We start from the raw sequence: 55,179 nt of genomic DNA, 5'->3' as shown, positions 1-55,179 counted from the left end.
TCCACCGCGAACACGTACCCCTGTACGCCGCACCCGGCGATGACCCCGTCGGCGCGCTGGGAGACGTACGAGTGGTGCCGGAACGCCTCGCGCTGATGGATGTTGGAGATGTGGACCTCCAACACCGGCATTCCGTCACAGGTGTTGAGCGCGTCCAGGATCGCCACTGACGTGTGCGAGTAGGCGGCCGGATTGATGATGATGCCCGCGTGGTGCTCGCGCGCCTCGTGGATCCAGTCCACCAACTCCCCCTCGTGGTTGCTCTGCCGCAGGTCCACGGTGCCGCCGTGCGCCGCCGCGGCCTTGGCGCACAGCGCCTCGACGTCGGCGAGGGTGTCCGATCCGTAGATCTCGGGCTGGCGCTGACCGAGCAGGTTCAGGTTGGGGCCGTTCAGGATCATGATCGGGGCGTTGGCAAGAGTGCGCGTCATGCCGTCAGCGTACTGAGAGACCACTCCGCGCCTCCGTATGCCCCTGCCACGGCCGTCACGGCGTGACCGCGAGCTCCAGGTACGCCGCGAACAGCACCAGGTGGACGCCGCCCTGCAGCAGGGTGGCGCGTCCCGGCACGACCGTGAGCGTGCCGACGATCAGGGTGAGCGCGAGCAGCACCATGTGGGTCGGGCCGAGTCCGAGCACCAGCGGTCCGGAGAGCCAGACGGAGGCGACCGCGACGGCCGGGATGGTCAGGCCGATGCTGGCCATCGCGGAGCCGAGGGCGAGGTTGAGGCTGGTCTGCACCCGGTCGCGGCGGGTGGCGCGCACGGCCGCGATGGTCTCCGGGAGCAGCACGAGCAAGGCGATGATCACGCCGACCACGGCGTGCGGCATGCCGGCGCTCTCCACTCCGGACTCGATGGTCGGCGAGACGCCCTTGGCGAGTCCGACCACGCCGATCAGGGCGAGGGCGAGCAGGCCGATGCTGAACATGGCGGCACGGGTGGTCGGCCCCGCGTCGTCCTCGGAGTCGATCACCTCGCCCTTGCGGGTGATCGGCAGGAAGTACTCGCGGTGGCGCACGGTCTGCGTGGTCACGAACAGGCCGTACAGGACGAGCGAGGCGAGGGCGGCGAAGGTGAGCTGCGCCGTGGAGAACTCCGGGCCCTGCTTGCTCGTGGTGAACGTCGGCAGGACCAGGCTGAGCGTGGCGAGTGTGGCGACGGTCGCGAGGGCGGCGCCGGTGCCCTCGGACTGGAAGACGACGACACGGTGGCGCAGGGCGCCCACCAGGAGGCACAGGCCGATGATGCCGTTGCAGGTGATCATCACGGCGGCGAACACGGTGTCGCGGGCCAGTGTCGCGCTCTTGTCGCCGCCATCGGCCATGAGGGTGACGATCAGGGCGACCTCGATGATCGTCACGGCGACCGCGAGGACGAGGGAGCCGAAGGGTTCGCCGACGCGGTGCGCGATCACCTCGGCGTGGTGCACGGCGGCGAGCACGGCACCGGCGAGCACGAGCGTCACCACGGCCACGATGACGCCCGGCAGATCGCGACCCCAGGTGAAGGCGAGCAGTACGACGGCGAGGACCGGTACGGCCGCGGTCCACTGAGTGGCGAATGCCCCGAGCCGAGTGATCATGCCTCCGATGCTGCACCGGGCGCCGGGGCCCCGCTACTTCGGTTCCGTGCTCCCCCGCCACGTCCGCACTCTTGCGCGGCAAAGGGAGTGGCCCGCGGCGATGCCGCGGGCCACTCCCTTTGCTGGTGACTCTGTCGCTGAGTCCTGCGTGCGACGCCGTCAGGCCTCGATGCTGTCCTTCGGGGACTCGTCGGCCGCGTCCTTGCCCTCGGCCGCGTCCTTCTCTGCCTGCTTCTTGGAGGCGATGAGGCTGGTGATCGTGGTGATCACCAGGACACCGCAGATGACGCCGAGCGAGACCGGGATGGAGATCTCGGGGACGTGCACGCCGTTCTCGTGCAGGGCGTGCAGGACCAGCTTCACGCCGATGAAGCCCAGGATGACCGAGAGGCCGTAGCTGAGGTGGACCAGCTTCTTGAGCAGGCCGCCGATGAGGAAGTACAGCTGGCGCAGACCCATCAGGGCGAAGGCGTTCGCCGTGAAGACGATGTACGGGTCCTGGGTGAGGCCGAAGATCGCGGGGATCGAGTCCATCGCGAAGAGGATGTCCGTGGTACCGATGGCGAGCATGACGATCATGAGCGGCGTCATGATCTTCTTGCCGTTCTTCTTGATGAAGAGCTTGGTGCCGTGGTACTGGTCGGCGACGCCGAACCTCTTCTCGGCGGCCTTCAGGAGGCGGTTCTCCTCCCACTCCTCCTCGTCGTCATCGGCGCGCGCCTCCTGGATGAGCTTCCAGGCGGTGTAGATCAGGAACGCGCCGAAGATGTAGAAGACCCAGGAGAAGTTGGCGATGACCGCGGCGCCGGCGGCGATGAAGATCGCTCGCAGGACCAGTGCGATCAGCACACCGAACAGCAGCACCCGCTGCTGGAGATGGGTGGGCACCGAGAACTTCGCCATGATCAGGATGAAGACGAAGAGGTTGTCGACGCTCAGTGACTTCTCGGTGATGAAGCCCGCGAAGAACTCGCCGGCCGGCTGACCGCCGCCCCAGATCAACAGGCCCACTCCGAAGAGCGCGGCCAGCACGATCCAGACGACCGTCCAGATTCCGGCTTCCTTGATCGATACGTCGTGCGGCTTGCGGCCGATGAAGAAGTCGACCGCGATCAGGGCGATGAGACCAAGAATGGTCAGCACCCAAAGGGTCATTGAAACGTCCACTGCGCCTCCGGCGTCGTACGGCTACTGATCAGCGTCGTCGCTGCCGGAGGTCTCTTCCACCCGAGGCGGCTCACCGCCCCGCGGGCCGACGCCCCGGGATCGATGGCGATCCGTATTGACGGGCACGTCGCGTTCGGGAGTACTCCCCTCCGCTGCAAGAAGAGTACGCGAAACACCAAGGGTTGGTAAAGGAGAATCCAAACTGGAGCCAAAACCCCAGGTCAGGGCCGACCAAAAGTCGCTTTACCGTCAGCGTCCACCGGTGCGCCTGGCGTGCGCGACCTGGTTCAGGATCTGCTCGATCACCCGGCTGCCGGGCGGCGCCATCGGCGGCTCGTACGTCCACGCGTGACCGACCCAGGGGTCGGCGAGGTGGTCGTCGGCGACCGGGGTCAGGCGCATGAGGGCCCGCCAGAGAGGGTCGAGCAGCGGGCCGTACTCCGCGGCGTCCTCGCGGTCGGCGACCATCATCAGGTGCACGCCCACCGCCGGGCCCTCGTCCGCGAGATAGCGCAGCTGCGTCACCGCGCGGTCGTCGAAGCCGTGCGGGAAGTCGTTGACGATCAGGAGCTGCTCGGCGGTGTCCAGGTCCGGCGGCAGCGCGTCGGCGGCACCCGCGCGGATGGCCATCTGTACGAGGTCCACGCGCTGGGTGAGCTTGGCGAGCACGGCGGAGACGCCCGCGGCGCCTGCGGCCGGGGCCGCGTCGAGCACGCCCGCCGCCACCAGCGGGGAGAGCGCGCCGGCCGCGGAACCCGCCGCGTCGATGACGTGCACCGTGAACTCGCCCGCGGGATAGACCGCAAGCAGCCGCGCGGCGTGCGCGACCGCACTGTCCATGGCGAGGCGGCGCAGCTGGACCGTGTCGGCCAGGGAGTCCGTGCCCGACGAGCGGCCGCTGTCGATCCACAGGCCGCGCTCCAGGGGCAGCCGGACAAGCAGCGGAATGCGCAGGTCGGGGCGCTCGGGCAGATGGAGGTCGCCGAGGCGCAGCGCCATGGGGATCTCCATCGGGGAGCGGTAGGCGTGCCAGACCGGGCTGTCCCAGCCGGCGAACGCCATGGGCAGGGCGGGCTCGACGACCTCGGACTCGGCGGCGAGCTGCCCCAGGTCGCGGTCGAGGGCTTCCCGAGCCCGGTCGACGAGGAGGCCGTGCTTCGTGCGGGCGGCCTCGCGCGCGATGTTCCCGGTGTTGCCGATCCGGCTGCGCGGGTCGGAGAGAACCTTGTCGAGCTCCTGGTCCATGCGGGACTCGGCGAAGTCGACGGCACTGCGGTACGCGGCCGTGGAGCGGGCCAGGTCCTCGAACATGCCCCACACCTGGTTGTAGAGGCGCTCCTCCATGGACCAGCCGGTCGCGTCGCCCGCCACGGGCTGGGCGGCCCTGCCCGGTTCGGCCGGGGCCGCGGCCGGCGGGGGCGTCGGCGGTGCGCTGGTCTGGCGGCCGGGGTGGGTGTAGTTGACCGGGCCGCCCGTAGCTGCGCTCGCGTCGCCCGGCTGGTGCGGCGGGGCCGGCTGCGGGGACGCGGCGCTGTCCGGGCTCGGGCCCGGGGGCGCTGCCGGGCCGGGTGCGGCGGTCTGTCCCGTCGTCCGCACGCGGGCCTCGTCCGAGGAGCGGGGCGGCGGCGCGGCCACCGACCGGGCCAGGCCCTGCGCCACCGCTTCGTTGATGGAGCCCGCCAGTTCGTGGGCCTGCGGGAGGCCCTGGTCGGTGAGCATGTCGGCGAGGCCGCCCGCGTACCCCTGGCCGACGGCGCGCACCTTCCAGGCGCCCTGCCTGCGGTAGAGCTCCAGGGCGACGACGGCGGACTCGGCGTCCAGGTCGGTGATGGTGTAGCTGGCGACCTCGGAGCCGTCGAGCGCGGTGACGGCGACGAAGGGGGCGGCGAGGGAGCCGAAGCTGACCGGTCCCCCGACGCCGACGGGCAGCGCGAGGAGGACGTTGACCCGGTGCACCGCTTCCGGGACGGCGCCGAGGTCCACCGCGAGGCGGTGGTCGGCGGCCGCCTGCCGGGGCACTTCGAGCCCGGGCAGTGTGGGCGAGCCGGGGTGGGCCACCCAGTCCGTGCCGCGCACCTTGCCCTGCTCGTCGCTGAGCGTGACCCCCGCCACGATCGGCTTGCCGATCGAGACCCGGATCTCCAGACGGGTCTCGGGAAGCGGGTGGTTCTGCCCCCGGACCAGCTCGGCCGTCATCGCCTTCGTCCCCCTCGTGCCCTTTGAACTTGTTGGTGCCGCGTTGCGTGCCGTGTGCTTACAGGTGCGGCAGGATCGACGGCATCAGGTCCTGGAACGTCCGGCCGTTGGCGGGATTGCCGATGGCCGTCATCTGCCAGCCCGTGCCCGCGCGGTGGACCTTCGCCATGATCTGCGCGGTGTACTGACCGCCGCCGTCGAGTGTGTACCGGGCGAGCTCCTGGCCGTTGGTCTCGTCGACCAGGCGGCAGAACGCGTTCTGCACCTCCTGGAACGTCTGGCCCGTGAAGGAGTTCACCGTGAAGACGATCTGGTCGATGTGGACCGGGATGCGCGCCAGGTCGACGAGGATCGCCTCGTCGTCCCCGCCCTGGCCGACACCGCCGACCAGGTTGTCACCGGTGTGCCGCACGGAGCCGTCGTCACTGACGAGGTGACGGAAGAACACCACGTCCACCGGCTGCTTGTCGGCGAACAGGACCGCCGACGCGTCCAGGTCGACCTCACGCGTGCGCGTGCCGAACAGGCCGCGCCTGGGGGCCGCTTGCCAGCCGAGTCCCATGCGCACCGCGGTCAGGGCGCCCCCGTCGTCCTTCTGCAGGTTGATGGCCTGACCCTTGGTCATGTTGACCGTCACGCGCTGTCCCCTCTCGAACTGCCTGGGCAACCGCCGGTCTGTGCGGTTGCCCAGCACCCTATGCAGAGGCACTGACAGTGCCGCACCGCGGGCAGCACTTTGTGTCGGTCTTGCAACACACCAGGCAGTACGCCTACGCCTGCCCCGCCTCCCTCATCTGCCTGAGCTCCTTCTTCATCTCTGACACCTCGTCACGCAGCCGTGCGGCGATCTCGAACTGGAGGTCCGCGGCTGCCGCGCGCATCCTGGCCGTCATCTCCTCGATCTGTTCCGCCAGTTCGGCCGCGGGACGGTCGGTGGGCACCTTCCCGGCGGCCTTGCCCTTGGCCGCCTTGTCGGCCTTCCCGCCGAGCGCGGGCACCGGAGCCTTGGCGGCTGTTCCCGCGTCGGCGCCCTTCCCCTTGCGGTAGTCGGTGCCGAGGAGCTGCTCCGTGTCGACCTCCTCGCGCGCGATCGCCGACACGATGTCGTTGATCTTCTTGCGCAGCGGCTGGGGGTCGATCCCCTTCTCCTTGTTGTACGCGATCTGCTTTTCGCGGCGGCGGTTGGTCTCGTCGATGGCCTGCTCCATCGCGGGGGTGACCTTGTCCGCGTACATATGGACCTGCCCGGAGACGTTTCGCGCCGCGCGGCCGATGGTCTGGATCAGGGAGGTGCCGGAGCGCAGGAAGCCCTGCTTGTCCGCGTCGAGGATGGAGACCAGGGAGACCTCGGGCAGGTCGAGTCCCTCCCGCAGGAGGTTGATGCCGACCAGGACGTCGTACTCACCGGCGCGCAGCTCGCGCAGGAGCTCGACGCGGCGCAGGGTGTCGACGTCGCTGTGCAGATAGCGGACCTGGATGCCCAGCTCGAGGAAGTAGTCGGTGAGGTCCTCGGCCATCTTCTTGGTGAGCGTGGTGACCAGGACGCGCTCGTCCTTCTCGGTGCGCGTGCGGATCTCGTGCACCAGGTCGTCGATCTGCCCCTCGGTGGGCTTGACCACGACTTCCGGGTCGATGAGGCCGGTGGGGCGGATGATCTGCTCGACGAAGCCGTCGCCGCGCGAGAGCTCGTACTTCCCCGGGGTCGCGGAGAGGTAGACGGTCTGGCCGATGCGGCCGAGGAACTCCTCCCACTTCAGCGGGCGGTTGTCCAGCGCGGACGGCAGCCGGAAGCCGTGGTCCACCAGGGTGCGCTTGCGGGACGCGTCCCCTTCGTACATCGCGCCGATCTGCGGGACCGTGACGTGCGACTCGTCGATGACGAGGAGGAAGTCCTCGGGGAAGTAGTCGATGAGGGTGTTCGGCGCGGAGCCGGGCTCACGGTCATCGAAGTGCATCGAGTAGTTCTCGACGCCGGAGCAGGAGCCGATCTGGCGGAGCATCTCCAGGTCGTACGTCGTGCGCATGCGAAGGCGCTGGGCCTCCAGCATCTTGCCCTGCTTCTCCAGCTCGGTGAGGCGCTCGGCGAGCTCCTTCTCGATGTTGGTGACGGCCTTCTCCAGGCGCTCCGGACCTGCCACGTAGTGCGAGGCCGGGAAGACGTACAGATGGTCGTCGTCGCTGATGACCTCGCCGGTGAGCGGGTGCAGCGTGGAGAGCGCCTCGATCTCGTCGCCGAACATCTCGATGCGCACGGCCAGCTCTTCATAGACCGGGAAGATCTCGATGGTGTCGCCGCGCACCCGGAAGGTGCCGCGGGCGAAGGCCAGGTCGTTCCGTGAGTACTGGATGTCGACGAAGCGGCGCAGGAGCTGGTCGCGGTCGATCTCGTCGCCGACCTTGAGCGACACCATCCGGTCGACGTACTCCTGCGGGGTGCCGAGGCCGTAGATGCAGGAGACGGAGGCGACCACGATCACGTCACGCCGGGTGAGCAGCGAGTTCGTCGCGGAGTGGCGCAGGCGCTCGACTTCCTCGTTGATCGAGGAGTCCTTCTCGATGTACGTGTCCGACTGCGGGACGTACGCCTCGGGCTGGTAGTAGTCGTAGTACGAGACGAAGTACTCGACGGCGTTGTTCGGCAGGAGCTCCCGGAACTCGTTGGCCAGCTGGGCGGCCAGCGTCTTGTTCGGCGCCATCACGAGGGTGGGGCGCTGGAGCTTCTCGATCATCCACGCGGTGGTGGCCGACTTGCCGGTGCCGGTCGCGCCGAGCAGGACGACGTCCTTCTCACCTGCGTTGACGCGCCGCTCCAGGTCGGCGATGGCCGCCGGCTGGTCGCCGCTTGGCTGGTAGTTGCTGACGACCTCGAAAGGTGCCACCGTGCGTTCGATCTTGGATACGGGCCGCATGGAACCAACCGTACGACCCCCCACTGACAACGGGGTCGGATCACCGGCTCTGCGGGGTTCTCGGGCCGGGTCGCTGCGGGGGCCTGCGGCCCGCCCGCGGGGCGTGGCGGTCGCCCGAGCGGGGGACGGGGTAGGGGGCGTGCTGCCCCTGCGCGGCGGCCTGGAGCTCGGCCTTCCCCATCACCATCAGCGGGTCGAACATCACGATCACTCCCGCGAGGAGCAGGAAGGCGAGCGGCCCGATCATCATGGGCGCGAGCAGCTCGGCGGGCGAGTCTCCCCCGGTGGGCGCCGCGGACGAGCCGTGCAGATGGACCTTGAGGGCGGCCATCCCGGTGTAGTGCATGCCGCTGACTGCGAGACCCATGACGAGGCTCGCGCCCAGGCTCCAGAGGAAACCCCTGACCTGCGCGGCCGCCCAGAGGGCCGCGGAGGCGGCCACCACGGCGATCACGACGGACGCGGAGACGGTGAGGGTGTTGTACTCCAGCGTCCCGCGCAGACGCATACCGGCCATTCCCAGATAGTGCATCGAGGCGACGCCCAGACCGGTGATCGTCCCGCCGGTGAACAGGGCCGTCCCGGTCGCGCCGCGATATCCCACGATGAAGATCCCGATGCCGACCATGACGATGGCCACGGCGAGACTCGCGAAGGTCAGCGCCTTGTCGTAGTGGATCGGGGCGTGATCGACGGTGAAGCCCATCATCGCGATGAAGTGCATGGTCCAGATGCCGGAACCGATCGCCGCCGACCCGAGCGCGAGCCAGCCGGGCCGCCAGGAGTGCGCGACAAGGAGCGACCTGGTGGTGCAGCGAAGGCCGAGCGCTCCGCCGAGACAGGCCATGAGGTACGCCGCCACCGGCGTGACAAGTCCATAGCTGAATCCGTCGACCGTGCCCTGCATGCGCGGTAGCCCTTCCGCCCGTTGTAACCGAATGCCCGGGATTGCCCCCAAGTGGCCCCAGCCGACCCCGTACTGACAGGCCATGGGCTGACGCAGAGAGTAAAGCTCACTCCGGAACTTGCGAATGATTTTCCGGGAAAGAGTCCCGGCTGTCTCCGTTCAACCTGTGGCCATCCTGCACCTGTCTCGCGTTGGCCGTGGACTGTCACTCTCATCCGGTCCGTGCCCGAACATCGCGAGGAGTCACCGTTGTACGCACGCGTTGCCGCTGCCACCACTGCCGCTCTTCTTGGAGCCGGTGCACTGGCTCTCCCTTCCGCCTCCGCTCACGCCGCCGACCGGAATCCGGCACAGCCGTCCACGCGGGCGTCCGCACAGACGTCCGCCCTGCACGACACCCCGCTGGTCGTCGCGCACCGGGGCGCTTCCGCCTACGCGCCCGAGAACACTTTCGCAGCCATCGACAAGGCGGCTGACATGGGGTTCCGGTGGGTCGAGAACGACGTCCAGCGCACCAAGGACGGCGAGCTCGTGATCATGCACGACGACACCCTGAAGCGGACGACGAACGTCGAGGAGCTCTTCCCCGACCGTGCGCCGTGGAAGGTCGTGGACTTCACCGCCGCGGAGATCGCCCGGCTGGACGCGGGCAGCTGGTTCAGCCCGAAGTACAAGGGCCAGCGGGTACCGACGCTGAAGCAGTACATGAACCGCGTCTCGCGCAACCATCAGAGTCTGGTCTTCGAGTTCAAGAAGCCCGAGCTGTACCCGGGCATCGAGAAGCAGGGCCTCAACGTCCTGCGCAAGACGGGCTGGCTGGGCAAGCACCACGTCAGGAACAAGCTGGTCATCCAGAGCTTCAGCGCGGACAGCGTCAAGACGGTCCACAAGCTGCGGCCCGACATCAAGACCGGCTTCCTCGGCACGCCCGCGGTCGCCGATCTGCCCGAGTACGCGAAGTTCTCCGACCAGATCAACTCGACGCACGGCTCCATCTCCCGTGAGTACGTCTCCGCGATCCACTCGCTCAAGGGGCCGCACCGCAAGCGCCTGGAGATCTTCACGTGGACCGTGAACGACGCGGCCGCCGCCAAGCGGGTCGCCGGGTTCGGGGTGGACGGCATCATCACGAACACGCCCGACGTCGTGCGCAAGGCCGTCTCCGGCTGACGCCGCTCCGACGCGGACGGCGTTGTCAGTGCCCGGTCGTACGGTGGTCCACATGAACGCCAACGGGCAGCACGGGCAGGACCGGCCGGGTCAGGACGGGTCGCGGCAGGTGGTGTGGGCCGTCGTCGCCAGCGACATCGGCCCGCTGCTGCTCGCCGCGACCGACGAAGGCCTGGTCAGCGTCGTCTTCCACGCCACGGACGAGATACGCGACAAGGCGGTCGAGCGGCTCGGCTCCCGGCTGGGGGCCGAGCCGGTCGAGGCCCCCGGGTCCCCGCTCCTCGCCGAGCCCATACGCCAGCTCTCGGCGTACTTCGCGGGCGAGCGGCACGACTTCGAGCTGCCGCTCGACTGGTCGCTGATCTCCGGCTTCAACCGCCAGGTCCTGCGCGAGCTGACCACCGTTCCGTACGGCGCCGTCGTGGGGTACGGAGACCTCGCCCACCGCGTGGGCCAGCCCGGCGCGGCCCAGGCGGTCGGCATGGCGATGGGCGCCAACCCGCTGCCGGTCGTGGTGCCGTGTCACCGGGTGGTCGAGAGCGACGGCGGCATCGGCGGTTTCGGCGGCGGCGTCGAGACCAAGCGCCTGCTGCTCGCCCTGGAGGGGGTACTGCCACAGCCGCTGTTCTGAGGTTCCCGCGCTTGTGCGGGGCGAGCCGTGAAATCCCTGTTTCCCGCGTTCGAACGTGCTGGCACACTGCGTCAGTGACTTCGACCCTCGACGCTCCTGACATACCCGCGCCGGAAGCGCTGCCCGCGCTGCGCCGCCGGACCACCGCGGTGCTGGTCACCAGTCAGATACTGGGCGGGCTCGGGGTCCCGATCGGCATCGCCCTCGCGCCGATGCTGGCGACCGAGGTGAGCGGGACGGAGGCGCTGTCCGGCCTCGCGCCCACCGCGTCCGTGGCCGGCACGGCACTGCTCTCGCTGCCGCTCGCCGCCCTGATGACGTCGCGCGGACGGCGGCCCGGCCTCGTCCTCGCGTATCTGATCGGCGCGCTGGGAGCGGGACTCGTGGTCCTTGCCGCGGTCGTCGAGAGCTTCCCTCTGCTGCTGCTCGGCATGGCCGGCTTCGGGGCGGGTTCGTCGGCCAACCTGCAGGCCCGCTTCGCGGCGGCCGACCTCGCCGAGCCCGACCGGCGCGGCCGCGCCATCTCCCTCGTCATCTGGGCCACCACCATCGGCTCGGTCCTCGGCCCGAACATCGCCGCTCCCACGAGCCGCGCCTTCGCCGGCACCTCCATCCCCGAGGCGGCGGGCCCCTTCCTCTTCGCCGCCGGGATCTTCGCCGTCGCCGGCCTCGTGGTGGCGGTGCTGCTGCGTCCGGACCCGCTGCTCACCGCCCGCGCGCTCGCCCCGCAGGAGGACCACTCCGCGCAGAGCCGCTCCCTGCGGGCCGGTGTCGCCGCGGTGGCCGCGTCGCCGATGGCCAGGCTCGCCCTGGTGACGGTGGCCGCGTCGCACACCGTGATGGTCTCGATCATGGTCATGACCCCGGTCGACCTGGGGCACCACGGGGCGAGCCTGCAGTTGGTCGGCCTGGTCATCAGCGGCCACATCGCGGGCATGTACGCGCTGTCGCCGGTGATGGGCTGGCTCTCCGACCGGTTCGGGCGGCTCTCCGTGATCGGACTCGCGGTCGGGCTGCTCTGCTGTGCCGCGCTCCTCGCCGGTACGGCGGGGCCGAGCCACGGCCAGACCGCCACCGGTCTCTTCGTGCTCGGCCTCGGCTGGTCCGCGGGCCTGGTGTCGGGCTCCGCGCTGCTCACCGACTCGGTCCCGCAGCCCGCGCGCGCCGCCGTGCAGGGTCTCTCGGACCTGACCATGAACACGGCGGCGGGCGTCGGCGGCGCGGCGGCCGGCCTGATCGTCGCGCGGGCGAGCTACGGCTGGCTCAACCTCATCGGGGTCTGCGTCCTGCTGCCCATGGCGGCCCTCGCGCTCCGCAGGGCGGTCAAGAAGGCCTGACCGGCGACAAGGGGTCAGGGCAGCGTGATGTGGTAGGCCTTGCGCAGCGTCTCGTGCACGGTCCACGTCGTACGGTCGCCCTCGCGCAGGACGGCCGCGTCGCCGGGGCCGATCTCGAGCACGTCGCCGCCCTCGACCTCGATGGTGGCGCGCCCGCTGACGACGACGAAGAGTTCGTTCGCCTCGGTGTCGGTGACCACTCCCGGCGTGATCTGCCAGATGCCGCGCAGCTGCTTGCCGTCGGCCGACTCCCACAGGACCTTGCCGGTGACCTCCGGGGTGCCGGACACGATCTGCTCGGGGTCGAGGGGCTCGGCCTCCAGGTCGGCATCCGGAATGTGCACGGCAAAGGACGCAACGGCTTGATCATTCGTGGTCATGGCCGGTCACCTTAGCTGGGCTCGCCGCGGCGCTCCGGCGGGGGTCACCCCCTCCTCCCCCGCGCCCGTCCACTCCTCTCCGTAGGGGGAACGCGACCTTGTAGAGGGAACGCGACCTTGCCCGCCGTGAAATCGGCGACGCGCAGGGGTTCGAGGCCCAGCCCCCGGCGCCGCAAGGGTTTGGCGCGGCGCGCCGGTCGCCAGGGATGAGAGGAGACCCGACAGGCAGGAGGCAGGCCCGTGTTGGTGGTGTCCGACGAGGTACAGGCGGCTGTGGCGGACCGGCGGCCCGTGGTCGCCCTGGAGTCCACGATCATCGCGCACGGGCTGCCACGCCCGCGCAATCTCCAGGTCGCGCGTGAGCTCGAAGAGGTCGTACGCGAAGAGGGCGCCGTTCCCGCGACGATCGCCGTCCTGGACGGGCGCCCTCATGTCGGCCTGGACAAGCAGCAGTTGGAGCGGATCGCGAACGAGGACGGGGTCCGCAAGCTGGGCCACCGTGACCTGGCCCTCGCGGTCGCGGCGGGTGCGAGCGGGGCGACGACGGTGTCCGCGACGGCGCTGCTCGCGGCACGGGCGGGCGTACGGGTGTTCGCCACGGGTGGGCTCGGCGGGGTGCACCGGGAGTGGGCCGTGACCCAGGACGAGTCCGCCGACCTGGGGCTGCTCGCCCGGACGCGTATCACGGTGGTGTGCGCGGGGGTGAAGTCGATCCTGGACGTGGCGGCGACGCTGCAGCGCCTGGAGACGCTGGGTGTGGCGGTGGCCGGATACGGGACGGATCGTTTCCCCGGCTTCTATCTCACCGACTCCGGTCACCCGGTGGACTGGACTCTGCGGACTCCGGCGGAGGTCGCGGCGGTGATGCGGGCCCAGGACGCGGTCGGCGGTCCGGAGTCCGCGCTCCTTGTGGCGAACCCTGTGCCGGAGGCTGAGCAGCTCGATCCCGCGCTCCACGCGCGCGTGCTGGCCGAAGCGTTGGAGGCGTGCGCCGAGCGGGGCATCGTCGGGCAGGCGGTCACGCCCTTCCTCCTGGACCAGCTGGTGCGGCGCACGGAGGGTGCCTCGCTGAGCGCCAATCTCGCGGCGGTGCGGGGCAATGTGCGTCTCGCGGGGCGGATTGCGACGGCTTGGACGGGGCGGTGAGCCCGGGGCGGGGCGGGGCTCTGTTGGTGGTCGGGGATGTCATCACCGATGTCGTCGCCCGGCACCGCACGCCGCCGCTTCCCGGCACGGACACGGCGGCGGCGATCCGTACGGTGCCGGGTGGCGCGGGCGCCAACGTGGCGTGCTGGGCGGCTTCTTGGGGCTGCGGCGACGTGTGGTTCCTGGGGCGAGCCGGAGCGGACTCGGCGGCATGGCACGAGGAGGCGCTCACGCGCGCGGGGGTGCGCCCGCGCCTCGTGGTCGACCCCGAGGCGGCCACGGGGACGGTGATCTGCCTGGTCGACGAGGGTGCCGGGGCGGAGCGGACGTTCCTCACGGACAGCGGCGCTTCGCTGCGTCTGTCGGCCGCCGACTGGTCGCCGGGGCTGCTTGACGGCGTGGGGTGGCTGCACCTGTCGGGGTACCTGTTCTTCGCCGGGCCGAGCAGAGAGGCGGCCGAGACCGCTTTGGCGGCGGCACGCGCGCGTGGAGTGCCGGTCAGCGTGGACCCGGCGTCAACGGGCTTCCTCGCCGAGCTGGGGGTGGAGCGGTTCCTGGCGGCGGTGGACGGGGTGGACGTGTTGCTGCCGAGCGAGGGAGAGCTGAGGCTGCTGGAGCCTGCGGGCGACCTGAAGGAAGCGGCGGCAAAGCTGAGCCGCCGCTTCCGCACGGTGGTGGTCAAGCGGGGCGCCGAGGGGGCGCTGGTCGCCCGGGAGGGTGAGGTAACGGCCACGATCCCGGCACTGCCGACCACGGCGGTGGACTCGACGGGTGCGGGCGACGCGTTCACGGGAGCTTTCCTCGCGTCACGCCTAGGGGGCGCGGGGCTCGGGGAGGCTGCGGCGGAGGGGTGCAGGGCGGGAGCCAGGGCGGTGGAACGCGTGGGCGGCAGACCGGCATGAGGGACGCGGCGCTTCTGACCCGGCGCTCACTCCCCCGCCCCGCCCTCTTCCGACGGCTCGGGGAGCGCGGGGCTGACGGGCGGTGAGCGGCGGGGCCGCAACGGAAGGGTGCAAGCCGCGAGCCACGACGGTCGAACTGGCGAGGGCGTGGCGCTCGGGGCGGTGGGCCCACTCGCCCCGCCCCTCCCGGTCAGCGGGCCCCTCCTGGCTGGCGGGCAGGTGTGCGGCGGAGCCGCAACGGAAGGGTGCAAGCCGCGACCCACGACGGTCGAACTGGCGAGCCGCAGATCGTCTTAAGGGCGTGGCGCTCGGGGCGGTGGGCCCACTCACCCCGCCCCTCCCTGCGGAGCCGCAACGGAAGGGGGCGAGGCAGGAGCCACGGCGGTCGAACTGGGATGCGGTAGACCGGCTTCAGGCCGCGGCGCTCCCGGCGGGGGGCGCGGCCCCGGCCCGCCCCTCCCGGCCAGTCGGCACCACAGGGATGACGGGTGGGTGGGCGGTCGACCGGCCCAGGGTGCGGTACCCCTGGCCGGGGCCCCGCCCGGGAGCCCGCCGCGGGGCTGACTGGCAGGTGCGCGGCGCGTCCGGGCGTCGGGGTACCGGCGGGTGGGAGGCGGGTGGAGTGCCGCAGGGTAGGGCGGGGAGGGTTACGGTTTGCGGCCCCAGGCTGAGATCAGTGGGGGTGTGGCCAGGTCCAGCGGCTCCGCGGTGATGTTCGTCAGATGGTCGGCGATGTCCGCCTCCGTGGCGAGCCCCGCGGCCGTCAGGGCCGCGCGGGACTGCTGGATCGTGGCCGTCTCCAGCGCCGCGCAGGCGGGCGAGGTCAGGGGAAAGTACGCGTCGGCCTCCACCTGGCACAGGCCCGCCGCACGGAGCAGGCGGGGCAGCCCGCGGCCGTACGCGAGGTCGGTGCCGCGCTGGGTGAGCAGGGCGTGCCGGATGCGGTTCGCCAACTGCTGGGCCGGCCCGTGTTCGTCCGGGCAGGACAGGGGCTGCAGGGCGGGGTCCACCTCCTCGACCAGCAGGCGGCCGCCCGGCCGCAGGGCCCGGATCATCGAGCGCAGGGCCCGCTCCCGGTCCGGAACGCGGGCGAGGACGAGCCGCGCGTGGACGAGGTCGAAGCCCCCGCCGGGCGGCGCCGCCTCCGCCCCCACGTCGTGGATCCGCACCTCGACCGGCGGTCGGGCGGCCGACGTGTGCCAGGAGATGTCCGCGTCGGTGGCGAGGACCCGCCCGGTCGGGCCGACGCGCTTGGCGAGCCAGGAGACGACGGAGGTGCCGCCCGCGCCGACCTCCCAGCAGCGCCACCCCGGCCCGATGCCGAGCCGCTCGATGTGCCGGAAGGTCGTGGGGTCGAAGAGCGCGGAGAAGGCGTCGGAGCGCTGCCCCGCACCCGCCCCCTCGGCGTGCCGTTTCCGATTACCGGTCAGATAGCCGTCGATGAGCGTCATGAGGCAATTATCGCGATTGTCTGGCTTGCCCCGGGGAGGCAGCTCCGAACACCCGGAGCGGAGTCTTCCGTTCCCCCAGGCTCCGGGCGCTGCGTCGCAGCTCCCTGGCACACTGGCACGTCAAGTCACCAGAACGAGGAGCCACGCATGTCGATGGCAGGCAACCTGCGAAAGGTAGGAAACCTCCGCAAGGTAGGCGGCCTGCGGAAAGTCGCGCGGGTCGCCCAGTTCGTGCGCAAGCACAGCCGCGTCGACCTGAGCCACCCCGCCCGCTCCCCCCTGGGCTCGGCGGTGGTGAACTGCGTGACGTACCGGAAGGGCGTGCGCCAGGACGGCGGCCACGACCTCGTCGAGGAGGTCGAGCGCGTCCGCAGGAGCGGTGACGGATTCGTGTGGCTCGGCCTGCACGAGCCGACGGAAGAGGAGTTCGCGGGCATCGCCGAGCTCTTCGACCTGCACCCGCTCGCCGTGGAGGACGCGGTCCACGCCCACCAGCGACCGAAGGTGGAGCGGTACGACGACACGCTGTTCGCGGTGTTCAAGACCGTTTGTTACGTGGAGCATGCCGAACTCACCGCGACCAGCGAGGTGGTGGACACCGGCGAGATCATGGTCTTCGTCGGCAGGGAGTTCGTGATCACCGTGCGGCACGGCCGCCACGGTTCGCTCGGCCCGCTGCGCGAGGAGCTCGAATCGGCGCCCGAGCAGCTCGCCCAGGGCCCCGCGGCGGTCCTGCACGCGCTGGCGGACCACGTCGTGGACGACTATCTCGAAGTGACGGACGCGGTACAGGCGGACATAGACCAGGTGGAGATGGACGTGTTCTCCAAGGAGGGGGAGCGCGCCGACCCCGGCCGGATCTACCAGCTCAAGCGCGAACTCCTCGAACTGAAGCGGGCCGTGGTGCCGCTCGGCCGCCCTCTGCAGATCCTCTCCACCCAGCCGATGCGGGCGATCGCCCCGGAGATACAGGCCTACTTCCGGGACGTCGACGACCACCTCAAGCGGGTCACGGAGCAGATCGCCGCCTTCGACGAGCTCCTGAACTCCATCCTCCAGGCCCACCTCGCGCAGGTGACGGTCGCGCAGAACGAGGACATGCGAAAGATCACCGCCTGGGCCGCCGTGATCGCCGTGCCGACGATGGTCTGCGGTATGTACGGAATGAACTTCGACCACATGCCCGAACTGCACTGGAAGTACGGGTACGGCCTGGTGATCGGCGTCATCGTCACCACCTGCGTCGCGCTCCACCGCGGCTTCCGCCGCAACGGCTGGCTCTAGGCTGTACGGGCCATGCCAATGAGGCCGTGACAACTAACAATCACGCCATGACAACTACGGGGAAACCGGGGGACGGGGACCGACGCCTCTGCGCGAGGATGATCCGGAGAGGGCGAGTTGAGTGCGTCGCCCACGGCGACGTACACGGCGTACGACCCTCGGTCGGGCCGGGAGCTGTGGCACCACAAGGTGACGAGCGACTCGGCGGGCGCGTTCTACGCGGGCCCGGACGGGACGCTCTTCGCCGATCTGCGCGCGGCCGGCCGCAAGGGCGATCCCGGCTCCGGCTCGTCGGAGATCGCCCGCTACGACGCGCGATCCGGCCGGAAGCTGGGCGGGACCACGGCGCCGAAGGGTGACCTGTGGCTGGCCACGGTGCACGACGGCAAGGGGTACTTCGCGCGCTGGGAGGACGATTCAGGTGTGTCGTCGCGCTTCTTCATCCAGGACCTGACCTCGGGGAAGGTGCGCGGCATCGCCTTCCCCTGGGCGGTCGAGCCGGAGGCGCCGCCGCTGGTGCGCGGCGACGCCATGTACCTCTTCGACTACGCGAACGAGACCGTGCTCGCACTCGACCTCGAGCGCGGCAAGCCGCTCTGGACGACCTCCCGCGAACTGCGGATCTTCAGCGAGCCGTCGGTGCGGGGCGACACCTTGTACGCCACGATGCCCGACAGCAGTGTCATCGCCATCAATACCCTCACGGGCAGGGAGCGTTGGCGTTCGGAGCCCTCGTTCGAGGATGCCAAGGACTCCAAGAACTCCGAGGCCGGCTCGATCGAGCACCGCTCCCCCAGCGGGGTGGCCCCGCTGGCACAGGGGGGCGTGCTCTACGGGGTCACGGACGAGGGGACGTTCTCGGTGGCCGCCAAGCGGTGAGGCGGCCGAAAGGTGAGGCGGCCGAGAGGTGAGGCGGCCGAGAAGTTGGACGGTCAGCCCTTCGCGTACACGCTCTCGACCCAGCTCGCGAGCTGGGTGTCGTCGAGGTGCGTGGCGAGGTCGGCTTCGCTGATCATGCCGACCAGGCGCTTGTTCTCGATGACCGGGAGCCTGCGGATCTGACTGCCCTTCATCTCCTGGAGGACCTCGTCGACGCCCGCGCCCGAGTCGATCCAGCGCGGCGTGCCCTTGGCCATGTCGCCCGCGGTCACCCGGGACGGGTCGTGGCCCATCGCCACGCAGCCGATCACGATGTCACGGTCGGTGAGGATGCCGCAGAGTCGCTCGTTCTCGTCGCTGATGGGCAGCGCGCCCACGTCGAGCTGCCGCATCAGTTGTGCGGCGCGGTCCAGGGTCTCGTGTGCGGGGATCCACTGGGCGCCCCGGTGCATGATGTCTCCGGCGGTGGTCATGTGGTACCTCCCGGTGCCGGACGGCCGGCGCGGCGCGGAGGCACCGCTAGTCCCGGCGCCCCTCATTCTCGCCGGGCCTCCGGAGGCCCGCACTCCGGAGGCGGGCGCCCCAGGCGGGAGAGGGGTTCGGGCGTGCGACCCGGACATCCGCACCCGCACATGCATGCGCATGGGCATGGGCTCGGGATCTCACGCCGAGAATCCGACGATCTTCTCCGGGATCACCTTGATGATCACCCGAGCCTCCTCGTCCTTCTCGCCGGGCGGGTCGATGCCCAGGTACTTGTGCGACAGCTCGTGCGGAAGCCGCTTCTCCGGATCGGGCAGGATCTCCGCGACGCCACGGATCTCGGTCGACGTGTACGGGTTGGCCAGGTCGTAGACCGAGATGCTGATGCGCGGGTCGCGTTCGAGGTTGCGGACCTTCTGACGCCGCGCGGTGGACGAGAACAGCACGGTGTCGCCTTCCCGTTTGATCCACACCACCGAGTTCTGGGGTGCGCCGCCGGGACCGAGGGTCGCGACGCTGGCGAAGTTCTTGCCGTCGAGGAGGGTGCGGACCGATTCGCTGAAGTGGAGCGCTGTCGTTGCCATGCCCAGACTCTAACTACATGCACGTGCATATAAAAGGGTTTCGGCGAATGTCCCTCCGCGGGCCGTCTCACGCCCTCAGCCGCTCCAGGCCGGATGCCGTGGATCGTCCGCACGCACGACGACATCAGCCACCGCCTCGGGGTCCGTCTCCGTCTCGTACCGCTCGAAGGCGGGCAGGGTCCACCGCTCGCTCTCCGCCGTACGCCGTCGCAGAGCGGCCGGCGAGAGGCTCGTGTGGACCGTCAGGTCGAAGGGGAACCAGTGGCCGAGCAGGAGCGGGCCATGCACCAACAGCGGTGCTCCGGGCTGGAGTTGGACGTACGGGCTGCGCGTCGCGCGGTCCGACTCCGGGTCCCACAGGTCGGGCAGTACGCGCCCGGTGCCGCCCGGGTCCAGCGGTCCGAAGACCTCGCGCCAGAGGGCGCCGGTGTCGAACCAGCCGCTGTAGTACGCCTCCACGTCCTCGCGCCCGTATTCGAGGCGCAGCGAGGCGGGGCGCAGGAAGCCTTCCGTGCCGACGACGAGCGCGGACCGTCCGCGCACCCGCAGCGCCTCGGCCACGCTGCGGGCCAGCTCGCCCGGCCTGCCCGCCGGGGCCCCGTCGAAGGCGACGCGGGGCCAGGAGCCCCCGTCGGCCGTCTTCAGGTCGAGCAGCCGGTCGGCGAGGGTGGCCGTGAGCCGGTCCCAGGTGATCGCTTCGAGTCGCACCCGTCCCATGATGCCGCGCGCTGCCCGCCGTGGCGTCGGACCTTGTCCCGCGGCGATAGCCCCGGCCGTTCGGGGGAATCCTTTCCGCATGGCACCAACCCCCCTCATCCGGAGAGCACTTCTCGCCATCCAGCCCCTCAGGCGCCGGCACTGTGCGGAGTGCCGCGGCGGGCCGCTCGCCCTCCTGGTCGTCCAGGAATCCGAGCCGCGCTGCCTGGACTGCGCCGACCTGGGCCATCTCGTCTTCCTGCCGCGCGGCGACACCGCGCTGACGCGTCGGGCCCGCGAGGGGAGCGGGCTCTCGGCGGTGGTCGTGCGCCTCAACCGGCGCCAGGGCCGGTACGAGCGGCAGGGCGTCCTCGTCGAGGAGGCGGCGCTCGCGCGGGCCGAGGAGCGGTGCCTCGCGGACGCGGAGGCGCGGGCTCGCCGCCGGGCGCGGGACGCGGCGCGTCGGGCCATGGAGGACGTCCGCTTCACCGCCGCTTTCACGGAGGAGATACGGCGGCTCTTTCCGGGGTGCCCCGATGAGCAGTGCCGGGCGATCGCGGCGCACGCGTCGGTGCGGGGCAGCGGGCGGGTGGGCCGGAGTGCGGCGGGCCGGGCCCTGTCCGCATCGGCGGTGACGGCGGCGGTGGTGGCCGCCGTCCGGCACACGGAGACGCCGTACGACCGCCTCCTCATGAGCGGGGTCCCTCGCGGGGAGGCGCGCCGGCGGATAGCCCCGGCGGTCGAGGCGACGCTTAGGGCCTGGCGGCCGGAGCGGGATGAACTGGCGGTCTGAACACCACCGGGCCCTCCGCACCCCTGGCGCCCTTCCCCCGAGGCACCCGAGCCACCCGATGCACCCGAGCCACCCCGAGACCCCCGCCGGACGCCCCCGTATGCAGGCGCGGGCCCCGCGTATGGCCCAGGACCCCGTCCGGGCAATTCACTTGTGATGCGGCGCCGCGCCATGGAGGATCACTGCGGCTCGCTCACCTGTCGGCTGCCATACACAACGCGGGAGTTGCCATGATCGAGGGACCGTACTTCGTGCTCGTCGTCCTGGGCGCGCTCGCCTGCGGCCTCGTCGCGGGCGCGTTCGTCGCGTTCTCTACCTTCGTGATGCGGGGCCTCGCCGCCCTGCCTCCGGCGCAAGGCATCGCCGCCATGCAGTCGATCAACGTCAAGGCGGTCACCGCCGGGTTCATGACCGTGTTCATGGGCGCCGCCGGCCTCAGCGCGGTTGTCGCCGTCGTCACCTTCGTGCTCTGGCCCGACGACGGCACCGTCGAGTTGCTGCTGGGGGCCGCGCTGTATCTGTTCGGCTCGTTCGGAGTCACCATCGCCGCGAACGTCCCCCGCAACGACGCCCTCGCCAAGCTCGACCCGCAGGCCCCGGAGAGCGCGGACCGCTGGCGTACGTACGTGCGTGAGTGGACGATGTGGAACCACATCCGGGTCGGTGCCTCCCTGGCCGCCTCGGCGTCGTTCATCCTGGCCCTGACCTGAGCCGATTGCCCGCACGGCAGCCCCAACCCCTCGCGAACATGCCCGCCCCGCCCTCCCGTCGTACAGTGGCCGAAAGCCCGCAGAACCACGCGAGTAAGCACGCACGAAGGCACGCGAGAAGGCACGCGAGGGAGACGGCCATGGCCGACCCCAAGGGCTTCCTCACCACCGCCCGTCAGGAATGGCCGCGCCGGTCCGTCGGCGAGCGGGTCAAGGACTGGGACGAGGTGTACGTCCCCGGCGCGCTGCTGCCCATCGTCGAGCGGCAGGCCGACCGCTGCATGGACTGCGGCATCCCGTTCTGCCACGAGGCCTGTCCGCTGGGCAATCTGATCCCCGACTGGAACGACCTCGTCTCGCGCGCCGACTGGCGTGCCGCGGCGGACCGGCTGCACGCCACGAACAACTTCCCCGAGTTCACCGGCCGCCTCTGCCCCGCCCCCTGCGAGGCGGGCTGCGTCCTCGCGATCAACCAGCCCGCGGTGACCATCAAGAACGTCGAGGCGGCCATCGCCGACCGCTCCTGGGCGGACGGTCTCAATCCGCCCCGCGCCCCGGACCGGCACTCCGGCAGGACGGTCGCCGTCGTCGGCTCGGGACCGGCCGGACTCGCCGCCGCACAGCAGCTGACACGCGCCGGGCACACCGTCGTCGTGTACGAGCGCGACGACCGCGCGGGCGGGCTCCTGCGGTACGGCATCCCCGCGTTCAAGATGGAGAAGCACCACGTGGAGCGGCGGCTCGCGCAGCTGCGGGACGAGGGCACGGTCTTCCGTACGTCCGTCACGATCGGGCAGGACATCGGCGCCGACGAGCTGCGGACCCGGCACGACGCGGTGGTGCTCGCCACCGGCGCCACCGCCTGGCGCGACCTTGACGTGCCGGGGCGGGAGTTGAGCGGCATCCACCAGGCCATGGAGTATCTTCCGCTCGCCAACCGCGTCTGCGAGGGAGACCTCGGCACCTCCCCGCTGACCGCCGCCGGAAAGCACGTCGTGATCGTCGGCGGCGGTGACACCGGAGCGGACTGCCTGGGCACCGCGATACGCGAAGGGGCCGCTTGCGTCACGCAGTTGGACATCTACGGGCGGCCCGGTGACGCACGCGACGAGCTGGCCGAGCCCTGGCCGACGTACCCGAAGGTCTACCGCCTCTCCCCCGCGCACGAGGAGGCGGGCGAGCTGCGCACGGCCCCCGCCGCGGACGCGGACGCCGACGCGCGGCTGTTCGCCGCGTCGACCCTGCGCTTCACCGGCGACGCGGCGGGCCGGGTGAACGCCCTGCACCTGACCGAGGTCGACGCGGACCGCCGCCCTCGCCCCGGGACGGACCGTGAGCTCCCCGCCGACCTGGTGCTGCTCGCGCTCGGCTTCACCGGGCCCGAGCGGACCGCGGGCGGCCTGGTCGACCAGCTCGGCCTGGACGTCGCGGACCGCGGCACGCTCGCCCGCGGCGCGGACTTCGCGACCAATGTGCCGGGGGTCTTCGCGACGGGCGACGCGGCCCGCGGCCAGTCACTGGTGGTGTGGGCCATCGCCGAGGGCCGCGCGACCGCCGCCGCGGTCGACCGATGGCTGACCGGCGCGACGGAGCTCGCGGCACCGATCGGCCCGTACGACCGGCCGATGACCGCCTGAAACCGCCTGGGACAGCCGCACCGGCCCCGCGAAGGACCGGAGCAGCTCACGACAGCAGGAAGTCGGCCTCCCCCGCCTTCGCCCCCTGGATGAACGCGTGGATCTCGCCGTATGTGTAGATCAGCGCCGGGCCGTCCGGATCCGCCGACTGGCGGACCGCCACCCGGCCGTCGGCCAGCTTCATGGCCTCCAGGCAGTTGCCGCCGTTGCCACCGCTCCACGGCTTGTGCCAGCCCTCGCTGCCGAGTTCACGGGCGGGCATGCCGTTGTAGATCCGGGAGTCGTCCCGGGAATCGGGACGGGTCCCGGCTCCGGGTTTGGACCCGGGTCGTGTACCGGCTCGGTGTCGATCCATTCACAGCTCCTTGCGGAGATCCCGGAGGATCTCCTTTGTGCGATGTGCCGTCGCGGCTTGCGCCGCCATGCGGTCCATGACCTCGAGGTGGGTCGCCACCTCGGTGCGCGCGTCCAGATAGACGGCGCCGGTCAGGTACTCGCTGTAGACCATGTCCGGCAGTTCCGCCATGGCGAAGCGGAAGAGCACGAACGGTCCGTACGTGCCCGGGTGCGGACCCGCCGCGAACGGCGCGATCTGCAGGGTCACATGAGGAAGTTCGACGGCTTCGAGGAGCTTGTCGATCTGCTCGCGCATCACCTCGGGACCGCCCACGGGTCTGAGCAGGGCGGTCTCGTCCATCACGACCCAGACCCGTGGCGCGTCCTCGCGGGTGAGCAGCGACTGGCGCTCCATGCGCAGCGCCACGTACCGCTCGATGTCCTCGGGGTTGGTCTGGCCGATCGCTCCGGAGCGCATCACACCACGTGCGTACTCCTCGGTCTGCAGCAGACCCGGCACGAAGTGCGGTTCGTAGGACCTGATGAGGCTGGCCGCCCCCTCCAGGCTGACGTACATGCTGAACCAGCCCGGCAGGATGTCGTGGAACCGCTGCCACCAGCCCGGCTTGTTCGCCTCCTCGGCGAGCGTCACGAAGGCGTCGGCCTCGTCGTCGCCGACGCCGTAGGACTTCAGGAGGAGCTGGAGATACGGGATCTTGAGCGCGACCTCGGCCATCTCCATGCGGCGGACCGTGGCGGGGGCCACGCGGAGAATCCGCGCGGCCTCCTCTCGTTTGAGGCCCGCGCGCTCACGCAGGTCCTGCAAACGACGGCCTAGGACGACCTGGCCGACGGTCGGCGCGGACCGCGGTTCGCTCACGTCCTACCTCCACGTACTCCATGACATGCCAATTCACTCCGCACCTGGAGCCGTTGCCAGCAGTGTGCCATGTGCCGTCTCGAAGGAACACGCCACTGTGCACTTTTCAGAGTGGGTCTTGCCAAGGTGTTCCCGGCGGGGCGATAGTGGATGGCGTGACTCCGCCCGCGCCGTTACACACAGCTGCCGCCGAAGCCCCTGTTGGCATGTCCGCCGACGCGTGGGTCGAGGGCGGCTCCGAGCTCTGCGTCAGCTTCGCGCTGGTGCCACGGCCGGGCTCCGCCGCACAGGCCAGACGGCTTGCGAACGCCCAGCTCCTGGGCTGGGACATAGGCGAGGACTGCCGCGACGCCGCGGCCCTCGTGGTCTCCGAGCTGGTCACGAACGCGATCGTGCACACGGCGAGTCACCGCATCGTCTGCGAGCTCTGCACCAAACCCGGGTCACTGCGCATAGCTGTGCGTGACGACGGATATGGATCGGGCGTCCCGCGGCCCGCCCACGAAGGGCCCGACACCGACGAGGAGCACGGGAGGGGATTGCTTCTCGTCGAGGCGGTGAGCAACGCGTGGGGCGTGCGTGACGAGGGCCCCGGCGCCGGTCTCACCGTATGGGCGGAACTGCGGGCGTGACGTGACAGTGGGTGCGGGCGTGAGGACGACGTGGACAGGGGGCGTGTGAGCGCGGTGACGGTGCGGCGGCTGTTGGACCTGGACACGCTGGTCCGCCTCGAACGGAGGCGGTCCGCCGCCGCCTCCCCACCGGCGCCGACACGGCTCGCCGTCCCGGCCGGGATGTCGCAGCCCCTGGGGTGCGACGCGGTCTCGGTGCCCGCGCGGTTCGGCCCCCGGCTGATGGCGCGGCTGCCGCGCGTGGGGTGTGTGTACGAGGACACCGGGGATGCCGGGGACACAGCCGCGGCACGGTGGTGGTGGATCGTCCCCGCGGACTCCGATGTCGCGCTCGAATGGCCTTCCCCCGCCTATTACGCCGCGGGAGCCGTGGTGCCGGGCGCCCGACGCGCTCCCTCGCTGATCCACAGCCCGTCCGGGGGCGAGGTCCCCTATACTCCGCCGATTCCGCTGTATCTGGCGTGGTGCAGGGCCACGGGGACCACGCCGGGGTGGTCACGGGCGGTCCGGGCGTAGGCCCTACGGCGCTTCTGTCCTCGCCCTCACGAATCTCCCTCGCCTGCGCGGTTGCGGAGTCGTCCGCATGGGGTATGGCACTGCGGCCCGGGTGAAGCGGCAACCGTTGCCCGGGTTACGACCCGCACAGGTCGTACGCACCCGGCGAAGGAGAAGCAGACGGACGACAAACAGAGCCACTCCCAGAAGCACAGCAACGCGCGTAAACAGAGCGGGACTTCGGAGTCGGAGAAGCTGCTCTTCGGCGGCCCCCTGCGCTATGACACCGGCTGGGCCCAGTACGAGGAGGCGTTCCTCCAGCTGGGGTTCCGGTCCATGCTGAAGCGGCTTCCCGCGCTGCTGGCCGCCAGCTTCCGGCTCGCGTGGCAGGCCGACCGGTCGGCGGCGCGCATCGTCGTCACCGCCGAGGTGGGCCGCGGCCTTGCCCAGGCGGTGAGCCTCCTCGCGGTCAACAGCGTGCTCGCGCGCCTGCTGACCGACGCCCCGATCGCCGACCGGCTGCGCGGCGCGACGCCCGCCCTGGTGACGGTGGCGTCCGTGCTGTTCGTGGCCGCGCTGCTGCGCGCGGCGTCGACGTACGCGACGGGGCGTCTCGAACCGAAGGTCGAACGCGTCGCCACCGAGCAGTACTTGGAGAGAGCGGCGTCGGTGGAGCTCTCGGCCATCGAGGACGACGCGTTCCACAAACTGCTCGACACGGCGCAGTACGGGGCCGCGTCCGCCCGCCGCATGATCGGCATCGCGACGCGCGTGGTGAACGCGATGATCTCGCTTATCGCCGCGGCGAGCGTGCTGACCGTCCTGCACCCGGCGCTGCTTCCGCTCCTGGTGACGATGACCCTGCCGAGCGCGTGGAGCGCCCTGACGATCGCCCGGCGCCGCTACGTCTCCTTCCACGCCTGGGTGCAGCACGCCCGCGCGGGCCGTCTCATCGGCAGCCTGCTCACGGAGGAGCGTGCGGCACCGGAGATCCGGGTGCACGGCGTGGGTCCGTTCCTGTTGCGGCACTTCCGGTCCATGTCGGAGGCCGCGGAGGAGGAACAGGCGCGCCTGGCACGTCTGGCCGCCCGGACGGGTCTGATCGCGGCGGCCTGGACGGGAGTCGCCACCGCGGCGACGTATGCGACGCTCGGCGGCCTGATGCTCGCCGGGGCGATGGCGCTGTCCGTCGCGGGCACCGCCGTCATCGCGATCCGCACCGGTGCGTCCAATCTCGACACACTCGTCGTGGAGATCAACTCCCTGCATGAGGACGCCCTGTTCGTCGGCGACCTGGAGCGGCTGTTCGTGGAGGCGGCGCAGCGCGAGATCCCGGTCGGCGGCGCCGAACTGCCGCCGGAGCCACGGGAGATACGGTTCGAGAACGTCACCTTCCGCTACCCGGGGGCCGCGGAGAAGGACGCGCTCAGCGATGTCTCCCTCACTCTGCCCACCGGGAAGATCGTCGCTCTCGTGGGCGAGAACGGCTCCGGCAAGACCACGCTGGTGAAGCTGCTGGCCGGTCTGTACGCGCCGAAGGGCGGCCGGATCCTGTGGGACGACGTCGACGCGGCGACGGCGGACCGGCAGCAACTGGCGGAACGCATCGCGATGGTGGCGCAGGACTTCAAGCGCTGGCCGTTCACGGCGCGCGTCAACATCGCGGTCGGCCGGTCGTCGGTGCCGCTGACGGACGACCGGATCGGCGCCGCGGTCGGGGAGGCCGGCGCCGAGGACGTCGTGGCCGATCTGCCACGCGGGCTCGACACGCTCCTGGCCCGCGCGTTCACCGGCGGGCACCAGTTGTCCGGTGGTCAGTGGCAGCGGCTCGGCATCGCGCGCGCCGCCTACCGGCGCGGCAGCATCCTCATCGTGGACGAACCGACGGCGGCGCTCGACGCCCGCGCCGAGCTCGAGGTCTTCGAGAAGATCCGGGCCCTCGCCGGGACGGGCCAGACCGTCATCCTCATCACCCACCGCCTGGCGTCGGTGCGCCACGCCGACCTGGTCCATGTCCTGGACGGCGGGCGCCTGGTGGAGTCGGGCACACCGGACGAACTCCTGCGGGCGGGCGGTGTCTACGCGGAGCTGTACGCGCTGCAGGCCGACCAGTTCACGGCGAAGGTTCCCTCGCCGAACGAGCGCGCCGAGCGCTGAGTGGCGTGCTGAGCGCTGAGTGGCGTGCCGAGCCGAGCGCTGAGCATGGTCATGCTCGGGCCTATGCCGCGGCGGCTATCTCCGACAGGTCGGTGACGGCGGACTCGCGCGCCACGGGCTCGCGCACGATCACCAGGAAGGCGTCGGACGCGAGGTCCATCACGACCTCCGCCCGCTGTCCTTCCATGCGGCGGGCCCGCGCGAAGTCCTCCGCGGGCCACGATCCTCGCGGCCCACCGGCCGGAAAGCGTTCCAGTACGACTCGACTGTTCATCATCGTCCTTCTGTTCCCCCGTTGGCAGTCCTTATGGACTCTTTCGGAGAAGAACGCGCCGAGGGGTGGAAAGGACTCGCAACGTGACGGACCTGACACCTGGTTGTACCGGTTCCTCACATCTCGTACTCGTCGTGATACCTGAGCCGGTCGCTGCCCGCGGGCGCCCCGAGTCCTGTCGCCCGGCCCTTCGGCTCCTCCCACTCCTCCTGGCGGCCGAGGGCGGTGAGGTCGAACAGACTGGAGTAGGAGGCGACCCAGTCGGTGCCGCGGGCGTACGTCGAGTACGTGTGGAAGACGCGGTCGCCGTCCCGCAGGAAGCAGCTGAGGCCCGGCTGCTCGTAGGAGTCCTCGCCCTCGCCGACGGTGGCGTCGAAGTCGTGGTTGAAGTCGCCGCCGTGCGAGGAGTACCACGGCACCGTCCAGCCCATCCGGGCCTTGAAGGGCAGGATCTTGGTGAAGGGCGCGCGGGAGACGGCGATGAAGTTGGTGCTGCGGGCCCGCAGATGGGCCAGGTGTCCGATCTGGTCGAGGAAGGCCGAGCAGCTGCGGCAGCCCGCGTCCCACTCCGGTGCGAACATGAAGTGGTAGACGATCAGTTGGGTGTCGCCGTCGAAGAGGTCGAACAGCGTGGCCTTGCCGTCGCAACCGTCGAAGAGGTACTCCTTGCCGATCTCGACCATCGGGAGCCGCCGCCGCTCGGCGTTGAGCGCGTCACGCGCCCGTGTCTCCGCCTTCTCCTTGGCGAGCAGTTCCTGGCGCGCGGCGAGCCACTCCTCGCGCGTGACGATGTCGGGAAGTCGCATGATCCCTCAGTCCCTCCTGCGGACCCGCCACTCGGATCCGTACCTCTGCGAGGGGTGACCCGCGCGGTCATCGGAACTCATCGGTCGCGGCGAAGAAACTTCGGAGAATTTTTCAGCCCTCGTGGTCCTGGATTTCAGCCCTCGTAGTCCTGGATCCGCTTCCCGTGGCTGCGGTCGATCAGAGCGGGCAGTTCGGCGGCCAACTCCCGCACGATTTCCGGGACATCAAGGGTCAGCAGCTGTCGGTCGCGCATCAGGATCCGCCCGTCGACGATCGTCGTGGTGACGTCCGCCGAGCGGGCGCTGTGCACCAGCGTGGCCGCGAGGTCGTGCACGGGCTGGGTGTGGGGGCCGGCGAGGTCGACGAGGACGATGTCGGCGCGGCGGCCCGGCGCGAGGCTGCCGATCTCCTCGCCCAGGCCGACGGCTCGCGCGCTCTGCAGGGTGGCGTGGCCGAGTGCCTGGCGCGCGGTCAGCCAGGCCGGGTCGCGCCGCGTGGACTTCTGGACGAGTGCGGTGAGCGTCATGGACTCCCAGACGTCCAGGGTGTTGTTCGACGCGGCGCCGTCCGTGGCGAGCCCGACGGGGATGCCGATGTCGCTCAGGGCGCGCACGGGCGTGGTGTCCCAGCCGAACTTCATGTAGCCGCGGGGCGCGGACGCCACCGCGACGCGGCCCGTTCCCTGAGCGAGGACGGGCAGGTCGCGGTCGAGGATTCCGGTGCCGTGGGCGATGAGGACGTCGACGTCGAGCAGTCCGGCGCGGTGCAGGATCTCGATGGGGGTGCGGCCGTGGCGCTCCAGGCTGTTGTCGGTCTGGGCGCGGTTCTCGGCGGCGTGCAGATGGACCATGAGGCCGTGCTCGCGCGCGAGTTCCGCGGTCGCGGCGAGGTCCGCGTCGTCGACGGTGTACGGGGCGTGCGGGGCGAGCGAGGTGGTGATGCGGCCGTCGGCCGCGCCGCGCCGGCGCAGCGCGAACTCCAGGGACGCGGCGCGGCCCTCGGGCCCCTGCGAGGAGAAGAAGGCGGCGCCGAGGTTGGCGCGCAGACCGCTCTCCGCGACGACATCGGCGACGGTGTCCATCGCGAAGTAGTGGTCGGCAAAAGTCGTCACACCGCCCCGGATCATCTCGGCGCAGGCAAGACGCGCGCCGTGCCCGACGACCCGCTCGGTCAGGTTGGACTCGATGGGCCAGATCCAGTCGTTGAACCACTCGTGCGCCGGCAGATCCTCGGCGAGGCCGCGCAGCGCCACCATCGGCGTGTGCGTATGACAGTTGATCAGCCCCGGCAGTGCCGCCTGGCCGCGGGCGTCGATGCGTTCGGCGGCCTGGAGTCCGGTGACCTCGGGGGTAGTGGTGACGGCGTCGATGCGACCGTCGCGTACGACGACGGCGGCGTCGTCGAGGAATCCGATCCGGCCCTCCGTGTCGTGGACGAGGGCCGTGCAGCCCGTGATGACGAGATCGGCGGGGCCGTGCGCGGGAGGCGGCGTCATCCCTTCAAGGTACGGGGAGTGCGCATCCCGTGCCCTGTCGCGTCACCGGTTTCGCGGGCACGCTGACGTCAACCCGCCGACCACGCCGAACAGTTGGAGCCCGCCATGCTCGTCGGCACCTGGAACCTGGAGAACCTCTATCGGCCCGGCGGAAAGTTCGGGCCCAAGGACAAGGCCGCGTACGAGGCGAAGCTGGCCTCTCTCGCGGCGACGATCACGGAGCTGAACCCGAGCGTGCTCGGCGTGCAGGAGGTCGGCGACCCGGAGGCCCTCGCGGACCTGGCCGGGATGCTGGAGGGCACCTGGCACACCACGCTGTCGGAGCACGCTGACGAGCGTGGCACCCGCGTCGGCTTCCTCAGCTCCCTGCCGGTGTTCGTCGTGGCCGACGAGGTCCGCTTCCCCGAACCGCTGCGCCAGGTGCAGTCCGGTGACGCGGGCAGGCCGGTGACGCGCGCGGGCCGCGGGGTCCTCGCGGTGACGGTGACGACGCGCGCCTTCTTCTTCGACGTGGCCGTATGCCATCTGAAGTCGAAGCTGCTGTCGTACGGCAACGGCAGGTTCCAGCCGCGCGACGAGGGCGAGCGGGCCCGTTTCGGGGCGTACGCGCTCTACCGGCGTGCGGCGGAGGCCACGCTGGTGCGCTCGCTGTCCGACCGCCTCCTGAAGGGCGACGGCCGTCAGCACGATGTCGTCGTACTCGGAGACCTGAACGACGAGGTGTCGGCGGCGACGACCCAGATCCTGCTCGGCCCGCCCGGCTCCGAGATCGGCACCCCCGGGTTCGACAAGGCGGACAAGGGCGACACGCACCGGCTGTGGAACGTGGCCCCGCTCATCCCGCCCGAGCAGCGCTACTCCCGTATCCACGCGGGGCGCCGCGAGCTGATCGACCACGTCCTGGTGAGCCGCGGCTTCCTGGACCTGGTCAAGACCGCGGGCACGGGCGTACCGGGCTCGACGGCGACCGCGCTGCCGTCGGTGGAGGACGGGGATCCGGCGGTACGGCAAGACGCGAGCGGCTCGGACCACGCACCAGTGTGGGTACGGATCGAACGCTAGCCGCGGGCCCGTGCGGGTCAGCCGCGCGGAAGCACCGTCGAGAGGACGCCCGGCAGCGGGTACCAGTCCGACGAGACGATGCTGGCGTTGCCGCGCGCGAGCAGGGCGACGCGGTCGCGGGCCTGGGCCTCGGTCGGGTTCATGGCGTCGATGGCCGGGGCGACGTTGTGGGCGTCGGACATGACGACCAGATAGCGCCGGTCGGCGTACCACTTGGTGTCGATGGTGCCGCTGGCGTACGTGGACGCGTCGCCGTCGAACAGCACGAACCAGGGCCGGATCGCCGCGTCCGCGTACCTCCCGCGCGGGTCGCCCGCCTCGGCGCCGAGCACGGCGGGGAAGGCGGCGGCATCGTCCAGGCGCCCGGCGGCCTTGAGGTCGCGCAGATGGGTGGCGTACTCGCGGTCGGTCCACAGGGTGTCCGCCGGGTTGCCCTGTTCGACGGTGCCGGGGATCAGCTCGACGATGAACTTGCCCGCGAGAGCACTCCGCGCGGGCCAGCCGTCGCTCCGTACGGCGTCGTCGAGGGTGGCGTGCCCTCCGATGAGCTGGCCGGGGCGGTAGACGGCGTCGCCGAGCTTGCTCTTCAGGAGGGCGTCGAGGGCGGCGGGCCCGCGTCCGTTCCTCCCCTGAAAGCCGTCCTTCAGCTCCACCTTGAGGAGGATGGGCCGGTGGCCGGGGTGGGCGTCGTGCCAGGTCTTCATGTCCGTCAGGCACCCGGCGAGGCTCTGGTTGCGGGCCTTGGTGCGCAATTCGGCCGGAGTCGCTGCGTTCTCGCAGTTGTTGTCGTTGCCGACCGGGTTGCTGTGCGAGACCCGCCAGCCGCTGCCGAACACATTGGTCCACAAGTCGAGTTCGAGCATCCCTGCGCCGGAGTCGAGCGCGTCCGCGAAGTACGGGTACTTCGCCTTCTCGTAGGCGTTGTGGACGCCGACGCCGGTGGTGGACGCGTACGGCGACTGCGGGGCCGGGTCGGCGGTGGCCGAGGCGGCGGTGCCGCTCGCGGACCCCGCGGTTCCGAACGCCAGTACGCCTGCCGCCGCGAGCGCCAGGGCGAGACCTGTCCCCGTACGTGCCCCAGCGCGTATCCCGGTACGTGTCCTCATGCCCGCCGTCCCCTCCATCACTCCGGTCAAGTCCCCCGCAACGTATGGGGGTTGAGTGTCGTAAGGGAAGACGGCGACTTACGGGAGCGGAGAGAAATCCAGCCGTACGGCCGTACGGGAGGGAGCGCGGAGCGTGGCGTGTCGACTACCGTCTGCGCCCGTCATGGATCAACGTACGCAGAGATCCACCCGCTCGTGAACCCTGATCTACCCCCCGCCGAAAGGGATCAGCAGCCATGCCCCGCGCCCTCTCCCGCACCTCCCGCGTCTCCCGCACCCGTCTCACGGTGACCGCGGCAGCCGCGGCGGTCCTCGCCGTCGGCGCCCCGGCGGCGTACGCCTCCTTCGAAACCGACACGCGCTCGCCCGGCACGACCACCACGTCGCAGATCTCCCAAGGTCACGCGTACACCGAGACCCGCCTCTTCTTCGGGACCGAGCGCCCTGACGGCGGCCCCGACGTGACCGACAGGCAGTTCATGCGGTTCATCGACGTCGAGGTGACGCCGTCGTTCCCCGACGGGCTCACGGTGCAGGAAGGGCGCGGCCAGTGGCGCGACTCGAACGGCCGGATCGAGCGTGAGCGCTCGTACGAGTTGATCCTGCTGTATCCGACGTCGCAGGCGCACAAGCGTGACGCCCGCATCGAGGACATCCGCGAGGACTACGTGAAGAAGTACGAGCAGGACTCGGTGGCGCGACTCGACGACCGGGTGCGGGTGGACTTCTGAGACTCGCCGGGCCCGCGGGTCCGGCGCCCGGAGTCACGCCACCGCGGTGAGCTCCAGTTCCGCGAGCAGCGCGTCGATGTGCTCCGCGTGCCGCCGCGGCAGGCGACCCGTGTCGTCGACGTGCACCGCGCAGGCAGTCGTGGTGTCGACGAGGCGTTCGAGGGTGGCCGCCACCTGCTCCGAGCCCCGGGAGTGCCGGGCCACGGCGGGAAGTTCGGCGGCCGCCAGGTCGATCGCGGCGCGGGCCTCGGCCAGCGTCCGGTAGGCCTCGCGCCGCAGGGCCCAGCGGGCGGCGCGGTGGTGGCCGCCCGCCGGGCCGTCGGCGCCGCTCATGACATGGCGCAGATAGTCGTGCGCGGACGTGTGGGCGGCGGCCAGCCGGTCCTGTACGCGACCACCGCGCCGCACGGGCCACGGCAGATGCCCGACGAGCAGGACGATGCCGCAGGCGAGCAGCGTTTCCCCGATCCGCCCCCGGGCGGCCTGCGGCTCCCCGCCCACCATGACCAGGGCGAGGACGAGGACCGTGACGACGGCGGTCTGGGCGGCGAAGTGCCGGGTGGCCACGGGGATCAGCGCACCGCACACGGCGACGAGGGCTACGAGTCCGGCGGGGCGTGGCAGCAGGGCGGCGAGCGCCGCGAAGAGGACGGCGCCGATGACGGTGCCGAGGGCGCGGCACAGGACGCGGGACGCCAGCGGGCCGAGGTCGGGCTTGACCAGGAAGACGGCCGTGGCGGGCAGCCAGTACCAGTGCGGGTGGTGCAGGGCCTGCGCGACCGCGGCGCTCGCCCCGAAGCAGAGCGCGACCCGCACACCGTACTCGCGCCCACCGGGTCCGGCAGCCGTGCGCAGTACGCCGACGGGGCCGCGCCGCCGGCCGTGCGGGGGCCGCGCGGTGCCGCTGTCGAAGGCTTCGGCGGCGTGCAGCAGTGCGTCGTCGAGGGCGCGGAGCCCGGCGCCGGAGCGGGCGGGCGCGGGCAGCGGCCCACTGGGGATACCGTCGCGGAGGGCGGCGGCGAGGCGGCGCGGCCCCTCGCCCGTGCGCGGCGGGAGCGGCTCACCGGCCCAGGCGAGCGCGGTCGCCGCCTCGCCGAGCGGCAGTGCGGCGAGGTACTGCGCGTGCAGCCGCCGCTCGGCCGCGGAGGCGGCGTGCCTGCGCAGGCGCGGCCCGGAAAGGGCGTCCTGGGCGTGGTCGAGCGCGGCGGTGAGGGCTGCGCGGCGGGCGGTCGCGTCGGCGGTGCCCGCGGAATCGAGAAGGTCGGCGACGGCTTCGTAGACGGCGGCCACGGCGGTGCGTTCGCCGTCGAGGCGGTAGGGCCGGGCGGCTCCCTTGCGGCTGTCGGGCGACGGCAGCAGGAGCCGCAGCACGATCAGCCACGCGGCTCCGCCCAGGAAGAACAGCGCCCGCTGCCACCCGGGTTCGGGCAACGGCATCCCGGCTCCGATGGCGGCGGCGACGAGCAGCTGCGTGCCGCCGGCGGAGGCGACGGGCCCCACGGCACTGAACGCCCCGGCGACCAGTCCGAGCAGGGCGAACACCACAGGCAGCAGAAACGGCCCTCCCCCTGCCCCGACGACGTACGCCCCGAGAACGAGCCCGCCCGCGCCGGCGACCGCGGGCACCCCGAGCCGCCGCACGGCGACCCGACGGCTCCCGGGCCGGTCGTTGATCCCCGCCAGCATGGCCCCGAGCGCGGCCACCACCCCCACGGAGACCCACCCGAAGACCACGCCCGCGCCCAACCACGGCCCCGCGGCCAACACACCCCGCAGAACGGCATGCCACGGCACGGGCCCACGCTGCATACGCAGGGCATGGCCAAGCCAAGGCGGAAGAGAAACTGCGCGCGGGATCACCGTGCTCACCGTGCTCCTGGGTCGTCGTCGGGCGGACATGGACGGGCGGGCGCCGCCGGACGACATCGGCCTGGGCTCGTGATCAACCGTAAACGCCGATTCTGGAGAAAGTGGAACGGGCGCGTTGCATCGATGTGACGGTTCACGAACGCTCGACGGACGGGAATCACCGGCGGCGGCATCCCGACGCCCCGCGCGAATGGTGCGTGGCACCTCAACTGATGTGCACCAGGACCTAGTTGTCCGCCACATCCCCCGGCACCATTGCAGCCATGAGCAGCGGCACCGGACCCACGCCACCGTCACCTCCCCCCTTGCCGCCGGTGAGGCGACGCAACATGGTGCTCAGGCTCATGGAACGCAATCGCACCGCCCACGGCGACAAGCCGCTCAGCCAGCCCGAGTCCGCCCTGCGCGTGGCGGAGTGCAGGGAATTCCTGGAACACGCCCTGAGGGCAGCCCAGTTTCTGGAGGAAATTCCCTGGCTGTGCATCGCGTCGTGTGACTACCGGGAGCGAACGCGGAACTTCCACGTCGTGGCGCGGAACGCGACCGGCGACCACCCTGTCTTCGAACGCCAGACGTATGAGTGGGACGAGCCCGTGGCCGGCGACGCGTTCTACTTGCTCGTACCGAAAGGCCGAGTACCCCTCTCCCCCTTCGTCACCTAACGGTCAAGAGCTTCAGCCGAGGCCACGAAATTGCCGTACCAGAGCTGGGGGACGAAATCCGCGGGTTGCCGAGCCGAAGGTGAGGACATGGAACTGTGGCTGGGCCTGTTGGGTGCACTGACCGCCACCGGCGGGATGTACTACGCGTGGCGCGCGCTCGATCGCGCCGCCGTCGAGCAGTCCCACGCTTCCTTCGTCAAGGAACGCGCAGACCTCCGTCAACGCTTCGTCCCGCTCTGCGAGTTGGCCGCCGAGATGCACATGCTCGCCCGCCCCTCCTTGGAGCGCATCGGTGGCACCTCGCTGCTGTGGGAGGAAACCATGCGCCCGCCGGCTCCTGTGCCGCTGTCGGCGGTGTCGATGGAGTGGCAGGACACGCCACCACCCGTCAAACTGCCTTTGCTGCGCACGGCACAACTCTGCCTGCCGAAGGAGTCCAGAGCGCATCGCTACGAACGCTATTCCTCGGCCATGGGTGACCTGGCGCGACCGGCCCTCTTCGAGGACCGCCCGTCCTTTCGTCTCGCGTCCGCCGACTGGTCTGATCCCGAAAGATCTCGCCTGACATTCGGCGCCGGACAGTACTTCGACCTCATCGACCAGAACGAAGCCGTTGCCCACGAATTCGCCGCGGCCACGCGGCAGAATCCGCAAAAGACGCCGCGCTGGCGGAAATTGCCCATGCGCAAGCTGCTGGCAACCGATCCGCTGCTGCTCGGGGAACGCGTCGTACTTCCCTCCGTCGCCACGCTGACCCTGCGCCGTACGCCCGACGGCCACGGCAGGTTCTTCCTGCTCCTCCGAGAAGCCGGGCAGGTCGCGACGGGCGAGGGTATTTACGGCCCGCTCCCTGCCGGCATGGTTCAGCCCGCGTCGTTATCGCCTCTCGCCCACCGCCGGGACCTGGACCTGTGGCGCACCATCATGCGCGAGTACAACGAGGAACTGCTCGGCGCACCGGAGGCCAAAGGGGACCTGGGCACAGAGGTGGACTACGAGCAGCCCCCTTACAGCTCCTTCAACACCGCTTTGGCCGATGGCTCATTACGTGTGTGGTGCCTGGGCATGGCGCTGGAACCCCTGAACCTCGCCGTATGCATTCTCACCGTGGCCGTCTTCGAAGCGGACACATTCGACGCGATCTTCGCCGAGGCGGTCGAGCGCAACGAAGAAGGTCTGGTGATCGGCGGCCCACGCGTCAACGGCACCATCACCGGCCTGCCCCTCGACGCCACAGCCGTCGACGACCTCGCCGCGAACAGCATGTCGCCTCCCGCCGCGGGCCTGCTCCGGCTGGCCCTGCGCCATCGGGACCTCCTGCTTTCGTGACGTTCCGGCTCGGAGTGATCCGGCTCTGAGAAGCTCCCCCGCTGCGCGCCGGCAGCCGACGGAGCGGGATCATAAGGCGATGACCAACAGGCTCAAGGAGGCGGACCCGGTGGAGCAAGATATTCCGGAACCGGGGCTTTCCGCGTACCAGCGCGCCCTGCGCGAGCGGCTTCTCGCCGCCCCCGTGGTGCCCGCGCCCGAACCCTGGCGGCCTGTGTACGAGAGCAAGTACGGCCGACCTGTCGGCGGGCTCCTCGGGGTCGGCTTCGCCTCGCATCCCGAGAGCGGCCGTGACCTGGTGATGGTTGTCTCCGGGGACGGTCACGGGCTTCTCGATGCCGTCACCGGGGAGAAGATCGCCAGGGATCGCGACCCCGAACCCGATCCCGATGACAGCACCCCCGACGCCGGCGCCGACCTGTCCTGCCCGGGGCTGGGGCCGATCACAGGCACGCGCGTCCACATCGCCGGCCTCTTCGGCGGAGGGCTGCACACCACGACCGGAGACGGGTGGACCCTGGAGGCCGTCACCCCGGCCTGGCCCAACCACCGCGTGCTCCTCTCGACCGACGGCGGTCTCCCCCACTCCGGGCCCCACGGAGAGCGGTGGTGGCACATCTTCCACTCCACCTACTCGGAACTCCGGGCCTTCGGCTTCTCCCCGTCCGGGGAGACCATCGCCGTCGCGACGAGCAGTGACGTGATCCTGTGGACCCGCCGGGCGGGAGAGGAGAGCGTGTGACGCACTGCCTGCGGTTCTTCTTCGAGGCCGGTGTGGACACTCCGTTGTGGCCGGAGGACATGGCCAGTCCGTACGGGTACCCGTGTGAGCCGGCGCGGCTGCCGATCAGCCCGGCACTCCAGACCGAGCTGGCCAGGTTGTCCCAGTTGTATCAGTCGTCCATCGACTGGGACTATCCGCCGAATCCGTCGCCCTGGTCCGATGATGAGCGACAGCTCTTCTCGCAGCAGGCACGCGCGGCATTGGCGGCACTGCGGGGCGAGTTGGGCCCAGGGTGGACCGTGCGGGACGAGAGTCTTCTCTGAGGGGCTGACCGTCGAGTTCCTTGCGTACGTAGACCGCCCGCCGCCGCTCGTTGAGGCCACGGCCCGCCTTGTGCACTACGGTCCGACCATCGCCGTCAGGGCTCCCACCGGATCCACGTCCGCCTCCCCCTCCGGCCACCAGTCGTCGCGGCCCGGCTCGCTTCGGTACGGGTACCAGTGGCCGTCCCGGCCGAAGCGGAGTTGCAAGGAGCCCTGGGCGTCCGTGAGTTGGTTCCGGTGGATCGTCATGCGCGGGAGGTCTGCCGCGAGCAACGCGCCCCTCGCCCGGTCGAAGGGGCCCGCCGGGGGGTCCCACGGGGATTCCAGGACCGCCAGGCCCTCCTCGCCGCCCTGGCGCCAGGCCGCAGCCGCGCGGGCGAGGTCCGCCGGGGTGTGGTCCACCGACTGTGCCAGTTCGGCGAATTGGCGGCTGAAGCTGCGGCGGCCCGTGAGCCCGGGGTGGGAGGCCGCGAGGCGTACCGCGTCGTGCCAGGGGTCAGCGGTGGGGAACGGGTCCGCGCCCGTGGTCAGGTACGCGTGGGCTCGGTTCGCCGTGTCCGTGGCCAGGAACTCCAGGGAGGTGGGGCTGGGGGCGCCCGGGACCGACGGGAGGAGCGGGGGTTCGCCCGGGTGGGCGGGGGGTGCCACCGGGGGCGGAAGCGGGGGGCGGTACTCCGTGGACAGGACGTCCCGGGCCAGGGTGCCGGGGAGCGCTTCGGTGGTCGCGCCCCGCGTGGAGGCGGACTGCTCGCGCGCCGTGTGGTGCGCGTTGCGCTGAGCCAGCTCGTCGAGGAGCGCCTGTTCGTCCCCGCCGCGCATGAGGAGGAGCACGAAGGGGTCGGCGTCCAGCAGCCTGGCCGTCTGGTAGGTGAGGGCAGCCGCGTGCTTGCAGGGGCGGCCGCCATCCGGGCAGGTGCAGGAGGGGACCAAGTCACCCGGGCCCGGCAGGAGACGCACCCCGGAGCGTTCGGCCGCGTCCACCAGCGTGTGCGGCATGTCCTTGTCCAGGAGCGCCGCGATGTGCGCAGGTTCCGTGGCCACCGCGTCCAGGAAGCGGTCCCAGTCCTCGGGCGTGAGGGTGCGCATACGGATCTCGGCGCGGTAGGGACGCGGGCGGCTTCCGTGTACGTACGCCACGATGCGGCCCGGGGCCACCGTGATCGTGTCGACGTGCCCCGTGCGGGCGTAGGCCCGGCCACGGGTGAGCCGCCCCGCGTCGAGCGACGTCCCCTCCAGCGCGTCGATCCAGGCGTTCCCCCACCAGGAGGTGGCGAACGGCGCCTGAGGATCGGGGTGTTGGGGCAGCGGAGGGAAGACGCGCCCGGCGCCCGTGGCGCGAGCACGACTGGCGGCCGACATCCCGGCGCGGCCCGCGCCGTTACCCTGCCCCCGCTCGCCGCCGCCTGGCTCCCGCCCGCCCGCACGACCGCCCCTCACGACACCCTCCGCAACGACACCAGGTCCGCCAGGTCCGCGTCCGACAGCTCCGTGAGCGCCGACTCGCCGCCCTCGCCGAGCACCGCGTCCGCCAACGCCTGCTTCGCTGCCAGGAGTTCGGCGATGCGGTCCTCCACCGTGCCCTCCGCGATCAGGCGGTGGACCTGGACCGGCTGGGTCTGGCCGATGCGGTAGGCGCGGTCCGTGGCCTGTTCCTCCACCGCCGGGTTCCACCAGCGGTCGTAGTGGATGACGTGGCCCGCCCGGGTGAGGTTGAGGCCGGTGCCGGCCGCCTTGAGGGAGAGGAGGAACACGGGGACCTCGCCCGACTGGAAGCGGTCCACCATCTCCTCCCTCCGCTTGACCGGCGTACCCCCGTGCAGGAGTTGGGTGCCGATGCCGCGCCCCGACAGGTGCGATTCGAGGAGGCGGGCCATCTCCACGTACTGCGTGAAGATCAGTACGGAACCGTCCTCGGCCAGGATCGTGTCGAGCAGTTCGTCGAGGAGTTCGAGCTTCCCCGAGCGCGAGCGGCCCGCGCGCGTGGCGATCGCGCCGTCCTTCAGGTACTGCGCCGGGTGGTTGCAGATCTGCTTCAGCGCCATCAGCAGTTTCATGACCAGGCCTCTGCGCGCGATGCCCTCGGACGCCTCGATGCGGGCCAGCGTCTCGCGGACGACCGCCTCGTAGAGCGACGCCTGTTCGCGGGTGAGCGTCACCGGGTGGTCCGTCTCCGTCTTGGGAGGCAGCTCCGGGGCGATGCCCGGGTCGGACTTCTTGCGGCGCAGGAGGAAGGGGCGCACCAGGCGGGCGAGGCGGGCCATCGCCTCGTCGTTCTCGGCGAACTCGCCGCCCTCCGCCAGACGGGCGTGGCGGGCCCGGAACGCCTTGAGCGGGCCGAGCAGGCCCGGTGTCGTCCAGTCAAGGAGGGCCCAGAGCTCGGAGAGGTTGTTCTCGACCGGCGTGCCGGTGAGGGCGACGCGTGCCGCGGAGGGGATCGTGCGCAGCGCCTTCGCCGTCGCCGCATGGGGGTTCTTGACGTGCTGCGCCTCGTCCGCCACCACCAACCCCCACGCCTGGGCGGCCAGTTCGGAGGCGCTCGTACGCATCGTTCCGTACGTCGTCAGGACGAAGCCGCCCGCCAGGTCGCCGTCCAGGCTGCGGCCCGTCCCGTGGAATCGGCGCACCGTGACCCCCGGCGCGAATCGCTCGATCTCCCGCTGCCAGTTGCCGAGCAGCGAGGCCGGGCAGACCACCAGCGTCGGCTCCGTCCTGGCCCGGTGCAGGTGGAGGGCGATCAGCGTGACCGTCTTGCCGAGGCCCATGTCGTCGGCGAGGCAGCCGCCGAGGCCGAGGGACGTCATGCGGTCCAGCCAGGCGAGGCCCCGGAGCTGGTAGTCGCGGAGGGTGGCGGCGAGCGCGGGCGGCGGGGTGACGGTGCGCAGGTCGTCGGTCAGGCGTTCCCGCAGGCGGGCCAGGGCGCCGATCGGGACCGCCTCGACGCGCTCGCCCTCCACCTCCGCCGTTCCCGTCAGCGCGACGGACAGCGCGTCCACCGGGTCCAGGAGTCCCAGGTCCCGCTTGCGCGCCTTGCGTACGAGTTCGGGGTCGACCAGGACCCATTGGTCACGGAGGCGTACGACGGGGCGGTGCGCCTCCGCCAGGATGTCCATCTCCGCCTCGGTGAGGGGGCCGCTGGCACCGTCACCCTCACCGCCCTCCGAGCCGAGCGCCAACTGCCAGCGGAATTCCAGCAGTTGCTCGGTCTTGAAGAAGTCGAAGTTGTCGGCCGCCGTGCCGGGCGCGGGGCGTACGACCGCGGTCGCCGTCAGGCCGCGCGTCAGCTCGCGGGGCCAGTGCACGGCCACGCCCGCGGCGGCGAGCCTGGTCGCCGCCGTGCCGAGGAGCTCGTACAACTCCCCCTCACTCAGGGGCAGTACGTCGGGGCGGGGCCGCTCAAGGAGTCGGTTCAGCGGCGGCCACACGCGGGCCGCGCGGCGCACCGCGAGGAGCGTGTCCACGCGGGCCCGCGGGCCGAAGTGGTCGGCGCCGGACCACAGTTGGGCCGCGTCCGCCACAAGGGTGGGGTCAGCGAGGCTGTGCACCTGCACGACGGCCGCGGCCGGGCTCGCCATGCTCTCACCGGTGACCCCCGTCCGCCCGCCGCCGGGAACGTCGCCAGGCGCGCCGCCGGGTACGTCGTCTGTCGCCCCGTCGAACACCTCGTGCGCCTGAAGGTCGAGCCGCAGTGACACGCGTACGCCGGCGTCCATCCCGGCAGCCACCTCCGCGGCCCACTCCCGCGCGCCCGGCAGCCGCTGCGGCTCGCGCGCGGCGAAGGGTGCGCCGACCGCGTGCGCCGCGGCGGGCGTACGCGGCAGGGTGTCCACCACGGCGTCGACGAAGGCCCTGACCAGGGCGAAGGGCTCGGGGAGCAGGAGGGGCCTGCTGCCGGGCAGCGGTACGGCGTGCGCCTCGGCCGGCATCGCCGCTGCGATGGCCCGCAGCTGCGTGACATCGGCGGCGTCCAGCGGCCCCGCCCGCCACGCGTCGAGATCACCGCCGGTCAGCCCTGGCAGCAGCCTGCCCCGCGCGGCCAGGTGCAGGGCATGCCGGGCGGCGGCGGCCCAGCAGGCAACCGCGGGGTGCAGGGGCGCGGCGCGCAGCAGCAGCGGGAGGGCCTCCGCCACGGGCAGGGTCAACGCGGGGACGGTACGCGTACGGACGCCTTTGCCGTGGCGTCGTACAACGGCGATGTCCTCCTCGACGGCACGGGCCGGCGGATTCCCCCCGCCGGGAGGCACGCCACGCCTGACGGCGCCACCAGCGGCGGCTGCCTCAGCCGTGGCTCCGGCAGCATGGGCCACACCGGCACCAGACACTCCGCCCCCGGCAGAACCGAGAAGCTGGGCGTTGCCACCACCGGGCGCCCCACTCCCGCCAACGCCAGACGGCCTCGCCGCGCCGGCTCCAGGCTCCTCACCCCCGGCAGCTCCAGGCGGCCTGACCCCAGCGGCACCGTACTCCCCACCCCCCGCAGAACCAGCCGGCCCGCCCCCGGCAACGCCACGAACCCCGGCCAGACCGCTTCCGGAAGTACCCTCCGGGGACCAGAACGCGATCCGGCCCTCCCTCGGTGGCTCGGCCGGAAGGAACACGCCGGCGCACGAGCGCACCAGCTCCGCGAGCAGCGACTCGGCGTCAGTGGAAGGCCCGACGTCGGCGGCGTCCGTGTGCGTGGCGACCCCCGCCCTCACGTGCACCACCTCGCTCACCCTCAGTCACTCGCGCGCCATTCCCGCACCTCAGCCTAGGCCAGCCGTCCCGGGGCCGACGCCGCCCGCCCCGGCGGAATTCGGATGCGCCCCCGCACCTCGCTCCCCCAGGATCAGGCCCATGACCACCACACAGCGCACCATCGTGCCCACCCTCTTCCCGCCGCCCGGTTACGCCCACGCCGCCCTCGTCGAGGCCGGCACCACGCTCGCCTTCATGGCGGGGTCCGTGCCGCTGGACCCCGAGGGGAACCTCGTCGGGGAAGGAGACATGGCGCGCCAGACCGGGCAGGTCATCGCGAATCTCGACGAGGCCCTGCGCGCGATCGGCAGTGACCTGACGCAGGTGGTGGCCAGCACGGTGTACGTCGTGAGCGACGAGCCCGGCCCGCTGAGCGAGGCATGGGACGTGATCCGCGCCTCCGACCTGCTCGCGAAGGGCCCGCACACCTCGACACTGCTCGGTACGACGTGTCTCGGCTACCCCGGCCAACTGGTCGAGATCACCGCCACGGCCGTGGTCCCGCAGGCACCCCCCGCCGCTTGAGGCAGCGCACCTACCCCCGTGCCCTGCTCGCGAGCCCGAGTGCGTACTCCGGCCACCACTGCCCGGCCTTCGGCCCACCCCGGCACGTCCCGTCGGACTCGCCGGGGCGCTTGATCCACAGGTAGGCATCGAGGGCGGGGTCGCCGGTGGCGGTGGTGGGCGGGGTGCCGAGGGCGCGGTCCGGCGGGTTGCACCAGGGCTCCTTGTCGTCGCCGGTGTAGGGACCGTTTCCGTTGCGGCTGCTGTCCACGACGAAGTGCTTGGCACCGCCGAGCGCCGCGGCGATGCGGTGTCCGTACGCCGAACTCTCGGCGTTCGTGTGGTAGTTGGACGTGTTGACGGCGAAGCCGTCGGCCCTGTCGACCCCGGACTGCCGCAGCGGGGCGACGAGGCGCCGCTCGTCGGGGATCCAGCCGGAGTTGCCCGCGTCCAGGTAGACCTTGGTGTGCGGGCGGGCCTTGAGCCGGTCGACGACGTACGCGAGGAGGCCGTACCGCTCGTCGGCGTCGGCCTTCGCGCAGCCCGCGATCTCCTGCGCGACGGCGTCCGGTTCGACGATGACGTACGCGGCGCGGTCGCCGATGCCCGCGGCGAGTTCGTCGGCCCACGTCCGGTACTCCGCCGCGGTCGCCGCCCCGCCTCCGGAGTAGTCACCGCAGTCGCGGTGCGGGATGAAGTACGCGACGAGTACGGGGGTGCGCCGCGCCTCGGTGGCCGCGAGCGTGACCGCACGGGCGGTGGGCCCGGGGTCGGCGCCGTACAGCCAGACGGCCTGGGGGCGCCCCGCGATGCGCTGGATGAGCTGGGCGTCGGCGGTCCGGCCCTGGCTTCGCCATGCGGTGACCTGGCGGGCGGCGGCGCTGGCCGGGTCGACCCAGAACTCGGTGGCCGCCGGGGCGGACGCGGGCCCGTCCTCGTCACGGGGGCCGATTCCGTCCGCCTGGGCCGCGCCCGACGCCGCCAGGCTCACCAGGAGCGTGGCGGCGAGGAGCCGGGCGACGTGGGGGCGGGCTCGGCCGGGTGATCGGAAGGGCGGCTGCGACTGCGACACCGGGCACCTCCAGTTGCTCGGCGCCGGACGGGCCCGGCGCGCTCCCCGGAGTCTGCGGTGGGCAGGGCGCCACCGTGCCGCTTGCACCGCCGGACGGGCGACACATCACCGGAAGAATCACTCCGACGGCCGCCCCAAGTCCCCGCCGACGGCGAATGCTTGCCATGCCCACCGACACGCCCCCGCCCACCCCGGGCCCGACAACCGACCCCCGACACCCGACCACCGGCAACGTGCGGGCGGTAACCAGCAACCGACGACCGACAATCGGCAACCAGCAACCGACCACTCACGAAAACCACCCCCCACCCCCAAGTCCGCGCCTTGGCCAGGGATTTGGCGTAGCAGCCCGCTCGGCTCGTGGTCAGGCCCAGGGTGACGAGTGACTTGGCGAGCTTCACCGCTGCCGCCACTCCGTCGACCACCGGCATGTCGTGAGCCGTGCCGACCTTTTCCTGCAGGCCGGTCATCCCCGCGCACCAAGCGCCGGCCCACGTGCGGACCAACTACCGCTCGACGGTGTGGCATCTCTTCGGCGAAGAGGAACAGGGTTAGTCCTACGCGGGACTCCGCCCCAGACCGCAGCCGGCCCATCCAGCCGGGCTACGAGGCCCGCAGCCCCCGCATCCGCCCGTACGCGTACACGCAGCCCGCGAGCGCCAGGTCCGAGAGCAGCATGAACCCGATCGAGTACGAGTCCTTGGCGCTGTAGATCGCGCCCATGACGAGCGGGGGGACGAAGCCGCCGAGGCCGCCCACCGCTCCCACGATTCCCGTCACGGAGCCGACTTGCGCCTGTGGTGTCACCTGGGAGACGAGGGCGAAGACGCTGCCGCTCGCTGTGCCGAGCCCGGCCGCCATGACCAGGAAGCAGATCGTGCCGCCCGGGTTCAGTGACGGTTCGAAGGCCTGGGCGATGGCGAAGACGGCGACGACGGCGAGCGCGACCGAGGTGACGGAGGCGGGGTGGACACGGTCCGAGAGCCAGCCGCCGATGGGCCGGAAGATGACCGTGACCAGCGCGAACCCGGCCGCCTTGGTGCCCGCGTCCGTGGGCGAGAGGTCGTACCAGGTCTTCAGGTAGGTGGGCAGATAGACCCCGAAGGCGACGATGCCGCCGAAGCCGATCGCGTACAGCGCGGAAAGCTCCCAGGTCACCCGAAGTCGTCCTGCCTCACCGAGGCGGGTGGTGAGGGGGCTCGTCGGCACCGGCCGGTCGGGACGGTCGGTGATGAGCAGCGCCGCGAGCACCGCGAACGCCGCGAGGCCGATCGCCACGACCAGGAACGGGAGGTTCTCGCCGTGCCTGGCGATACGGGGCGTGAAGTAACCGGAGAGCGCCACACCGCCCATGCCCATGCCGAAGACGCCGAGCGCGAAGCCGCGGTGCGCGGGCGGGAACCAGGAGTTGACCAGCGGGATGCCGATCGCGAACGTCGTCCCGCCGAGGCCGAGCAGGAAGCCGACCGCGAGCATCGCGACGTAGTTGTCCTTGGCCGGGATGATCAGCAGCACCGGCACGATGGTGAGCGCCGAGACCAGCGGGAACATCAGCTTGGCGCCGTAGCGGTCGGTGAGCGCGCCGACCGGGACGCGGCCGAGCGAGCCGACGATGACCGGCACGGCGACCAGCAGGGACTGCGAGAACGAGGAGAGCCGGAGCCGCTCCCCGAAGTCGCTGCCGAGCGGCGCGATCAGGTCCCACGCCCAGAAGGTGAGGGTGAACCCGACGGTGGCCACGGCGAGGTTGCGGTAGGCGGCGGCCGAAGGGCGGGCCGCGGCGGGCGTGGCTGTGGCTGGTGCGTTCGTTGTCATGTGAGAGCCGCTCCAAGCGCCACGAAGGCGCAGATCAGGACGAACAGGATGGCGAGCAGCGGCCACACGAAGCGCAGGTACTTGTCGTAACCGACCTTCGCGAGTGCGACGCCGCCGATGGTCACGGCCGTGGTCGGGACCCACAGATTCATCCAGCCGCTCGCCGCCTGCCAGGCCGTGACGACGACGGAGCGCGAGACCCCGGCGAAGTCGGCGAGCGGGGCGAGGATCGGCATGGCGAGGGTCGCGTGGCCTGAGGTGGACGGGATGAGGAAGGCGAGCGGCAGGTTCACGACGAAGACGATGATCGCGAAGAGGCCGGAGGACGTGCCCTTCACCACGCCCTCGATGGAGTGCAGGACGGTGTCCGTGACCTTCGAGTTGTTCATGATCACCGTGACGCCGCGGGCGAGCACGATGACCAGCGCGGGCGAGATGAAGTCGGCCGCCCCCTGGGTGATGGTGGAGCTGAGTTTCTGCTCGCCCATCCGTGCCACGCACCCGACGAGGACGGCCGCCACGAGGAAGAGCGCCGCCAACTGCGGGAAGGACCAGCCGAGTTCGAAGCCGTACGGTTGCGCGTCCGCGTCGCCCGTGAGCGCGCTCGACCAGGGCACCACCGAGAAGATCATGAACGCGAAGACGAGCGCGACCAGGACGAGCACGGCCTTGTGCAGGCGTGTCAGCTCGGGCACCTCGCCCGCGTCGGCGGCGGTCTGCTCCCGGTCGCCGGGCAGGAAGCCGGAGAGGGAACGAGCCGGGTTCTTCTGTACGCGCTTCGCGTAGCGGATGACGTAGGCGATGGTGACGGCGGTCAGGACGATCCACATCGCGAACCGCAGGATGATGCCGTCGCCGAGCGAGATGTCGGCGGCGGACGAGGCGACGCCGGTCGCGAACGGGTTGACCGTCGAGCAGAGCACGCCGATTCCGGCGCCCAGGATGATCGCACCGACCGCGACCATCCGGTCGTAGCCGAGGGCGAGCATCAGCGGCACGATCAGGCCGTAGAAGCCGAGCGTCTCCTCCGCGAAGCCCTCGACGGTGCCGAGGACGGAGAAGACGAGCATCACGCCCGCGATCAGCATCGCGCCGCGCTCGCGCAACCGGTGGGCGAGGCGGCCGATGCCGCGGTCGAGGGCGCCGGTGGCGAAGACGACGGTGATGAACGCGCCGATGGCCAGCACGAACAGGAAGACGCCCGCGCTGCCGTACAGCTCACCGGCCAGGTCGGGCCCGACCACGCCCGACTTCTCGTCCTGGATGCCGTACAGGCCGTTGACCGGGGCGAGGAAGAGGTCGTTGAGCCGGTCGACGAAGGTCTGGCCCGAGTCGACACGGTGGTAACTGCCCTGGACGGGGGCGCCCTTGTCGTTCCGGTCGTAGGCGCCGGACGGGATGAGGAAGGCGAGCAGCCAGACGGCGACGGTGACGATCGCGAGGATGGTCAGGGCGCTGGGGAAGGTGAACTTCCTCTTGTGCTGCGGCTCTTCGGTGCCGGGGTCGGTCGCGGTGGTACTCATGCGCCGCTCTCCGCGGAGGCACCGGAGCCGCCGAAGCCTGCCGCGTACTCACGCACGAAGGCCGCCATGGCGACGACCGTGTTGCGCAGCTCGGAGAAGAGGACTCGTTCGTTCGGGGCGTGCAGATTGCACATGCTGTCCTGGGCGCCGAAGAGCAGGACCTCGGCGCCGGGTGCCGCCTTCGCGAGACCGTTGACCAGCGGGATGGAGCCGCCGGTCGCCACGAACGAGGCCTCTTCGCCCCAGGCCTCCTTGAGCGCGGCGCGGGCGGCGCGGTAGGCGGGGCCGCCGGTCGCGGCCTCGTAGCCGGGGCCGGTGTCGCCGGGCGTGACGGTGAGGGGGACGCCGAAGGGGGTGAGCGAGCGCAGGTGGTCGACCAGCTTCGCCTGGGCCTCCTTCGCGCCCTGACGGGGGTGGAAGCGGAGGTTCAGCTTGGCGCGCGCGTACGGCACGACGGCCGACGCCGCGTGCTCGACGCTGGGCGCGTCCAGGCCGACGACGGTGATGGCTGGGCCGCTCCAGAGCCGCTCGCCGAGGCTGCCGCTGCCGACGAGCGGCACCCCGTCCACCACCCCGGCGAGCTCGCGGAACTCCCCGTCGGTGTAACCCGTGCCGCTCCAGTCCTCGCGCCGCAGCCCCTCCACGGCCACATCGCCGTGTACGTCGTGCAGGGTGGCCAGGGCCTTGAGCAGCACGAGCAGCGCGTCGGGCGCCGCGCCGCCGAACTCCCCGCTGTGGCGCGGCTCGTCGAGGGTGCGCACCTCCACCACGACCTCGGACGCGCCGCGCAGGGCGGTGGTGAGGGTGGGGGTGCCCGGCCGGAGGTTGCCGAGGTCGGCGACGACCATGGCATCGCAGGCGAAACGCTCGGGATCGGTGGGCGGGTAATTGTCGAAGGCGCTGCCGTACTCCTCCTGGCCTTCGATGACGATCTTGATTCCGACGGGCGGGCGTCCGCCGTAGGCCCGCAGCATTCCCAGGTGCGCGATGACGTTGGACTTGTCGTCCGCGATGCCGCGGGCGCGCAGGCCGCCCCCCGCCTCGTCGATGGGGGTCGGCTCGAAGGGCGGCGACTTCCACAGGCTCTCGTCGCCGGGCGGCTGGACGTCGTAGTGGCCGTAGAGCAGGACCGTGGGCGCTTCGGGGGTCGGCGGCGGGATCTCCCCGTAGATCACGGGTGCGGTGTCCGGCAGGTCGAGCCGCTCGACATGGGGCACCCCCGCTTCCCGCAACAGCTCGGCCACCAGGGCGTGTGCCTCGTGCACCGGTGCGGCCGGGAAGCCGGGGAAGGCGATCGACGGGATCGCGGCGAGGCGTACGAGGTCGGCCCGCAACGTGTCCATCAGGCCATCGACGGTGGCTTCGAGCTTCATGGGCGGCACCCCTCGGTCTACATCCCGCTTTGCGGCGAATAGACCGAATTATCGGACTCCGAGGGGAGCGGTTTCCGTGCGGCTCGCCGGGCGGGCGGGGATGCCGCACTGCTGCCGCACAGCCATGACACCGGCCTTGAACCGCCGGGCAGGCAGTAAAGTCGGGGCATGGCTTCGCAGAATTCAGGCGGTGCGGGCAGCGGTGACGGGACCGGTGGAGCTCCGGCGGGCACGGCTCCGGGCGCGGGTGCGGCCGGAGGCTCGGTGCGTGTCGACGCCTGGATCTGGTCCGTACGCCTGGTCAAGACCCGCTCCGCGGGCGCGGCGGCCTGCAAGGGCGGCCATGTGCGGGTCAACGGCGAGCGCGTGAAGCCCGCTTACGGCGTCCACGTCGGTGACGAGGTGCGCCTGCGCCACGCGGGCGGCCGCGAACACGTCGTCATCGTCAAGCGCCTCATCCGCAAGCGCGTCGGCGCCCCGGTGGCCGTCGAGTGCTACGTCGACAACAGCCCTCCCCCGCCGCCCCGCGAGGCCGTGGCCCCCGCCGGCATCCGGGACCGGGGAACGGGTCGCCCCACCAAGCGCGACCGCCGTGAGCTGGAACGCCTGCGCGGCATCGAGGGCTGACCACGCCCCTGTCCCGGTGTCCCGGCTTTCACTTCCCGCGCCGTGCGAGGAGACGGACCAGCTCCGTGGTCTGCCCGCGCCGCGCCCACGCGATCCACGCGAGCGGCAGGATCAGGATGAGCGGCGTGGCGGCGTTCTCCCCGCCGAGCGCGGACACGCTCGCGATGAACGCACCGATCATCAGCCCGACCAGGGCCGTCGCGCCGACGGAACTGAGCACCGGAATCAGCAGTGCGATCCCGCCGAGCACCTCCAGCACGCCGATCGAGTACATTCCCGGGGCGCCCCACCCGAGTCTCTCGAAGGTCTCGACCGCCGTGGAATGTGCGGTCAGCTTCGGCGTACCGCTGGCGAGAACGAAGAACAGGCCGAGCACCACCTGGACCGTGCGCAGGGTGATGCGCACGGAGCGGCGGCCCGCGACGGTGGGCGTGGCGGAGGCGGCAGTGGCGGAGGCGGCGGTCGTGGTCATGGTGATCTCCTCGGTGAGCAGGGGGTGTTGTGCTTGCTGTCACCTGGATAGACCGGGCCGCCGCACGGAACTCATCGCCCGTCAGCACACCATCTCCGCACCACGCCGGACTACCTGATCGGCAGCGCCCGGACCCACGTCCCGTCCTCCGTCAGGTACTTGTCGACCCTGAGTCCCGCTTCCTCCAGCGCATGCTCGAACTCCTCCTTCGTGAGCGGCCGGGCGCGGAACGTCTGGGTCCATACGGCGTCCGGGAAGACGTACTCCGCGCGCACCTCGTTCACGCCGTCGCCGAGCGGCTCCGCCGACAGGATCCGCACCGTGTAGCCCGCCGGGTCGACCCGCTCCCTCGGCAGGTTCGTGTGGTAGTCCGCGCCCTCCCGCTGGATCAGCACACAGCCGTCGTCCGTCACATGGCTGCGGCAGGCCCGCAGCATCCCGCGTCGCACCGCCGTGTCACCGTCGTGCACGAGGAACGACGCGAGCATCACCACCTCGAACCGCTCCCCCAGGTCGAGTGTCTCGATCGGGCTCCGGATCGTGCGCACCCGACCGTCGAGCGCGGAGACCTTCTCCAGCATCTCGGCGGACTCGTCCACCGCCGTGACCCGGAACCCCCGCTCAAGGAGCGGCCGCGTCACCCGTCCCGCGCCGCAGCCCAGCTCCAGGATGTGCGCCCCGGCCGGCACCGCCCCGGCGACGACATCGGGTTCGTCCCCGACGGACAGGCGCGTGTAGAGCTCGACCGCGCAGCCGTCCGGCGTGATCGCCCCGGGCCCCGTCCCCTCGTATCCCTCACGCATCTCCACAGTCATGCCACCTCAACGAAGCGCTCCGGGGGCCCGGTTCCCGCCTCGCCCGAAGGTCCCGCCGTCTACAGCGGGAACCAGCCATGCTCCCCGTACCAATGGCCGCCCGCCCGCAGATGGTCGCCCACGGCCCGCTCGACCCTTGTCCGCCTCGGCAGTTCGGCCACGGGCCGGTCGCGGTCGCCGAAGACGAAGGCGACGGGGGTCGCGTCGTCCGGCCGACGCTCATATCCGGCCGCCAGGCGGAAGCGCTCCTGGAAGCGGACGATGTTCGAGTCCGCCGGAAGGTACTGCCTCAGTTGCGGGTCGAGCAGCCAGGAGTGGCACACGGCTGTCTCATATCGCTCCTCCGGATAGTGCCGCGCGAAGAACTCCCGGGCCAGCGCCATCGAGCGGTCGCAGGACTCCGGGGACAGCGGCCCCCGGAAGTCGGCTATGTGGAGGTTCAGACAGGGGTCGCCCCGGCCCGCGGAGTGCCCCGCCGCGCCCACCGCCCCGCCCATCCGCTCACCCAGCACGGCGCGCTGGAACTGCAGCCGCCCCAGTTGGTAGAGCTCGCCCCGGAAGTGGAGGGCGTTCCAGCCCGGGTGCAGCAGCCCGGGGCCACCACGCGCCCGGCGGTGGACCGCCATGTGCCGCCCGAGGTCCGCGAGCGTACGCCGGGAGATGTCGTCCGGGATGCCACGGCTCCGGTGATACGCGCGTACGTGCGGCACGGTCGCCACGAAGACGAACACGTAAAAGAAGGTCCCGAGCGCGCCCAGCTCCGCCGGCAAGGGTGGGTACTGGGGGTCATCACCGACCTTCCCCATGTCCCGCACCATCGCGTCGACGCCACGGTCGAGCAGCCACCGCGCCTCCGGGTCCCGCAGCAGCCGCCCGCGCAGGGCCACCAGGTCGTTGATGTCCTCGTGCGGCACGGCCAGGTCGAGCAGCACGTCCGGCAGCTCGTCGGCCGTGGGCAGCACCGCCTCGGCCCGTGGCTCCCCCGCGGCCTCAAGGCCCTCCAGCCACTCCGCGAGCCACTTGTCGGTCCTCGCCCGGTTCCTCAGTACGTCCAGCACAGCCATACCCCCGATCGTCGCATCTACGATCTTGAAGCCTCGGGCCCTTCCGGTCCACCGCCCCCGGGTGGATCCTGGAAAGTGGAGACGTCCGGGGAGCACGGCGGACAGGGAGGAGATGACCTCTCGTGATGCGCACAGGCAGTGAACCGGTGACCGCGCGCAGTCCGCTGCGCATGCGTTTCTGGCTCAGCGTGTGGGGTCTGGTCTGGGCCACGTTCGGCACCGTCGCCTTCGCCATGACGGGCCGTCCCGGGTGGGCCGCCGTGTGCGGCGCGCTCTGGCTGATCGTCACCGCCGACATGGCGATGATCCTGCGCCACATGCACCAGGGCCCGCACTACCAGCCGGGCCGTGACATCCCGCCGTACGAGCCTCCGAGGGCCGGATAGCCCTTGGTCAGCTCTCCGGCAGCCCTCGGGAAGCTCTCGGTCAGCTCTCGTCGTCGAAGCGCGCCGCCGCCAGGTAATCCGGCTGCGGGTCGAGCGCCGCGGCCAGCCGGAAGTGGCGTCGCGCCTGGTCGGGCCGCGCCGCGCGTTCGTACGTGCGGGCGAGGGCGAAGTGCGCGAACGCGTTGTCCGGCTCACGCTCCAGGACGATGCTGAACTCCAGCTCGGCAGCACGCAGTTGGGCGGCGGCGAAGAAGGCACGAGCCCGCAGCAGCCGCGCCGCCGTGTTCTCGGGGTGGGCCGCGATGACCGTGTCGAGCAGCTTCACGGCGCCTCTGGGATCCCGCGCGGCAAGGAGCTGCTCCGCCGCACGGAAGTCGATGACATGGGTCTCCGGGGTTATTTCGGGCACGCGTGACTCCTTCCCTCGCTGCACTGTGTCAACGCCCCGCACGCCGACACCTATTCCAAGGACAGAGCCAGTACGCCCCTCTAGGCCGCCCGCGCCCGCCCCGCGAGGTCCGCCCACACGACGCCGACCCGCTGCTCCAGGCCCTCCAGCGGGCCGTCGTTGTCGATCACGAGGTCGGCGATCTCCAGACGCTTCTCGCGCGTGACCTGGGCGGCCATCCGCGCGCGAGCATCCGCCTCGCTCATGCCGCGCAGCCGTACGAGGCGGTCCAGCTGGGTCTCGGGGCTCGCGTCGACGACCACCACCAGGTCGTACAGGGGTGCCAGGCCGTTCTCCGCGAGCAGCGGCACGTCATGGATGACCACCGCGTCGTCTGGAGCCGCGTCCTCAAGATCGGCCGAGCGGGCACCGACCAGGGGGTGCACGATGGCGTTCAGCGCGGCCAGCTTCTCGGGGTCGGCGAAGACGATCGAGCCGAGCTTCTTCCGGTCGAGGGTGCCGTCCGGAGCGAGGATCTCCTGGCCGAAGGCTTCAACGACCTTGGCGAGGCCTGGAGTTCCGGGCTCCACGACTTCCCGCGCGATCTTGTCGGCGTCGATCAGCACGGCTCCCGACGCGACGAGGAGACGCGATACTTCACTCTTGCCGGCGCCGATACCGCCGGTCAGGCCCACCTTCAGCATGACCGGCAGCTTAGGGGGTGGCCCCCTGCGCTACGCGTCGCCCTCCCGCTCGGCGAGGAAGCGCTCGAATTCCTGACCGATCTCGTCGGCCGACGGAATGTCCATGGGCTCCGCGAGCATGTTCCCGCGCGCGTCGCCGCCCGCCGCCGCGTCGTACTGGTGCTCAAGTCCCTGCACGAGGGCGACCAGTTCCTCGTCGCCCTCCTGGATCTGCCGGTCGATCTCGGTCTGGGTGCGGTGCGCCTCCGTACGCAGGCTGTGCGCGACGCTCGGCAGCACGAGGCCCGTCGCCGCGGTGATCGTCTCCAGGACCGTGAGGGCGGCGTCCGGGTACGCGGAGCGCGCGATGTAGTGCGGGACGTGCGCGGCGACACCGAGCACGTCGTGGCCCGCCTCCAGGAGGCGGTACTCGACGAGTGAGGCGGCGCTGCCCGGCACCTGCGCCTCGTCGAAGGGGCTGCGGTGCCCCGGCACCAGGTCGGTGCGGTTGCCGTGCGGCGTGAGGCCCACGGGGCGGGTGTGCGGCACGCCCATGGGAATGCCGTGGAAGTTCACCGCGAGGCGCACGCCGAGCCGCTCCACGATCTGCTCGATCGCCGCCGCGAAACGCTCCCACTCGATGTCCGGCTCGGGTCCGGACAGCAGCAGGAAGGGCGCGCCCGTGGCGTCCTGGAGCAGCCGCACCTCGAGCGTGGGCACCTCGTAGTCCGTCCAGCGGTCGCGCCGGAACGTGAGCAGCGGGCGGCGCGCGCGGTAGTCGACGAGACGGTCGTGGTCGAAGCGTGCGACCACCTGTCCCGGCAGGCTGTCCGTGAGGCGCTCGACGATCTGGTCGCCGGTCTCACCCGCGTCGATGTAGCCGTCGAAGTGGTAGAGCATGACCAGTCCGGCCGATTCCTGGGCGAGTGCCATGTCGACGACGGCAAGGCCCTTCGGCTCCCATGCGTACAAATCCTGCGGATCAAGCACTGTGACCGCTCCTCGCCCTCTTCGTCGTGACTCGTACACCAGAACGCCCGCGACGACGCGCGCATTCCCTCCGCCGCCTCTTCACGACGGCTTCTTGTGTCACGGCGAACACCCGTAAGGGGTGGCCGAGTTCACGACGGCGGCGAGCGAACGCACTGCGGGCCCGCACCTCCGAAGAGGTACGGGCCCGCAATTCTCAGCTGTTACCGCCTAGCGGAGAGCCTCAGCTCTGGCCGCCGGCGAGCTTCTCGCGCAGAGCGGCGAGCGCCTCGTCCGACGCCAGGGCGCCGGAGTTGTCGTCCGACTCCGAGGAGTACGAACCGCCGCCGCCGCCACCGCTGCCACCGGCAGCCGGGGCACCGGACGAGGACGCGGGAGCCGCAGCACCCTCGGCCTCGGCCTGGGCGTCCGCCTCGCGGGACTTGATGACCTGGGCCTGGTGCTGCTCGAAGCGCGTCTGCGCCTCGGCGTACTGACCCTCCCAAGCCTCACGCTGGGTCTCGAAGCCCTCGAGCCAGTCGTTCGTCTCGGGGTCGAAGCCCTCGGGGTAGATGTAGTTGCCCTGGTCGTCGTAGGACGCGGCCATGCCGTACAGGGTCGGGTCGAACTCGACGGCCGACGGGTCGGCGCCGAAGGACTCGTTGGCCTGCTTCAGCGACAGCGAGATCCGGCGACGCTCGAGGTCGATGTCGATGACCTTGACGAAGATCTCGTCGTTGACCTGGACGACCTGCTCCGGGATCTCCACGTGGCGCTCGGCCAGCTCGGAGATGTGGACCAGGCCCTCGATGCCCTCGTCGACGCGCACGAACGCACCGAACGGAACGAGCTTGGTGACCTTGCCGGGAACAACCTGCCCGATCTGGTGCGTACGGGCGAACTGCTGCCACGGGTCTTCCTGCGTCGCCTTGAGCGACAGGGACACGCGCTCGCGGTCCATGTCCACGTCGAGAACCTCGACGGTGACTTCCTGGCCGACCTCGACAACCTCGGAGGGGTGGTCGA

Annotated in this window: 54 protein-coding genes and 1 pseudogene (2 of these 55 only partly in view); 22 read left to right on the top strand and 33 right to left on the bottom strand. The window is 71.3% G+C overall.

The window, feature by feature from the left end; translation table 11 throughout:
- The 7 genes from aroQ to ACZ5U5_RS27595 form a co-directional block, all read right to left on the bottom strand.
- Positions 1-431: the 5' portion of a type II 3-dehydroquinate dehydratase gene (aroQ, locus tag ACZ5U5_RS27625; protein ID WP_469026663.1), read on the bottom strand. 31 nt of this gene lie to the left of the window's left edge; the window shows 431 of its 462 coding nt (coding positions 1-431); its start codon is at positions 429-431; its stop codon lies beyond the left edge, outside the window.
- A gap of 55 nt (positions 432-486) precedes the next feature.
- A complete protein-coding gene (locus ACZ5U5_RS27620) occupies positions 487-1,584 on the bottom strand; it encodes a calcium:cation antiporter (protein WP_469026661.1) in 1,098 nt (365 codons plus the stop codon).
- 159 nt (positions 1,585-1,743) lie between these two features.
- Complete coding sequence (locus tag ACZ5U5_RS27615; RefSeq protein WP_469026658.1) at positions 1,744-2,751, bottom strand: TerC family protein; 1,008 nt, start codon at positions 2,749-2,751, stop codon at positions 1,744-1,746.
- A 249-nt stretch (positions 2,752-3,000) separates the two neighbouring features.
- A complete protein-coding gene (locus tag ACZ5U5_RS27610) occupies positions 3,001-4,947 on the bottom strand; it encodes a TerD family protein (protein WP_469026655.1) in 1,947 nt (648 codons plus the stop codon).
- 58 nt (positions 4,948-5,005) lie between these two features.
- Entirely contained in the window at positions 5,006-5,584 is a 579-nt protein-coding gene (locus ACZ5U5_RS27605; protein WP_469026653.1) for a TerD family protein, read from the bottom strand.
- Between the two features lie 133 nt (positions 5,585-5,717).
- On the bottom strand, positions 5,718-7,856 hold the full coding sequence (gene uvrB / locus ACZ5U5_RS27600; protein ID WP_469026651.1) for an excinuclease ABC subunit UvrB: 2,139 nt from the start codon (positions 7,854-7,856) through the stop codon (positions 5,718-5,720).
- A 40-nt stretch (positions 7,857-7,896) separates the two neighbouring features.
- Positions 7,897-8,763, bottom strand: a complete 867-nt coding sequence (locus tag ACZ5U5_RS27595; RefSeq protein WP_469026648.1) for an MHYT domain-containing protein — start codon at positions 8,761-8,763, stop codon at positions 7,897-7,899.
- A gap of 249 nt (positions 8,764-9,012) precedes the next feature.
- Here ACZ5U5_RS27595 and ACZ5U5_RS27590 point away from each other — a divergent pair, with 249 nt between their 5' ends.
- The 3 genes from ACZ5U5_RS27590 to ACZ5U5_RS27580 all read left to right on the top strand — a co-directional run bounded on the left by ACZ5U5_RS27590 (position 9,013) and on the right by ACZ5U5_RS27580 (position 11,901).
- The gene (locus tag ACZ5U5_RS27590; protein WP_469026645.1) at positions 9,013-9,933 is read left to right on the top strand and encodes a glycerophosphodiester phosphodiesterase; all 921 of its coding nucleotides are present in this window, start codon (positions 9,013-9,015) and stop codon (positions 9,931-9,933) included.
- 52 nt (positions 9,934-9,985) lie between these two features.
- The gene (locus tag ACZ5U5_RS27585; protein ID WP_469026642.1) at positions 9,986-10,564 is read left to right on the top strand and encodes a methylated-DNA--[protein]-cysteine S-methyltransferase; all 579 of its coding nucleotides are present in this window, start codon (positions 9,986-9,988) and stop codon (positions 10,562-10,564) included.
- Between the two features lie 74 nt (positions 10,565-10,638).
- Positions 10,639-11,901 (top strand): MFS transporter, encoded by a 1,263-nt coding sequence (locus ACZ5U5_RS27580; protein WP_469026640.1) that lies wholly within the window; start codon positions 10,639-10,641, stop codon positions 11,899-11,901.
- Positions 11,902-11,915: 14 nt separating this feature from the next.
- Here ACZ5U5_RS27580 and ACZ5U5_RS27575 read toward each other — a convergent pair whose 3' ends face one another.
- Complete coding sequence (locus ACZ5U5_RS27575; RefSeq protein ID WP_469026637.1) at positions 11,916-12,281, bottom strand: cupin domain-containing protein; 366 nt, start codon at positions 12,279-12,281, stop codon at positions 11,916-11,918.
- Positions 12,282-12,521: 240 nt separating this feature from the next.
- Here ACZ5U5_RS27575 and ACZ5U5_RS27570 point away from each other — a divergent pair, with 240 nt between their 5' ends.
- Both ACZ5U5_RS27570 and ACZ5U5_RS27565 read left to right on the top strand, forming a co-directional pair.
- Positions 12,522-13,427, top strand: coding sequence for a pseudouridine-5'-phosphate glycosidase (locus ACZ5U5_RS27570; RefSeq protein WP_469026635.1), 906 nt, complete (start codon positions 12,522-12,524; stop codon positions 13,425-13,427).
- Positions 13,424-14,329 (top strand): carbohydrate kinase family protein, encoded by a 906-nt coding sequence (locus tag ACZ5U5_RS27565; RefSeq protein WP_469026632.1) that lies wholly within the window; start codon positions 13,424-13,426, stop codon positions 14,327-14,329. The genes ACZ5U5_RS27570 and ACZ5U5_RS27565 overlap by 4 nt, the downstream gene beginning before the upstream one ends.
- 647 nt (positions 14,330-14,976) lie before the next feature.
- Here the strand turns inward: ACZ5U5_RS27565 and ACZ5U5_RS27560 are convergent.
- Positions 14,977-15,780: a class I SAM-dependent methyltransferase gene (locus tag ACZ5U5_RS27560; RefSeq protein ID WP_469026631.1), complete on the bottom strand. Its 804-nt coding sequence runs from the start codon at positions 15,778-15,780 to the stop codon at positions 14,977-14,979.
- A gap of 147 nt (positions 15,781-15,927) precedes the next feature.
- On the opposite strand from ACZ5U5_RS27560, the gene corA reads away from it, so the two are divergent.
- Together corA and ACZ5U5_RS27550 are read left to right on the top strand one after the other, a co-directional pair.
- Complete coding sequence (gene corA / locus ACZ5U5_RS27555) at positions 15,928-17,064, top strand: magnesium/cobalt transporter CorA (RefSeq protein ID WP_469026629.1); 1,137 nt, start codon at positions 15,928-15,930, stop codon at positions 17,062-17,064.
- A 117-nt stretch (positions 17,065-17,181) separates the two neighbouring features.
- Positions 17,182-17,943, top strand: a complete 762-nt coding sequence (locus ACZ5U5_RS27550) for an outer membrane protein assembly factor BamB family protein (protein WP_469026626.1) — start codon at positions 17,182-17,184, stop codon at positions 17,941-17,943.
- 53 nt (positions 17,944-17,996) lie between these two features.
- Here ACZ5U5_RS27550 and ACZ5U5_RS27545 read toward each other — a convergent pair whose 3' ends face one another.
- The 3 genes from ACZ5U5_RS27545 to ACZ5U5_RS27535 form a co-directional block, all read right to left on the bottom strand.
- Entirely contained in the window at positions 17,997-18,416 is a 420-nt protein-coding gene (locus ACZ5U5_RS27545; RefSeq protein WP_469026624.1) for a CBS domain-containing protein, read from the bottom strand.
- 189 nt (positions 18,417-18,605) lie between these two features.
- Positions 18,606-19,010 (bottom strand): PPOX class F420-dependent oxidoreductase, encoded by a 405-nt coding sequence (locus ACZ5U5_RS27540; RefSeq protein WP_469026621.1) that lies wholly within the window; start codon positions 19,008-19,010, stop codon positions 18,606-18,608.
- A 75-nt stretch (positions 19,011-19,085) separates the two neighbouring features.
- The gene (locus ACZ5U5_RS27535) at positions 19,086-19,727 is read right to left on the bottom strand and encodes a nucleoside/nucleotide kinase family protein (protein ID WP_469026618.1); all 642 of its coding nucleotides are present in this window, start codon (positions 19,725-19,727) and stop codon (positions 19,086-19,088) included.
- A 79-nt stretch (positions 19,728-19,806) separates the two neighbouring features.
- On the opposite strand from ACZ5U5_RS27535, the gene ACZ5U5_RS27530 reads away from it, so the two are divergent.
- The 3 genes from ACZ5U5_RS27530 (at position 19,807) to ACZ5U5_RS27520 (ending at position 22,846) form a co-directional block, all read left to right on the top strand.
- The gene (locus ACZ5U5_RS27530) at positions 19,807-20,499 is read left to right on the top strand and encodes a DUF2293 domain-containing protein (RefSeq protein ID WP_469026615.1); all 693 of its coding nucleotides are present in this window, start codon (positions 19,807-19,809) and stop codon (positions 20,497-20,499) included.
- A gap of 230 nt (positions 20,500-20,729) precedes the next feature.
- On the top strand, positions 20,730-21,209 hold the full coding sequence (locus tag ACZ5U5_RS27525; protein ID WP_469026613.1) for an anthrone oxygenase family protein: 480 nt from the start codon (positions 20,730-20,732) through the stop codon (positions 21,207-21,209).
- A 140-nt stretch (positions 21,210-21,349) separates the two neighbouring features.
- A complete protein-coding gene (locus ACZ5U5_RS27520; RefSeq protein WP_469026611.1) occupies positions 21,350-22,846 on the top strand; it encodes a glutamate synthase subunit beta in 1,497 nt (498 codons plus the stop codon).
- A 46-nt stretch (positions 22,847-22,892) separates the two neighbouring features.
- Here ACZ5U5_RS27520 and ACZ5U5_RS27515 read toward each other — a convergent pair whose 3' ends face one another.
- Positions 22,893-23,108, bottom strand: coding sequence for a DUF397 domain-containing protein (locus tag ACZ5U5_RS27515; RefSeq protein WP_363208667.1), 216 nt, complete (start codon positions 23,106-23,108; stop codon positions 22,893-22,895).
- A 93-nt stretch (positions 23,109-23,201) separates the two neighbouring features.
- The gene (locus ACZ5U5_RS27510; protein ID WP_363208093.1) at positions 23,202-24,062 is read right to left on the bottom strand and encodes a helix-turn-helix domain-containing protein; all 861 of its coding nucleotides are present in this window, start codon (positions 24,060-24,062) and stop codon (positions 23,202-23,204) included.
- 206 nt (positions 24,063-24,268) lie between these two features.
- Between ACZ5U5_RS27510 and ACZ5U5_RS27505 the strand changes: the two genes are divergently transcribed.
- The 3 genes from ACZ5U5_RS27505 (at position 24,269) to ACZ5U5_RS27495 (ending at position 27,346) form a co-directional block, all read left to right on the top strand.
- Positions 24,269-24,694: an ATP-binding protein gene (locus ACZ5U5_RS27505; RefSeq protein WP_469026608.1), complete on the top strand. Its 426-nt coding sequence runs from the start codon at positions 24,269-24,271 to the stop codon at positions 24,692-24,694.
- Positions 24,695-24,739: 45 nt separating this feature from the next.
- Entirely contained in the window at positions 24,740-25,210 is a 471-nt protein-coding gene (locus ACZ5U5_RS27500; RefSeq protein ID WP_469026606.1) for a hypothetical protein, read from the top strand.
- Between the two features lie 315 nt (positions 25,211-25,525).
- A complete protein-coding gene (locus ACZ5U5_RS27495) occupies positions 25,526-27,346 on the top strand; it encodes an ABC transporter ATP-binding protein (RefSeq protein ID WP_469027111.1) in 1,821 nt (606 codons plus the stop codon).
- 61 nt (positions 27,347-27,407) lie between these two features.
- Here ACZ5U5_RS27495 and ACZ5U5_RS27490 read toward each other — a convergent pair whose 3' ends face one another.
- The 3 genes from ACZ5U5_RS27490 to ACZ5U5_RS27480 all read right to left on the bottom strand — a co-directional run bounded on the left by ACZ5U5_RS27490 (position 27,408) and on the right by ACZ5U5_RS27480 (position 29,922).
- Positions 27,408-27,620, bottom strand: a complete 213-nt coding sequence (locus tag ACZ5U5_RS27490; RefSeq protein ID WP_451216010.1) for a hypothetical protein — start codon at positions 27,618-27,620, stop codon at positions 27,408-27,410.
- Positions 27,621-27,736: 116 nt separating this feature from the next.
- Positions 27,737-28,426 carry a DUF899 domain-containing protein gene (locus tag ACZ5U5_RS27485; RefSeq protein WP_469026604.1) on the bottom strand — a complete coding sequence of 230 codons (690 nt, stop codon included), beginning with the start codon at positions 28,424-28,426 and terminating at the stop codon, positions 27,737-27,739.
- Between the two features lie 134 nt (positions 28,427-28,560).
- Positions 28,561-29,922 carry an amidohydrolase gene (locus ACZ5U5_RS27480; RefSeq protein WP_469026601.1) on the bottom strand — a complete coding sequence of 454 codons (1,362 nt, stop codon included), beginning with the start codon at positions 29,920-29,922 and terminating at the stop codon, positions 28,561-28,563.
- 105 nt (positions 29,923-30,027) lie between these two features.
- Between ACZ5U5_RS27480 and ACZ5U5_RS27475 the strand changes: the two genes are divergently transcribed.
- Positions 30,028-30,984 carry an endonuclease/exonuclease/phosphatase family protein gene (locus tag ACZ5U5_RS27475; protein ID WP_469026599.1) on the top strand — a complete coding sequence of 319 codons (957 nt, stop codon included), beginning with the start codon at positions 30,028-30,030 and terminating at the stop codon, positions 30,982-30,984.
- A 17-nt stretch (positions 30,985-31,001) separates the two neighbouring features.
- Here the strand turns inward: ACZ5U5_RS27475 and ACZ5U5_RS27470 are convergent, their stop codons facing one another.
- Entirely contained in the window at positions 31,002-32,090 is a 1,089-nt protein-coding gene (locus ACZ5U5_RS27470; RefSeq protein ID WP_469026597.1) for a phosphatidylinositol-specific phospholipase C domain-containing protein, read from the bottom strand.
- A gap of 236 nt (positions 32,091-32,326) precedes the next feature.
- On the opposite strand from ACZ5U5_RS27470, the gene ACZ5U5_RS27465 reads away from it, so the two are divergent.
- Positions 32,327-32,821, top strand: coding sequence for a DUF3574 domain-containing protein (locus ACZ5U5_RS27465; RefSeq protein ID WP_469026595.1), 495 nt, complete (start codon positions 32,327-32,329; stop codon positions 32,819-32,821).
- Between the two features lie 33 nt (positions 32,822-32,854).
- On the opposite strand, the gene ACZ5U5_RS27460 is transcribed toward ACZ5U5_RS27465, so the two are convergent.
- A complete protein-coding gene (locus ACZ5U5_RS27460; RefSeq protein WP_469026593.1) occupies positions 32,855-34,720 on the bottom strand; it encodes an FUSC family protein in 1,866 nt (621 codons plus the stop codon).
- 314 nt (positions 34,721-35,034) lie between these two features.
- On the opposite strand from ACZ5U5_RS27460, the gene ACZ5U5_RS27455 reads away from it, so the two are divergent.
- From ACZ5U5_RS27455 to ACZ5U5_RS27440, 4 genes are all read left to right on the top strand, one after another.
- Complete coding sequence (locus ACZ5U5_RS27455) at positions 35,035-35,352, top strand: hypothetical protein (protein ID WP_469026591.1); 318 nt, start codon at positions 35,035-35,037, stop codon at positions 35,350-35,352.
- Between the two features lie 87 nt (positions 35,353-35,439).
- On the top strand, positions 35,440-36,681 hold the full coding sequence (locus tag ACZ5U5_RS27450; RefSeq protein WP_469026589.1) for a transcriptional regulator: 1,242 nt from the start codon (positions 35,440-35,442) through the stop codon (positions 36,679-36,681).
- 79 nt (positions 36,682-36,760) lie between these two features.
- Positions 36,761-37,423, top strand: a complete 663-nt coding sequence (locus ACZ5U5_RS27445; protein ID WP_469026587.1) for a hypothetical protein — start codon at positions 36,761-36,763, stop codon at positions 37,421-37,423.
- Entirely contained in the window at positions 37,420-37,728 is a 309-nt protein-coding gene (locus tag ACZ5U5_RS27440; protein WP_469026585.1) for a hypothetical protein, read from the top strand. Before ACZ5U5_RS27445 ends, ACZ5U5_RS27440 begins: the two co-directional genes overlap by 4 nt.
- Before the next feature lie 75 nt (positions 37,729-37,803).
- Here ACZ5U5_RS27440 and ACZ5U5_RS27435 read toward each other — a convergent pair whose 3' ends face one another.
- Positions 37,804-39,165 carry an SWIM zinc finger family protein gene (locus tag ACZ5U5_RS27435; RefSeq protein WP_469026582.1) on the bottom strand — a complete coding sequence of 454 codons (1,362 nt, stop codon included), beginning with the start codon at positions 39,163-39,165 and terminating at the stop codon, positions 37,804-37,806.
- Positions 39,162-42,047: a DEAD/DEAH box helicase gene (locus tag ACZ5U5_RS27430; RefSeq protein ID WP_469026580.1), complete on the bottom strand. Its 2,886-nt coding sequence runs from the start codon at positions 42,045-42,047 to the stop codon at positions 39,162-39,164. Before ACZ5U5_RS27430 ends, ACZ5U5_RS27435 begins: the two co-directional genes overlap by 4 nt.
- Before the next feature lie 514 nt (positions 42,048-42,561).
- Here ACZ5U5_RS27430 and ACZ5U5_RS27425 point away from each other — a divergent pair.
- Entirely contained in the window at positions 42,562-42,987 is a 426-nt protein-coding gene (locus tag ACZ5U5_RS27425; RefSeq protein ID WP_469026577.1) for a RidA family protein, read from the top strand.
- A gap of 10 nt (positions 42,988-42,997) precedes the next feature.
- Here ACZ5U5_RS27425 and ACZ5U5_RS27420 read toward each other — a convergent pair whose 3' ends face one another.
- From ACZ5U5_RS27420 to ACZ5U5_RS27400, 5 genes and pseudogenes are all read right to left on the bottom strand, one after another.
- Positions 42,998-44,038, bottom strand: a complete 1,041-nt coding sequence (locus tag ACZ5U5_RS27420; RefSeq protein WP_469026575.1) for a glycoside hydrolase family 6 protein — start codon at positions 44,036-44,038, stop codon at positions 42,998-43,000.
- Positions 44,039-44,346: 308 nt separating this feature from the next.
- Positions 44,347-44,517 (bottom strand): annotated as a pseudogene (locus ACZ5U5_RS27415) (aspartate/glutamate racemase family protein); the annotation flags it as partial.
- Positions 44,518-44,641: 124 nt separating this feature from the next.
- Positions 44,642-45,853: an MFS transporter gene (locus ACZ5U5_RS27410; protein ID WP_469026572.1), complete on the bottom strand. Its 1,212-nt coding sequence runs from the start codon at positions 45,851-45,853 to the stop codon at positions 44,642-44,644.
- Positions 45,850-47,376: a YfcC family protein gene (locus ACZ5U5_RS27405; RefSeq protein WP_469026570.1), complete on the bottom strand. Its 1,527-nt coding sequence runs from the start codon at positions 47,374-47,376 to the stop codon at positions 45,850-45,852. Before ACZ5U5_RS27405 ends, ACZ5U5_RS27410 begins: the two co-directional genes overlap by 4 nt.
- Complete coding sequence (locus ACZ5U5_RS27400; protein WP_469026568.1) at positions 47,373-48,749, bottom strand: M20/M25/M40 family metallo-hydrolase; 1,377 nt, start codon at positions 48,747-48,749, stop codon at positions 47,373-47,375. Before ACZ5U5_RS27400 ends, ACZ5U5_RS27405 begins: the two co-directional genes overlap by 4 nt.
- 168 nt (positions 48,750-48,917) lie before the next feature.
- Between ACZ5U5_RS27400 and ACZ5U5_RS27395 the strand changes: the two genes are divergently transcribed.
- Positions 48,918-49,376, top strand: coding sequence for an RNA-binding S4 domain-containing protein (locus ACZ5U5_RS27395; protein WP_469026565.1), 459 nt, complete (start codon positions 48,918-48,920; stop codon positions 49,374-49,376).
- Between the two features lie 28 nt (positions 49,377-49,404).
- Here ACZ5U5_RS27395 and ACZ5U5_RS27390 read toward each other — a convergent pair whose 3' ends face one another.
- The 3 genes from ACZ5U5_RS27390 to ACZ5U5_RS27380 form a co-directional block, all read right to left on the bottom strand.
- Positions 49,405-49,848, bottom strand: coding sequence for a DoxX family protein (locus ACZ5U5_RS27390; protein WP_469026563.1), 444 nt, complete (start codon positions 49,846-49,848; stop codon positions 49,405-49,407).
- 110 nt (positions 49,849-49,958) lie between these two features.
- The gene (locus ACZ5U5_RS27385; protein ID WP_469027108.1) at positions 49,959-50,651 is read right to left on the bottom strand and encodes a class I SAM-dependent methyltransferase; all 693 of its coding nucleotides are present in this window, start codon (positions 50,649-50,651) and stop codon (positions 49,959-49,961) included.
- Between the two features lie 71 nt (positions 50,652-50,722).
- Positions 50,723-51,625, bottom strand: coding sequence for an acyltransferase domain-containing protein (locus tag ACZ5U5_RS27380; RefSeq protein ID WP_469027106.1), 903 nt, complete (start codon positions 51,623-51,625; stop codon positions 50,723-50,725).
- Positions 51,626-51,852: 227 nt separating this feature from the next.
- Between ACZ5U5_RS27380 and ACZ5U5_RS27375 the strand changes: the two genes are divergently transcribed.
- Complete coding sequence (locus tag ACZ5U5_RS27375; RefSeq protein ID WP_469026561.1) at positions 51,853-52,113, top strand: DUF6343 family protein; 261 nt, start codon at positions 51,853-51,855, stop codon at positions 52,111-52,113.
- Between the two features lie 40 nt (positions 52,114-52,153).
- Here ACZ5U5_RS27375 and ACZ5U5_RS27370 read toward each other — a convergent pair whose 3' ends face one another.
- The 4 genes from ACZ5U5_RS27370 to rpsA all read right to left on the bottom strand — a co-directional run.
- Positions 52,154-52,522: a tetratricopeptide repeat protein gene (locus tag ACZ5U5_RS27370; protein ID WP_469026558.1), complete on the bottom strand. Its 369-nt coding sequence runs from the start codon at positions 52,520-52,522 to the stop codon at positions 52,154-52,156.
- Between the two features lie 80 nt (positions 52,523-52,602).
- A complete protein-coding gene (gene coaE / locus ACZ5U5_RS27365; RefSeq protein WP_469026556.1) occupies positions 52,603-53,205 on the bottom strand; it encodes a dephospho-CoA kinase in 603 nt (200 codons plus the stop codon).
- A 30-nt stretch (positions 53,206-53,235) separates the two neighbouring features.
- Positions 53,236-54,174: a PAC2 family protein gene (locus ACZ5U5_RS27360; protein WP_469026553.1), complete on the bottom strand. Its 939-nt coding sequence runs from the start codon at positions 54,172-54,174 to the stop codon at positions 53,236-53,238.
- A 223-nt stretch (positions 54,175-54,397) separates the two neighbouring features.
- Positions 54,398-55,179, bottom strand: partial view of a 30S ribosomal protein S1 gene (rpsA, locus tag ACZ5U5_RS27355; RefSeq protein WP_469026551.1) — the 3' portion only. Its footprint extends 742 nt past the window's final position; the window shows 782 of its 1,524 coding nt (coding positions 743-1,524); its start codon lies beyond the right edge, outside the window — the gene reads right to left on this strand; it ends in the stop codon at positions 54,398-54,400.

The organism is Streptomyces sp. NPDC033177 (assembly GCF_055577715.1).
Note: the sequence above shows the minus strand (reverse complement) of the source record. Positions and strands in the feature narration are given on the sequence as shown.

Bases quoted from the DNA above. Each gene is read 5' to 3' on its own strand.
- uvrB (WP_469026651.1), bottom strand. From the start codon at position 7,856: ATGCGGCCCGTATCCAAGATCGAACGCACGGTGGCACCTTTCGAGGTC.
- ACZ5U5_RS27490 (WP_451216010.1), bottom strand. From the start codon at position 27,620: ATGAACAGTCGAGTCGTACTGGAACGCTTTCCGGCCGGTGGGCCGCGA.
- ACZ5U5_RS27445 (WP_469026587.1), top strand. From the start codon at position 36,761: ATGACCAACAGGCTCAAGGAGGCGGACCCGGTGGAGCAAGATATTCCG.
- ACZ5U5_RS27495 (WP_469027111.1), top strand. From the start codon at position 25,526: ATGCTGAAGCGGCTTCCCGCGCTGCTGGCCGCCAGCTTCCGGCTCGCG.
- ACZ5U5_RS27485 (WP_469026604.1), bottom strand. From the start codon at position 28,426: ATGCGACTTCCCGACATCGTCACGCGCGAGGAGTGGCTCGCCGCGCGC.
- ACZ5U5_RS27425 (WP_469026577.1), top strand. From the start codon at position 42,562: ATGACCACCACACAGCGCACCATCGTGCCCACCCTCTTCCCGCCGCCC.
- ACZ5U5_RS27540 (WP_469026621.1), bottom strand. From the start codon at position 19,010: ATGGCAACGACAGCGCTCCACTTCAGCGAATCGGTCCGCACCCTCCTC.
- ACZ5U5_RS27410 (WP_469026572.1), bottom strand. From the start codon at position 45,853: ATGACAACGAACGCACCAGCCACAGCCACGCCCGCCGCGGCCCGCCCT.
- ACZ5U5_RS27470 (WP_469026597.1), bottom strand. From the start codon at position 32,090: ATGAGGACACGTACCGGGATACGCGCTGGGGCACGTACGGGGACAGGT.
- ACZ5U5_RS27575 (WP_469026637.1), bottom strand. From the start codon at position 12,281: ATGACCACGAATGATCAAGCCGTTGCGTCCTTTGCCGTGCACATTCCG.
- ACZ5U5_RS27395 (WP_469026565.1), top strand. From the start codon at position 48,918: ATGGCTTCGCAGAATTCAGGCGGTGCGGGCAGCGGTGACGGGACCGGT.
- ACZ5U5_RS27450 (WP_469026589.1), top strand. From the start codon at position 35,440: ATGGAACTGTGGCTGGGCCTGTTGGGTGCACTGACCGCCACCGGCGGG.
- ACZ5U5_RS27505 (WP_469026608.1), top strand. From the start codon at position 24,269: ATGTCCGCCGACGCGTGGGTCGAGGGCGGCTCCGAGCTCTGCGTCAGC.
- ACZ5U5_RS27375 (WP_469026561.1), top strand. From the start codon at position 51,853: ATGCGCACAGGCAGTGAACCGGTGACCGCGCGCAGTCCGCTGCGCATG.
- ACZ5U5_RS27560 (WP_469026631.1), bottom strand. From the start codon at position 15,780: ATGACGCTCATCGACGGCTATCTGACCGGTAATCGGAAACGGCACGCC.
- ACZ5U5_RS27480 (WP_469026601.1), bottom strand. From the start codon at position 29,922: ATGACGCCGCCTCCCGCGCACGGCCCCGCCGATCTCGTCATCACGGGC.
- ACZ5U5_RS27595 (WP_469026648.1), bottom strand. From the start codon at position 8,763: ATGCAGGGCACGGTCGACGGATTCAGCTATGGACTTGTCACGCCGGTG.
- ACZ5U5_RS27515 (WP_363208667.1), bottom strand. From the start codon at position 23,108: ATGCCCGCCCGTGAACTCGGCAGCGAGGGCTGGCACAAGCCGTGGAGC.
- coaE (WP_469026556.1), bottom strand. From the start codon at position 53,205: ATGCTGAAGGTGGGCCTGACCGGCGGTATCGGCGCCGGCAAGAGTGAA.
- ACZ5U5_RS27385 (WP_469027108.1), bottom strand. From the start codon at position 50,651: ATGCGTGAGGGATACGAGGGGACGGGGCCCGGGGCGATCACGCCGGAC.
- corA (WP_469026629.1), top strand. From the start codon at position 15,928: ATGTCGATGGCAGGCAACCTGCGAAAGGTAGGAAACCTCCGCAAGGTA.
- ACZ5U5_RS27535 (WP_469026618.1), bottom strand. From the start codon at position 19,727: ATGGGACGGGTGCGACTCGAAGCGATCACCTGGGACCGGCTCACGGCC.
- ACZ5U5_RS27390 (WP_469026563.1), bottom strand. From the start codon at position 49,848: ATGACCACGACCGCCGCCTCCGCCACTGCCGCCTCCGCCACGCCCACC.
- ACZ5U5_RS27520 (WP_469026611.1), top strand. From the start codon at position 21,350: ATGGCCGACCCCAAGGGCTTCCTCACCACCGCCCGTCAGGAATGGCCG.
- ACZ5U5_RS27620 (WP_469026661.1), bottom strand. From the start codon at position 1,584: ATGATCACTCGGCTCGGGGCATTCGCCACTCAGTGGACCGCGGCCGTA.
- ACZ5U5_RS27610 (WP_469026655.1), bottom strand. From the start codon at position 4,947: ATGACGGCCGAGCTGGTCCGGGGGCAGAACCACCCGCTTCCCGAGACC.
- ACZ5U5_RS27585 (WP_469026642.1), top strand. From the start codon at position 9,986: ATGAACGCCAACGGGCAGCACGGGCAGGACCGGCCGGGTCAGGACGGG.
- ACZ5U5_RS27525 (WP_469026613.1), top strand. From the start codon at position 20,730: ATGATCGAGGGACCGTACTTCGTGCTCGTCGTCCTGGGCGCGCTCGCC.
- ACZ5U5_RS27475 (WP_469026599.1), top strand. From the start codon at position 30,028: ATGCTCGTCGGCACCTGGAACCTGGAGAACCTCTATCGGCCCGGCGGA.
- ACZ5U5_RS27465 (WP_469026595.1), top strand. From the start codon at position 32,327: ATGCCCCGCGCCCTCTCCCGCACCTCCCGCGTCTCCCGCACCCGTCTC.
- ACZ5U5_RS27455 (WP_469026591.1), top strand. From the start codon at position 35,035: ATGGAACGCAATCGCACCGCCCACGGCGACAAGCCGCTCAGCCAGCCC.
- ACZ5U5_RS27400 (WP_469026568.1), bottom strand. From the start codon at position 48,749: ATGAAGCTCGAAGCCACCGTCGATGGCCTGATGGACACGTTGCGGGCC.
- ACZ5U5_RS27405 (WP_469026570.1), bottom strand. From the start codon at position 47,376: ATGAGTACCACCGCGACCGACCCCGGCACCGAAGAGCCGCAGCACAAG.
- ACZ5U5_RS27460 (WP_469026593.1), bottom strand. From the start codon at position 34,720: ATGTCCGCCCGACGACGACCCAGGAGCACGGTGAGCACGGTGATCCCG.
- ACZ5U5_RS27545 (WP_469026624.1), bottom strand. From the start codon at position 18,416: ATGACCACCGCCGGAGACATCATGCACCGGGGCGCCCAGTGGATCCCC.
- ACZ5U5_RS27530 (WP_469026615.1), top strand. From the start codon at position 19,807: ATGGCACCAACCCCCCTCATCCGGAGAGCACTTCTCGCCATCCAGCCC.